Here is a 57,671-nt window from a genome sequence, read left to right as displayed (position 1 = left end):
TTTTTGCTTTTGGGCAAAAACACTACAACCTGCAATAAGGAATATGATTGAGATTAAAACTTTTTTCACCTTGTTACTATTGCTTTTATGAAAAACAAAAAAACAAATAATTTATTGTTCGCCCTGTTTTAATTGTTGGGTTTATGCGCCTTATAAATTGATGCGATCCCAAAAGTTTGTCGATAACATTCATTCTGAACAAAACCAACATCGGCTAAAATAGATAAAAATCTTTCGCCATCGGGGAATTCATTTACCGATTCGGGCAAATAGGTATATGCCCTGCTGTCTTTCGATACCATCCGGCCAATGAAGGGCAAAATGCGCATGAAATAGAACATGTAAATCTGCCTGAAAGGGAAACTCACAGGTTTCGAGAATTCGAGAACAAAAAATACGCCTCCGGGTTTTAACACACGTTTTATTTCGGAAAGGCCTTTTTCAAGGTTCTCGAAATTACGAACGCCAAACCCCACAATGGCGGCATCAAAAGCTCCATCGTCGAACGGCAGGTTTTCGGAATCGGCTTTTTGAAACCGGATTTTGTCTTCCAGCTTTTTTGCCTTTATTTTTTCCCGTCCAACATTCAGCATTCCTTCCGAAATGTCGATACCGGTAACTTTTACATTGCCCAATTTTAACGCAGCAACAGCAAAATCGCCGGTACCTGTTGCAATATCCAGAATCGATGCGGGCTGATAAGGTCTCAGTTTTTTAATGGTTTTTCTGCGCCATATTTTATCAATATTCAATGATAATACGTGGTTCAGGAAATCATAACGGTGAGAGATATTATCAAACATCTCCTCTACCTGACCTTTCTTGGATTGTTTTGATTGTTTATAAGGAAGAGCTGCCATTAAGATCCAACTGTCATTTTATCGATGTAACCCAGCGACTGATCGTCGATTCTTATCTCTCCTTTGGTAACATGCCCCAGCGTAAAGAAAGGCACGTTTATTTCCGACATGGCATCAACGAACTCGTCCTCTTTGTCGGGATTAACACCAACAATTAAACGCCCCATCGACTCGCCAAAAAGAAATGCATCGTTTCTGGTTTCTGCATCTGTTGTGATATCAAAGCCCAATTCGTTTGGGATGGCAGCACGCAACAAGGTAAAGAAAAGTCCGCCTTTACCAACCGGGCTGGCGCTTTCTATTAACTTTTTATCCATTAAGGTTTTTATTGCTTTCTGAACGGCAATTTCATTCTCGATATTGAATGCCGGCAGAGGCGACTCAGAAACACCGTGGTAAAATTCAAGATATTCCGATGAGCTAATGTCATCAAGCGACCTACCGATAACAAATATGTGGTTTCCCTTACTTTTAAAGCTATGGGTTATTAAATTATTGCCTTCGGGCACCTGAGCCATAATACTGATAATAATAGTTGGCGGCACCGGACCGTGTTCTGAGAAATGATCGAAGCGAATTTTCCGGTCGGAAATTTTAAGACCAAACTTTGCGGCAGCGTTTTCCAGGCCCTTTTTGGCACCTGACGCTATAAACTGACCATTCGGATCGGCAAAATCGATGTGATACAAAAAGGCACTTACAGCAAAAGGCTGAGCGCCATAACACAACATTTTACGAGTTGCCCGCGAGATTAAAATTTCTGTTGCTTTCTGAGGATCGCTTTCCAGATGGTGATGAAAAGCGTGCGTGCTCATAGCCATTCGGGTTCCATTACCATCCAACTCAAAAATACCAATTTCGTCGGTTTCGCTTTCACCAATCGACTCGGGCGAAATACCCTGATCGCTAAAATCATTAAAATAGTTAATGGTTGATAAGTTGGGATTAACCATTAAGGAATACACGATCTCCTCCAGGTTCTCCGGTTCAGGAATCATATCGATCGAGAACTCTTTTTCAGTCTGAACAGCATTACTCATACAGCATTTCTTTTCTTGTTAACCTTAAGCAAAGGTAATTAAGTAGCCGATTCTACCATAGATTTTAAAACATTTTTTACCGCTTGGTGCCGTTGAGATACAACGGGTATAGAATTTTTGATACATAAGTTTAAATAATATTGAGCGTGGTGAAACACTTTCGTATTACTGCTGCTTTTCAAAAGCAATGTTCTGTTACATAAAGGACAATAATTTAATTAACTTTGCAGTTCAATTTCAAAAACAATGTCAGAAGCAATAGTAATTACTCCGGTTAAAGATTCGTTGCACACCACTCAACGAACAATTAAAGCAATAATGGAAGCCGGTGGCGATTTTTCGTATTATGTATTTAACGATTTTAGTCAACCCGAAACAAAACAGTATCTTGATTCGGCAGCTAAAGAGCTTGGATTTTCAGTAATTCACCTTGAAGATATTACCGATACACCGTCGCCTAATTACAAAATTGTTTTACAGAAAGCACAACAACTTGCACTTGATGCACAAGTTCCTTTAATTATTATTGAATCGGACGTTGTGGTTAAAAAGGATACCATTCAGGCCTTACTCGATATAATGAAAACGGAGCAAAACCCGGGTTTGGTTGGCGCCATAACTGTTGATGTAAACGGGGACTATAATTTTCCGTATAATTTCGAGAAAACAAAAAGCGATGCTGTTGTTGACACTTCGCACAGCTTAAGTTTTTGCTGTACACTTATTTCGGTTCCTTTTCTTAAAAAATTTGATTTTAAAGAATTAGCACAAGACAAGGATTGGTTTGACGTATTTATTAGCCGCCAGTCGAAAAAAATTGGTTTTACAAACTACCTGGCAAAAGGGGTAAGAGTTTTGCACTTACCTCACTCAAGCCGCCCATGGAAAAACCTGAAATATAAAAACCCGGTGCTTTATTATTTAAAAAAGATATTTTTAAAGCGCGACAGAATTTAAATGCGAAAACACCTGCTAAATAAACGTAACAAAATTTTTGGGCACATCCTGTTTTGGATGACCAGCGTTGTTTTTTTGTGTTTTCTGTTTTTCATTTACAGCCGCGAGTTTAATTTAACCTCCATTGCAAAATCAGTAGTTATAAACGCCGGTTTTTCGGTGGCCGTTTACCTTAACCTGAATATTCTTATCCCGCGGTTCCTTATTCGGAAACAATACATTTATTATATTTTCTGGCTGGTGGTTCTGCTTTCGTTCAGCAGTTTACTGGTTCAGTTCCTCATTGTTTTTCCATTACGGCAATTCCTCGAAGTATCGGAGCAACTGCAATCGTTAAGCACCGAAACCCATTCGGCCTTTTTCTTTGCCACGCTTTTTTATATCGGGATAACCACATTTTTAAAGCTGTTTAAAGATTGGTTATCGCTACAGGATTTGAACTACAAACTGGCCAAAACGGAAAAAGGAAAACTCGAAGCCGAACTAAAATCGCTGAAGGGACAGCTAAATCCGCACTTTCTTTTCAATTCGCTTAATAACATTTACTCTTTATCGCTTATAAACTCCGAAAAGGTTCCGGACTTAATTTTGCGCCTGTCCGACCTCATGCGCCACATTATTTACGAATCGAAGGATAACTTTATAAGTTTAAGGAAAGAAATAGAGTTTGTCGATAATTTTATTGCACTTCAGCGAATAAGAGTAACCGAAAATACCCTAATCAATTACGAAAAACCACAAATTACAAGCTCATCGTACATTGCTCCATTGCTATTCGAACCTTTTATTGATAATGCCTTTAAACACGGTCTGCCCGGCACCGAAAATGATTATATAAACATTTCGTTCAGCATAAACGACGACTGGCTAAATTTTAATCTTGAAAACAATTTTGCGGAGCCGGAGAATTTTGACTCAAAAAATTCCGGCATTGGAATTGCAAACGTTAAACAACGCCTAAAACACCTGTACCACGCCAACGACTATCAGCTCGATATAAAACAAGAAGAATCGACTTATTCTGTTCATTTAAGACTAAAACTTAAAGACCATGGCAATTAAAGCACTAATAATCGACGACGAGCCCCTGGCCCAGAACGTGATCAAACAATATGCGCTAAAAATTCCTTCGCTCGACATTGTTGGGGCATGCAACGATGCCATTTGTGCACAGGAGTTTTTACTTAAAAATGAGGTTGATCTTCTTTTCCTCGACATTAATATGCCAAAACTTTCGGGCATTTCATTTCTTAAAAATCTGAATAAAAACGTATTGGTAATTTTTACAACAGCCTATTCGGAATATGCCCTTGAAGGCTACGAACTTAATGCGTTGGATTATTTAAAAAAGCCTTTCTCTTTTGAGCGTTTTTATAAAGCTTTTGTAAAAGCCGAGGAGATGTATTGGCTGAAAAACAAAGCCGAAAATTCATCTAAAAATGAGAAAGTATCGGACTTTCTGTTTATTAAATCGAACAAAAAATCGGTAAAAATAAAATTCACGGATATACTTTACATCGAAGGTTTAGGCGACTACATTAAAATACACCTAAGCGATAACAAGTTTGTTACCAACCTGTCGATGAAGAAAATTCATGCACTGCTGCCACAAGACCAATTTTATCGTACACATAAATCATTTATTGTTTCGGTAGATAAAATTGAAACGCTTGAAGGCAACCTGGTTTCTATTAACGGCGAGAAACTTCCTATTGGCAACAGTTACCGGCAGGACTTCTTTGCCTATATCAACAAGTTTACTGCCGATTAATCAGCCCAAAACCCCTGGGCTTTTATTGTCTCCAACATCTTTGCTGAAAAGAATTCATTATCCGCTTTTTTGTATCGCACATCAGTGAACACTTGCGCTAATGTTTGCTTTCCGTTTTCGGCTACAAAAACTTTTGACGACTCCAGACTTTCTTTAAAAGCATATAATTCGTTGATCCTATCCCGATCATAGTCCTGATACAGTTCATCGTGCATAATCCCTTCTACAGGAATCCGATCTGTCAATCCCGGAGTCTCTTCAGGGTAACCGATAGCAACAGTTGTTACCGGAAATGTAAGTTTTGGTAAACCAAGTATTTCAATATGCTCTTTTGCATTATAGGCCGTTGTTCCCAGGTAACAAATTCCCAGACCATTATTTTCGGCAGCTATACACACATTTTGTGCGGCCAGCGAAGTATCGATTACCGCATTGGTAAAAGAGATTAAATTGTTGTATCCCGGCTGTGCTTCGTTATAAAGGCACCATTTCGAAAAGCGATTAAAATCGGCCACAAAAGTGAGGAGTATTGGCGCATTTTTGGCAACAGGCTGGTTAAAATGTAATGGCAGCAGCTTTTCCTTCCTTTCAGCATCCCTGGTTATAATTATACTGTACAACTGCATATTACCTGTTGTAGAGGCTCTTGTACCCGAGTAAATGATACTTTTCAATAAATCAGAATCAATTACTTTTTCTGAAAATTTCCTGATGGAAACGTGCTTATTTAATAACTCCATATCGCCTGTTTTTTTGAATTACGAGATCACAAAAGTATTGAAAATAAAAAAGGGAAGCTAAAAGCCTCCCTTTTTTATCCATCAATTTGGTATTATCTTTTAATTAATCGAACTGACTTAACAATTTCGCCATCGTCGGTCAATGTAATTATGTAAACACCGGCGTTAAGATTTCCCGTAGGTATTTCATAACCCGGATATTCAAGATCAAGCACACGCTGACCAGCGATGTTAGAAATAATCACACGATCAAGTTTTTCAACATTTTCAATTCGAATGAAATCATTAAATGGGTTCGGATAAATATTAAAGTCTAATTCTTCTGAATCAAAAACATCAACATCTGTTGCCCAATCGTCACCGGTGGTGAACGACCAGTCTCCTGTTACTCCATCCCAGGCCAATCCGTCTCCCATTACAATGCCACTATCAACAGCTACAGTGTAGGTAGTATTCAATTCAAGACTTCCAATTTCCATGTAGTCATAATCGATAGTGATAGTGTTACCGTTAACCATATCAGCAGTAATCGGGATTACCAGAGTAGCCTCTGTTGAATCCACTGCTGTTACTGTTAAGTAGCCTTCAACCATTTCATTAAATGTTACTACGTCCTCGAACACAATGGTGTAAACAGCGTGATTGTCTGCAATTGTTACTCCGTTTGGAGTTACCGAGTCAAGAACAGGAACCATCCTGTCGCGTTCGGTTACTGTTACATTCAACTCTGCGGTACATGCTGTTTCTACATCGTAATAAAACGAATACTCACCGGCATACAACATGGTATCGAGCATAAATTCATCATATACAAATTGCATTGCCTCACCGGTATAGGTTTCAACAATTGTGTCGGTAGAAATTCCATACTCAACTGTAAGCTCTTCGGTATATACACATTGGTGTGCATCGATTACAGTAAATTCGTATGTTCCACCACCTAATAACAATGCTGTTTCGGTGGTTACCACACTGTCAATCATAATAGTATAAGGAGCAACACCACCTTCGGCTGCAATAGTAACTTCGGTTGTACAATCACCTGTTTCACCCGGAGTTAGATTTAAAGAAAGCGCAGCAGCGATATTATTTTCGAATTTCACAGTCTGGCTAAGGGCTTCACAGCCTTTATCATCAATAACCGTAAATTGATAAGAAATATCATTACCATCAGAACTGAAGGCAAACTTCTGGTCTAAAAGTATTGGCTCATTAAACCACGCTGAGGTATCGGTGTAATCACCAGCTTCTGTTTCAATTTCTTGCCATAGCACCTGATACATTCTACCCTCTTCAACTGCCACTTCAACTAAAACTGAAGCCATTGTATCATCAAAACACGTTACATCGGTAAGTTCAAATTCAATTGGAGGTACAGGGTCAATAGTGATTACATTAGAAGTATCGGTACATCCATTGGCATCTTTCACAACAACAACATAATCATTGTCAATGGCTACCAAAAATGAATTCGATGCCTGATAATCAGTTTTAAGTGTTGTATTCTGCCAAAGCTGGTACATAAAACCTGTTCCTTCAGTGCCACCGCTAACTGTTGTTTCAATATAACCAATGTTATCTCCCGGGCATGTAAATTCACCTTCGGCTTTATCGAGAAGGGCTTCTAAAACCTGAGGCTCAGTAAATGTAACCGTATCGTGTCCAACACATCCATTTTCTGTTGTAACAACAATATAATATGTACCAGCTCCAAGGTTTTCAAGTGCATTTGTTTCCTCTTCGTTAATAGTCACTGTATAAACAGGATTTTCAACAACAACTCCATCCTTATAAATGGTAACATCATCAGCGTTTACACTGATACTTCCGGTTAAGTCGCCGTTACAAGCCGGATTGCCTGATTCACTTGCATCAACAACAACTTCAATCTCGGGCTTTTCAACCTGAACTGTCCAGGCCTCAACCGGATTTCCAAGATCATCTTCTTCTCCTCCAATCATACATTCGTTGGCATCCATTGCCCAAACAATATATGTTCCGGGTTCAGTAACTGCAAATATACTGTCTGTCTGCCATTCCGTGCTACCTGCATCCGGCACGGTGATATAATCGGGTAGTTGAGATAAGGCTGCAAAGTATTTATAATCACCTGCACCGCCTGATACCTGAACCGAAAATTTACCATCTTCAATACATAGTATATCTTGTATATGAGTAGTTGCTAAACTTAATGCTGTTGGTTCTACTACCACAACATCATTAATAACAGAGTCGCAACCAACTGCATCTTCAATCCGAATACTGTAAGTACCTGCTACCAGACCTGTAAAAGCGTTTACACCAGCTTCATCATAAGCCATATCTGATGTGGCAGAACCTGTTAAGTACAGATGGTACGGAGCGCTACCTCCGGCAACTTCACTTATCGTAATCTCGCCATTTGCACCACCATTACACAATACGTTTTTAGTAACTTCAACCGTACCGGTAATTGCTCCGGGATCAGTTATCTCTACCGTTGCGCTTCCTTCGCAGGAAATGTCCACTCCCCAGTTTTCAAAGACTTTTACATCATAAGTACCGGCGGGCAAATCAGAATAGGTAACAGAAGGTCCGCTTATGCTTGTACTCCATAACTCGTCGTTTACGTAAACATTGTAATCGACCGGATATTCTCCCAAATGACCTCCTGAAATCGTTACAGTAAATGCTCCATCCGGATTACATACACTATTAACATTTTCAACTGCGGTTGTTACCACTACAGGGGCCGGCTCACTAATAATGAAAGTTACACTCTCGGTTGTACAATCGGGAGCCAATGCATCGCGAACCTGAACTTCATATTCTCCCGGCTCGGTAACAACAATATCTTTATAACTGGAACCATCAGGGAAGTCTCTCCAGCTATTATTATTAATTCTGAATTCATATTCTCCGCTTCCTCCTGCAGCCCAGATTTCAATCAAACCATCACTGGCCCCATTACACGACATATCTTCAAAATTATGGTTACTAATAACCACTTCGTCATCTGGTGTAGCACCAGCTACCTCAATATTTGCTGTTTCTGCTCCACAGCCTTCTGTGTCAGCAACTATAACTTTATAAGTTCCGTATGGAAGACCTGAATATACCGTGTCAGCCACTCCAATGTAAGGAGTAACATCTGCCCAGGTTCCTTCTGCCCAAACTTGTAAAGTATAAGTGTATTCCCCAGTACCTCCTTCGGCAGAAAATACTGTAATTTCCCCGGTGCTACTACCTCCACAAACGATGTCTGTTACTGCAGCTGCAGCAGGTGCAATAGAAACATCGCACTGAGCCTTTAGCTCCGTAACAAAGCCCAACATGCAGAAAAGCAACACCAAACTAAAAACCCTTGTAAACATTTTTCTCATAGAACTTCTTTTAAATTGAACTTAAATGATTGGTCGATTCTAATATCTCTAATTTTTTTTATTCCAGCTTTCGAGCTTGCCTTCATTGGCGCTGCACATGTTTGCAATGTGCTTAAATCTCCGTCAATGTACAAAATATAACTTGCAATAAGGACATTCTCCGGTACTATGTTTTCAACACGACAAAACCAAATTCAGGACTTAAGAGTTAATATCCTGTAAACTTTTGGATTTAAATGCCGTTCAACTTCTGCATTTAACTTTATCTACAGCGTAATTTTTTTTAAATTCATATACTAAAGAACCTATTATTTCGCTTATTTATAATGAGACCAGTTTTCGCCATGCAAAGAATCGACCATAAATATAAAAAAACCAACTATTCCTCAATGCATTACATTGTAAAAAAAAGCACTTCGCCTGTAAAAATGAAGAATTTAAAGAAAGTATTTTTCACCGGAGCACTGTTTTTCATTCTTATGCTATTTCTTGGCGCATGTAAAACATGCAAATGCCCGGCCTACAGTTATCAACAATTCCAGCAAACCGGAATTACAGCATCTTCCGATTCTTGACAGCACTGTGCTCTGTTTTATTTGCCCACTAGCTGTAAAATTGTACCGTTCGATATTCAGTTTTTTTCAGGAATGGAAAAAATCAGGAAACATGTGGTAGTTAGCCAACATCTATTTATCTGCCAATTATATCAATCAAGCATCTACTACCTTATTAAACTTACAACCCACTCTTAATCAATTCGCAAAACGGTGAGAATGCCATATCCACAACTTTCCAATGAAATTGGGCGAAAATGGCAACAAATTCCATTCAAAACACTTTAAGTAAATATTAAGGTTCGGACGAAAAAAAAAACAGCGCTTGACTCAATAAATAATTTGTACTTACTTTGTGGGGCTATAAAAAAACAGGCAGTTAAAACCTGAAAGCGAAATAATTACAATAAATTTCTTTTAAATAATTTAAACTTTCTCAACTATGATTAAAATAGGTATTAACGGATTCGGTAGAATCGGACGTTTTGTTTTCCGTCAGGCAGTTGCCAAAGGAACTGTACAAGTAGTTGCTATCAACGACCTTATCGACGTTGACTATATGGCTTACATGTTGAAATATGATTCAACTCACGGTCGTTTCAACGGTACTGTTGAAGTAAAAGAAGGTGCTTTGGTTGTTAACGGAAACGTTGTTCGTGTTACAGCTGAAAGAAATCCTGCTGACATTAACTGGGGTGCTGTTGGTGCTGAGTATGTTGTTGAATCAACTGGTCTTTTCTTAACAAAAGAATCAGCTCAGGGGCACATCGACGCAGGTGCTAAAAAAGTTGTAATGTCTGCTCCATCAAAAGACGATACTCCAATGTTCGTTATGGGCGTAAACAACAAATCATACTCTAACGATATGACTTTTGTTTCTAACGCATCTTGTACTACTAACTGCTTGGCTCCTATTGCTAAAGTATTGAACGACAACTTTGGTATTGTTGACGGTTTGATGACAACTGTTCACGCTACTACTGCTACTCAGAAAACTGTTGACGGTCCTTCTATGAAAGACTGGCGCGGTGGACGTGGTGCAGGTCAGAACATCATCCCTTCATCAACCGGTGCTGCTAAAGCTGTAGGAAAAGTAATTCCTGAATTGAACGGAAAACTTACAGGTATGGCATTCCGTGTTCCAACTCCTGACGTATCAGTTGTTGACCTTACTGTAAACCTTGCAAAAGGTGCTTCGTACGCAGAAATTTGTGCAGCAATGAAAGCAGCTTCAGAAGGCGAATTGAAAGGAATTTTAGGTTACACTGAAGACCAGGTTGTTTCTAACGACTTCGTTGGTGAAACTCAAACTTCTGTTTTCGATGCAAAAGCAGGTATTGCTTTAACTGACACTTTCGTAAAAGTTGTATCATGGTACGACAACGAAATGGGTTACTCAGCAAAAGTTTGCGAATTGATCGAGTACATGGATTCAGTAAAATAATTTTACAATTATATACTGTATGGAAAGGGATGTCCGTCAACCGACGGATGTCCCTTTTTTAGTTATTGAAGTTTGAAGGACTGAAGGATTGAGAAACTGAAGGGATTGATGGATTGATACTGAGCGATATAGATTGATATGATTGAATGAGATTGAAAAAGATTGATTTGCCGCCGATTATAATTTGCTTCTTGCAACTCCTTCTAAAATCAAAATCGTTAATCAGCATTCAACAATCTGCTTTAATGTAACAGATCTCTCGCTTTGCTTCGAGATGACAATCGTTAGAAACTTTTTACTTTTGCCTTTTGTCTTATTTCTAATAAACCACATTAGGCACATAGGTAACATGAGATTTTGCCGATTGTAATTTACATATTCCCCACTCCTTCTGAAATCTTAAATCGTTAATCAGCATTCTTCAATCTGCTTTAATGTAACAGATCTCTCGCTTTGCTTCGAGATGACAATCGTTAGAAACTTTTTACTTTTGCCTTTTGTCTTATTTCTAATAAACCACATTAGGCACATAGGTAACATGAGATTTTGCCGATTATAATTAGCATATTCCCCACTCCTTCTGAAATCTTAAATCGTTAATCTTAATTCTTCAATCTGCTTTAATGTAACAGATCTCTCGCGTTGCTTCGAGATGACAGTCACCTTTTTCTCCCGACGCTGCGATCGGGATTTCGATCAGCATAACTGCTCTCAACTTTTGCCTTTTTACTTTTTACTTTTGCCTTCTTATTTTTGCCTTTTCTTCCTACTCGTAACGCAACGATTCGATCGGATCGAGCTTTGAAGCTTTTTGTGCCGGGTAGTAACCCGAGATAACTCCTACAATAAAACACAATACAACACCCAGAATTATCCAGGTCCAGGGAATAAAAAAAGGCGAATCAATCAGTCGGGCAACGCCATTACCGGCCAATATGCCAAGTATTATCCCAACAAATCCGCCCATTTGCCCAACCAGTATAGCTTCCATCAAAAACTGTTGTTTAACGGTTGTATTTTTGGCTCCAATGGCTTTCCGTACGCCAATTTCGCGGGTACGTTCGGTTACCGTTACCAGCATAATATTCATTAAACCAATAGCCGCACCAAATAATGTAATCAAGCCTATTATGGTTGCCACCAGTGTAATATTCTTAATATTTTCCAGAAGCATGTTGGCCAGGTTATCACTTTTTTCGATACTAAAATCAGAATCATCAAGCGGATCTAAATTGCGTACCACCCTAAATATCGCTTCGGCCTGCCCCACTGCAGCGTCCATCAACTCCGGACGATCGACTTTTACCTGTACATCAAAATTCATGTTCGGACGCGAGAAATAGGCTCTTGCATTTGTGAACGGAATAAAACATACCATATCGCTGTTCATTCCAAAACCGCTTCCTTTCGCTTTTAAAACGCCAACAACTTTGTATTTACCACTGCCAATACTTACCACTTTTTGCAAAGGATTCTCACCGCCTTTAAATAAACGTTTCGCCAAATCACTTCCCAAAAGCACCACATTCCGGCCATCCTCAATGTCGTGATTACTAAAACTTCTGCCTGTTCCAATTTCATAACCCGCTGTTCCCAGATAATTTTCGTCAATCCCACGAACCGCAATGTTTGGATTTGTTTTTTCCGACTGGTATTTCAAAGTGGCTGCCCCGGTTGATGAAACCGAAATAGACGTTGTTGCCGGAAAATCGAAAAGCTCTTTAAACTCTTTAGCCTGATAATACGAAATGTACGAGTAGTTTTTTGTGCGGTAACGAATATTTCCCTGGGTACGCAAACCACCACTCGAAATGGAAAAAGTATTGGCTCCCATTACTGCAAACTCTTTGGTAATCGAATTTTTTATCGAATCGATAGCGGTTAAAATCCCAACCAAAGCTGTTATTCCCACGGCAATAATCATAACCGTTAGTGTGGTACGCAAGAGGTTACTTTTCACCGAAGAGAAAGCTACTCTCAGATTTTCGTAAAATAATGTGGTCGATCGCATAAGACTAATATTGTCTGTAATTATAGCACCATTACATTTGTAAAGTTAAGATGCTAATAATTACCCTAAAACACTATTTTTTTTGGATTTAATTTCCCGACCAAATTAAAAAACTTCAATTGCCTTATTGCCAAAAAATTACTTTATCTTCGCCCTCTTGAATTCAGAAAAAAATAAAATGGCAGATTTCGAATTAAAAGACGATTTACAAAAGTTTAGTTATGCATTAGGAATGAGTATTTCTGCAAATCTCATCCAATCAGGAGTTAAAACCGTTCATCCAACCGCTTTTATTACAGCTTTGCAGGATGTTTTCTCAGGTGTTCCACCACGGATGAAACCTGAAGAAGCCAACCAGATTCTCGAGTCGTTTATGGCCGAGTCGCAAGCTGCCGATGGCAACAAAAACATGGAAGAAGGCAATGCCTTTTTAGCCGATAACGCTAAAAACGAAGGAGTGATTCAATTGCCCAGCGGATTACAATACGAAGTAATAACCGAAGGAGAAGGCGATATTCCAACCGCCGCCAACCAGGTAAAATGTCACTACCACGGAACATTGATCGACGGTACTGTTTTCGATAGTTCGGTAGAGCGCAACCAACCAGCTGTATTCCCTGTAAACGGGGTAATTCCCGGATGGGTTGAAGCGCTGCAATTGATGTCGGTTGGCTCAAAATGGAAATTGTATATTCCTGCAAACCTGGCTTACGGACCAAACGGAGCAGGCGGAGTTATCGGACCAAACGCTACTCTTATTTTTGAAGTAGAACTATTAGAAATTGTAGAATAATAAAGAATACTCCAGGTTTTCGGCGAAAAACAAACACATGCGGAAAACGTTCGGTATTTGAAAAGCAAATAACATTTAATCTCAATTAATTTTAATCATATGAAAAATAGCATTATTTATGTTTTTGTAGTAGCCTTGATTGTTGCTGCTACTTCGTGCCAGCAAGGTGGCCCGGCATCGGTAAAATTGGAAACCAGTGCCGACTCAGTGAGTTATGCAATTGGCGTTTTGGTTGGTGCCAATAACAAGCAACAATTGGAAACAGCTCCCGGAAGTTCAGAGATGAACATTGAAGCAATGGCAGCAGCTTTCCGTTTAGCATCGTTAGGAGAAGAATTAGAAATTGCAGAAGAAGATGCAAACGCAATTGTACAGAACTTTTTCCGCCAGGCTGCCGATCGCGAAGCGCAGGCAAACCTTGAAGAAGGCAACAAATTTTTAGAAGAGAACAAAGCACGCGAAGGTGTAACAACTACCGAAAGCGGTTTACAATACGAAGTACTTACTGAAGGAACAGGCGAAAAACCAACAGCAACTGATAAAGTACGTGTACATTACCACGGAACGTTAATCGACGGAACTGTTTTCGACAGCTCGGTTGATCGTGGCGAGCCTGCAGTATTTGGTGTTAACCAGGTAATTCCGGGTTGGACTGAAGCATTGCAATTAATGCCGGTAGGATCGAAATGGAAAGTTTTCATTCCTTCTAACCTGGCTTACGGTCCTCGTGGAGCCGGTGCCGACATTGGTCCGAATGCAGCTTTAGTTTTCGAAGTTGAATTACTGGAAATTGTAAAAGAATAGTAAGTTTTATCATTCCGAAAGAGGAACCAGTGAGGAATCTCAAACAACTGAGCTTTCTCGCAGCAGATTTCTCTCTTCGTTCGAAATGACAAAAACTTGTTGAAAAAAACCCTTTGTCTGTTTTTAGGCAAAGGGTTTCTTTTTTTATCTTCGTTCCTGAAATAAAAAATTAGGAAATGGCATTAAGCGTAAAAGGAAAAGTTGAGCAGATTTTAAAACCTGAATCGGGTGTAAGCCGCGCAGGAAAAGAATGGAGCAAACAAGAATTTGTAATTGAAACAGACGAGCAGTATCCACGCAAGGTTTGTTTTACCTTGTTTGGCGATAAAGTTGATTTGGTAAAGGGATTGTCTGCCGGAGAGGAAGTTGATGTATCTTTTAACCTGGAATCGCGCGAATACAATGGTCGCTGGTTCCACAATATTAATGCCTGGAAAATTGACAAAGTGAGTGCTGATGGTAATTTACCTGAGCCTCCTCCGGAATTTGGCATGAACGACATTCCACCCGAACCTGCAGATGATGCAGCCGGAGATCTTCCGTTTTAAAGGATGAAGGATTATCGATGAATAGAAAATGCCATCTTTGTTTGATACAGAAATGGCATTTTTGTTTGTTGTCATTTCCACAAAGAATTGTTGTCATTTCGATCCATCAACTGACGGAGAGAAATCTGTACCAATGTGGTTGAGAAGTAACAGATTTCTCCTCATTCTTCGTCGAAATGACAATATTGAATTACCCCCGAGTAAATACCGGATTCCCAACCTTCGATAAACGCGGATTATAAACATACCCTTCAGCATCAAACGCCTGCAAATCGTCTACATTATCAATATCATTTTCAACGATAAAACGTGTCATTAGCCCACGTGCCTTTTTGGCAAAAAACGAGATCATTTTGTACTGACCGTTTTTCATGTCTTTAAATTGTGGCGTAATAATCTCGGCATCGAGTTTTTTGGTGTCGATACTTTTGTAGTATTCGTTTGATGCCAGGTTGATCAAAACCTTACTCCCCGACTCATCAATGGCTTCCTGCACTTTTGGCGTAATTTTGTTCTTCCAGAAAGCGTACAAATCGGCCGAACGTTCTATTTTGATTTTTGTTCCCATTTCCAAACGATAGGGTTGCATTAAATCAAGCGGTCGCAAAACTCCGTAAAGGCCGGATAAAATCCTCAACTTCGACTGCAACTTCTGCAGTTGTTCTTCACTCATTGTGGGTGCTTCCAGTCCCTGGAAAACATCGCCGCTAAAAGCCAGAACTGCCTGTTTGGCATTTTCGGGTGTAAACGGCTGGTGCCAGGTTTGAAAACGATCGTAATTCAGTTGCCCCAGGTTGGCCGAAATCCCCATTAACTCCGAGAGTTGTTTGGGTTTCATTTTACGCAGTTTCGGAAGTATCTTTTCCGCCTCGTCGAGCATGTCGGGCATGGTGTAGGTTGTAGTTACCGGTGGTGTTTTATAATCCAGCGATTTTGCCGGCGATATTACTATTAGCATATGTTCTGATTTTATTTTTTAAAGTTAACAGCTTTTCCTTTTTAAAGTTCAGCACTCTGGTAGTTATTTCCTCGCATCAGAGCTGACGAGGAATCCGATTCCGTTAAGGACTTTTTTATTGTTTTTTCAACGGATCATAAGACATCCAGTCAACCTCAAGCTCAAATCGTTTTTTTGGTTTTTCAATTGAAGTTGGATTGGTTACAACTGGCCAGTTATCGGTATGCCAAAAATTCATCCGGTATAACGAACTGTTTTGAGGAATACCCATTTGCGAACCTTTATAATTCCATAAAACAATCGTATCGTTAGTCGCCGGATGAATCATCCACCACCTAATTGAATCGGAATACCAATCAAATCCGTAAGTGTGGAATTGTGATGATGCATCAAAGCCTTCGATAGCTTGAATTGTTTCAGGCTGACATTGAGCTCCGGTTAGAGGAGCGCTTATGCCGTTATGGTTTTCCCTGGTACTGGTTTCATAAATAGTTCCGCTAGCCATATTAATAACTCGTCCTATCCTTCTAAGTCTTCCCTGAAATCCGGTCCATGTACCAATATAAATAATTTCCGGATCGGCAATAAGCCATTCAAAGTCTATTTCGCTTAGTCCGGCTATAGTATCCGAAAAATAAGTAAAATAACCTACTACAGCTCCCACGTTTGGCTGAACATCTCGTACATCAGGAACTTTTAAACGTGCGGCATAAGAACCAAAATGTGTGAAATTGTTTGAAATAATTTCAGGTCCTTTTCCTGCCCCGGCTTCCTCAGCGGGGTTAATTTTAAACAATAGAATATTGGTTCCGGGCTCTGTGGTGGATTCTATTCCAATTTTCCAGGTAAAATCAGCTTTTTTCCCAGCAGAACCATATTTAAATAGTTGTGAAATTGAAGAATCAAAATCTTCGAAAAAATAATTGTGATGTTTTTCCTGAGATTGAACGGTTAAAGTGCAGCTTATAAAAGCAACTATTAGCACCAATATTTGTTTACGGCTTGTTATTCTCATGTTTAATAACGTTTTGATCTAAAAAAGAGTTACCGGTAGTGTTTTATAGTTCAGTGATTTTGCCGGCGAAATTACTATTAGCATCTATTCTGATTTTTTTCAAATTTAACAGAATTACTTTTTTAAAGTTCAGCACTGTGGTATTTATTATTCTTCAATCCACAGCAAATAACATAAACGATTCCCGCGAATTATCAACAGGAATGAAAGTGAGTTATTTTGGCTGTATTTCATTCGAATAGCTGCTATAAAGGCGCATAAAACAACGGTGCTTTGAACAATTTATTGATTGCGCCTTTGTTTTATTTATATCTTATCCCTTCGGGATATTGGCGCTAAAAGCGGCAAATGTGAATAATCCGGTGCACAGCGCCGGATTTAATCGACCGAATGGAAATCGTCCGGCGAAGTATGCCGATCGAAGTCAAGTGGTTCTTCCGAACGACATTCAAACGGAAATACCCGAAAAAAGATGGCGAGTTTAAGAAAAAAAACGAAAAGTTTCGATCTTGAGTGTGGCTTTAGAGAACTCTCGAAAACCGTTAAATTAAATCAACGATGCGAAGTTATTATTTGTAGTATCTTTGCCGCGGTTTAGAACAAAAACAGAGGGGAAGCGTTTTGGTAGCAATGTGCTCTTTATCCACGGTTATTATTTTGTGAGCCCTTGTTTACCATAGAAAACAATAATGAAATTTGAAGATTTAAAATTGCATCCGGCCATACTTAAGGCATTAAAGGATGAAAACTACTCGGAACCAACCTCCATTCAGGCGCAGGCAATTCCACTGGTATTAGAACGAAAAGATGTTTTGGGTAGCGCCCAAACCGGCACCGGAAAAACGGCCGCTTTTGCTATTCCTATCATTCAGCATTTAATAAACACTACCCGCCACGAAAAGGGTAAACGACAGATAAAATCGCTGGTGGTTACCCCTACCCGCGAGCTGGCCATACAAATTGGTGAAAGTTTTGACGCATACGGCAAATACAGCAACCTGCAAAACACGGTTATTTTTGGTGGGGTGCCGCAAAACCCGCAGGTACGCCAACTGCAAAAGGGCGTCGATATACTGGTTGCCACACCCGGCCGCCTGCTCGATTTAATCAGTCAGAAGCATATTTCGCTGCGCGATGTAAAGTACTTTGTGTTAGACGAGGCCGACCGGATGCTCGACATGGGTTTTATTCACGACATCAATAAACTGCTGAAGCTTTTACCCAAACAGCGGCAATCGTTGTTCTTTTCGGCCACTATGCCAACGAAAATACTGAAGCTTTCGCAACAAATTCTGGTGAATCCGAAAAAGGTGGCGGTGAACCCGGTTTCCTCAACTGCCGAAACCATACAACAGCAAATCTATTTCACCAACAAAAGCGATAAAAAGGACTTACTGTTACACATTCTTAAAAACGAAGAGCTGGAGCAGGTACTGCTGTTTTCGAGAACCAAACATGGCGCCGACCGGATTGTACGCAACCTGCGAAATAAAAAAATTGAGAGTGCCGCCATTCATGGCGAAAAGAGTCAGAATCAACGCCAAAAGGCTTTATTGCGGTTTAAAAAAGGAGAAATACGCGTATTGGTAGCCACCGATATTGCGGCAAGGGGTATTGATATTGACAAACTGCGGTATGTAATTAACCACGACATACCTAACGAGCCCGAAACCTATGTGCACCGTATTGGCCGATGTGGCCGGGCCGGCGAAGAAGGTGTGGCTATTTCGCTGTGCGAACCGGAAGAAAATGCCTATGTGAAAAGCATTGAAAAGTTGATAAAACTAAAAATCGATGTAGCCGATAACAATCCTTTTCCGCAGACAGACAAACCAATGAACGCCAGCGAAAAGAAAGAGTTTGAAGCAGAAAAGAAACGTAAACGGCAAGAGTTTTTTGAAAACCGAAACAAAAAGCGAGGTAATCAAAACCCGGGATTTAGACGGAAGAGACGGTAGTAAGCTGAAAATGTAATCCGACGGGAGTTTGGTGTTCACCGTATAGTGAACAGCGTTTTTAATCGCACTATCCGGCAACCACAATTTAACAATTTGGTCAGTTTGGCAATTGCTCACAGTCTCAGCGCTCACGATCTCATTACAAATACCCAATGACCAGTGATCAATGACTTTTAGCGCCCGGAAAGTAATTAGTATATCCGGGTGCCGTGCGTAACAAACGAAAGCCCCATCTGCCCATAGGTAGAAATCATTACCGCCTCGAAAACCGGCTCGTTGGCAACAGCTGCTTTACTCCAGTTAAAAATGACATTGGCTCCCGTTCCACCTTCGTTGTCGCGGTGTTCGATAATAATCTCAACCGTTTCCATGGGCAAAATAAAAACCGGATACGACAAATACGAGCGAATGCGATCGCCTTTGGTGTTGTAGTAATCAATGCTGGAAATATACAGTGTATCGCTTGCATTCGGGTTGCGCATGCTTATGGTTGCTGTAAGGTCAACCAGGCGCTCCTGCGAACCGGAATAAATTTGCGAATACACCGACAGATAGCTGGTGCCACTTTGCAGCGAATCGGGATTAAACGCACCGGCCTTCCGGTTTTCCCAGTTTACTTTTTTTAGCGGCTCAATTTTCTCCTGATGCTTACAGGCCGAAGCAACAACAATTATTACTACAAAAATCAACAGCTGTTTCATTACCTTGCTTTTGTTCAAATGTATAAAAAACCCGGCTGCAAAAAAAGAACTTCCAATTTGTCCTGGCGATAAAACCAATTGCCGACGGTATATTTTGAGTATTGGGTATTAAAAAACCCGGCGCTCACGCACCGGGCTATGTAATATCGCCCCGTTGGGGCTTATTGCCTTTGCTATTTGCTGATTCCTTCTGAAATCAAAATTCGTAATTCGTAATTCATGCTTGTGATAGGGATCCGATCCGTATTTACGTCAACTTATACGGATCGGATCCGTTTTCGATTGGTCATTGAATATTGGATATTGTATATTGCTATTTGCCGATTCCTTCTGAAATCGTTAATCGTTAATCAGCATTCTACAATCTGTTTTAATGTAACAGATCTCTCGCTCCGCTTCGAGATGACAGCTTCGCTCAACTTTTCACTTTTAACTTTTGCCTTGCCAACTTATACGGATCGGATCCATTTTCGATCATAACACCCCCGGCGCTCACGCACCGGGCTATGTGATTTCGCCCCGTTGGGGCTTATTGCCTTTGCTATTTGCTGATTCCTTCTGAAATCAAAATTCGTAATTCGTAATTCATGCTTGTGATAGGGATCCGATCCGTATTTACGTCAACTTATACGGATCGGATCCGTTTTCGATTGGTCATTGAATATTGGATATTGTATATTGCTATTTGCTGATTCCTTCTGAAATCAAAAATCGTTAATCAGCATTCTACAATCTGTTTTAATGTAACAGATCTCTCGCTCCGCTTCGAGATGACAGCTTCGCTCAACCTTTGCCTTTTGCTCCCGACGCTTCGGTCGGGATTTCGCTTCGCTCAACTTTTGCCTTGTTACTCCACTTCGTTAACTTCCAGAATAACACTTGTGCTGTACAAGGTTATGTGCGGATTAATACCCACTTTCATCAGAAAATCGCCGGAATAGACTTTTTCAGTGTCGAACCGTGAGCGGCGTCCCGGGTAAACGTTCAGTTCTTTTATGGTGTATTTTTTAGCAGGATCGAGGCCGGCAAACTTCACCGGCAGCACCGAAGCCGTTTGCATATACCTGAAATTCGACAGGTAGTTAAACACCACCGCCCTGCTCTTTTCGTCGTTTACATACATCAGCGAGGCAAAGTCGTTTTTGTACGGACTAACCAAACGATACTGGTTGCCATGCCACACCACATCTTTAAACGAGTGATAATTCTGCACGGCCTGTTTCGCAAATGCCAGGTCGTTTTCGCTGAGCTCGTGGGCCACAATATCGAAACCCAGTTTACCCATGCTGGCCACATCAACGCGGTATTTCAGCGAAAGATCGCTCCAGTCGGTAACATGGCAATCGGTAACGATCGACGGAAAGAAATACGAATAATTCCACTGCATAAACACGCGCTCCAGCGGATCGGTATCGTCGCTGGGCCAAAACTCGGTGAAGTATTTAAACAGCTCGTAATCGCCACGACCGCCACCGCCCGAGCACATCATAATCGGTACTTTCGGGAATTTCTCGCGCACGCGCTCCATCACATTGTACAGGCCTTTGGTGTATTCGATGTAAATATGTGTTTGCGGAATACCTTCTTCTTCGAGATAAGCCGAATGCGCGTTGTAAATTACCGAGTTGCAATCCCACTTAATAAATGCCAGCTCCGGATTTTCAGACAGTAGCTTGTCTACCACACCAAAAACAAAGTCCTGCACTTCGGGGTTCGACAAGTCCAACACCAGCTGGTTACGAAAATATTTCTCCGGGCGCTCGGGCTGACGAATCACCCAATCGATATGGTTCTCGTACAATTCACTTTTCGGATTTACCATTTCGGGCTCAATCCAGATACCGAATTTTATGCCCTCTTTTGTGGCTTCTTCTACCAGGTAACCAATTCCGTGTGGCAGTTTCTTTTTGTTTTCCTGCCAGTCGCCCAAACCGGCATTGTCGCCGTTGCGCGGGTATTTGTTGGCAAACCAGCCATCGTCGAGCAGAAACAGATCAACACCCAGTTCTTTGGCATCTTTAAACAGGGCAGTCAGTTTATCTTCATCAAAATCGAAGTAAGTAGCTTCCCAGTTGTTCAGCAGTGTCAGGCGTTCGCCGTTGCCGTCCAGAACGCGGTAATCGCGTGCCCAGCTGTGCAGATTTCGGCTGGCCTCGCCGGTGCCGTTGTGCGACACCACATAAACCAACCCCGGTGTTTTAAACACCTCGCCCGGCTGCAATTCATATTCCGACGCAAACGGATTGATACCGGCAATAAAACGAACGTTGCCCTGCGGATCTACCTCAAAATCGTATCGGAAGTTCGAGCTCCACGCCAGCTGCCCCAGCACCACAGTTCCGTTGTTTTCGGCAGCTTTGCCATCAAACGAAAGAATAAAATTGGGCGATTGCAGCAAATGAGCGCGTGTTCCCAGTTTGCTGTCGATCGACTTTATGCCACGCGTCAGTTTCTCCTCGTTGCGCTGCATTTCTTTAGCCCACTCGTTACCAAAGCTGGTAAGGTAAAACTCATTGCCGGTAAAAAACAGGTTCGCCGATGCAAACTTTTTCAGCGTTACGGCATCTTTCTGCTTGTGCTGAATCTCTGTCCATTGTTCAATCACGTTTTCGTTGGCCCACGCCTTGTAAAACAGCTTCACCTGAAACTCGTATTGCGCATCTTCCAAAACAATAGTTGTCAGCACCGCATTATCCGAAGTCGTTTCGGCTGTGTGGCTCACATATTTCAGCTCCAGCGAAGTATTTCCGTCGCTCTGAATCACCTCAATGGCCGGCTCAACCAGGTTCCAGGTTCCGGAGGTGGTGTATGTGGCATTGTTTATTGCACTGTTGTTATCGCGCAAATTGTAGCCTCGCGAAACTGCGGCATACTCCGACTCATTGGCCAGCGGCTCGCCAAAATACACGGTATTTAAACGGCCGTCGGGCGAGGTTTCCAGCAACATCAGGTTATTGCTGGTTGAAATGGGGATTATCGTCTCCTGCGCATACACACTTCCACACAGGAATAAAACGATTGCGATAAGAAATATCCTTCTCATGATTATCAGATTTAATTGTTTCTTTTATTAAAAAGACGAAGATACAAAGGAAAACACCTACACGCATGGTGTATTGGAGATTTTGGTGGTGGATTGTGGTTATGTGCTCCGGCAAATGACAAAACGATTTTCTTTACCCCCCGGCTTCCAACAAGTCTTTGTCGAAGCCACTGTCTCCAGCCGGAACTGTCCATAAAGTAAAACTATCTGGAATGATACTTTCAATTTGTTAGCTTTCACTTTACCCATTAAAAAATTGGATATTCTCCTGCAAAGCCGCTCTGGTGCAAAGATCCTATACCCATTTAACAGATAAAATCTATCCACAGCTACTTCGTGGCTTTCAATCCACCAGTTCAACACAATTGCTGCCAATACACAGCAACACCACGCCCAAACCTCAGCGGGTATTGGGCTTCAGCTTAATCGCAGTGACTTATAAAACAGCATATTTTATGATATGCTCCTTATTTCTGATTAAGATAATTAATAACATTTATTATTTTACAATCTGAAATAGATTTTGTTTTCTTTACATAGTTTATTTCTATTTCTGAAATAATTTATGTTTTTATTACATATTCTATTTACATAGTTGAAATAATTTATGTTTTTATAACATAGTTTATTTTAACTAATGTAATTCTTTATGTTTCTCCTTTACTACCTCACTATTGACTCGAATTATATAATAACGTACCTTTAATAAGGCAGAATTGATACGTATTTATAAAAATACCCAACTGGAATAGCCAGAAATGCCGCTGATACCACTTTCGGACAATTACAGAAGGTCACTCAAAAGCTATGCTGATGAAAAAAATTAATTCGATACCACTCCACAGGCTGTCGCAAAGCGAGCATCAGGCTTTTATGCGTTTCATCCAACAACAAACGGCCCGGTTTTCGCCTGAGGAACTGCAAATAACAGCAGAGCATACAAAGTTTTTAGAGGCGCTGGAAGCACTCGACCGTGCCCTAAGCAAAAATCACGGCAGCGCACGCACAAAAGAGCTGCTGGCCCTCGACCAAAAACGGAGAAAAACGTACAGCGCCATTCGCGGACGGCTGAAAAACACCCTATCGAGCCCATTTGAAACGGAACGCGAGGCAGCAAAACAATTGCATTATACCTTACTGAAAGCGGGAAATATCCAACAGGCGGAATACACAGATAAAAATGTGTCGTTAAAATTTTTGTGCCGTAATTTACTGGACGAAAAACACCTGCCCCTGTGCCAACAACTGGGAATTACTCACTGGATTGAAGCCTTGCGCGATGAAAATGACACGTTTCGGAAGATGGAGATCGAACGTAGCACCGAATATGCTTTGCGCGGTACCCTAAGCAATGCCAATGCCCGTAAAGCAATTGACAAAATTTATTATAACATGGTGAGCCGCATTAACGCAAGTGTTGTTGTTGAACTGGCAACACCCAACACCGAACGATTTATTGATTTGTGCAATAAAGAAATAAAACAGATAAAAGCCTTAAAAGCCTGGCGACGCAGTATGCGGGCGGGTAAAAAACGGCGTGAGGCGGAGAAGAAATTAAGCAGTGAGAGGTTGAAGGATTAGTCACTGGTCACTGGTCATTGGTCATTGGAAAAAGAAAGGATGCCATCTTTCTATGTATAAAACAAATAAAGATGGCATCCTTAAAGACGCTTGATACCCCATACTGGATACTGGATGCTGGATGCTGGATACTGGATGCTGGAATCTGCGAATGAACACTGCAGCTTGCAAAAATCAAAAATCGTTAATCGTAATTCATGCTTGTGATAGGGATCCGATCCGTATTTACGTCAACTTATACGGATCGGATCCATTTTCGATCATAACATCCCCCCCGGCGCTCACGCACCGGGCTATGTGATTTCGCCCCCTTGGGGCTTATTTCCTTTGCTATTTGCTGATTCCTTCTGAAATCAAAAATCGTTAATCAGCATTCTGCGATCTGCTTTAATGTTACAGATCTCTCGCTGCGCTTCGAGATGACAGCTACGCTCAACTTTTCACTATTGCTCCCGACGCTTCGGTCGGGATTTGGCTTTGGCCGATTTTCAATTCGCTACGCTCAACTTGTTACCTTTTGCCTTTTTACTTTTGCCTTTCTCCTTTTGCCTTTTTCCTTGTCAACTTATACAGATCGGATCCGTTTTCGATTGGTCATTGGTCATTGAATATTGGATATTGCCATTTGCCATTTGCCAACTCCTTCGTAAATCAAAAATCGTTAATCAGCATTCTGCGATCTGCTTTAATGTTACAGATCTCTCGCTGCGCTTCGGGATGACAGCTACGCTCAACTTTTCACTTTTGCTCCCGACGCTTCGGTCGGGATTTGGCTTTGGCCGATTTTCAATTCGCTACGCTCAACTTGTTACCTTTTGCCTTTTTACTTTTGCCTTTTGCCTTGTCAACTTATACAGATCGGATCCGTTTTCGATTGGTCATTGGTCATTGAATATTGGATATTGCCATTTGCCATTTGCCAACTCCTTCGTAATTCAAAAATCGTTAATCAGCATTCTACAATCTGTTTTAATGTTACAGATCTCTCGCTGCGTTTCGAGATGACAGCTACGCTCAACTTTTCACTATTGCTCCCGACACTTCGGTCGGGATTTGGCTTTGGCCGATTTTCAATTCGCTACGCTCAACTTGTTATCTTTTGCCTTTTTACTTTTGCCTTTCTCCTTTTTCCTTTTGCCTTGCCCGTCTCTACATACTTTGCTGCAACATAGCTATTGATTGCTGGATGGCGGCCCGGTCCTGTTCCGAGATACCTTCAACTTTCAAGGCATTTTTGTACAGTTGTAGTGCTTTATCTTTGTTGCCTTCCTGCAGGTAGATTTGTGCCAGGTAACCTGTTGCCGAAAGGTATCCGGGCGAGGTGCTGATCACTTTTTCCAATGTTTTTTTTGCAGTCGATGTTTGTCCGTTCTGCATTTGGTAGTATGCAAGCGTATATCCGTAATCAGGATTTTCGGGACTCGCTTTCCATGCCATTTCGGCATATTTTACGGCTCCGGCCAGGTCGCCACGCTGCGCTACAATTACAGCCAGGTTTTTGGCAGCTACCGGCTGGTTTTCGGGATTCGCCTCCAGCGCTGTTCGCAAGGCCTTTTCGGCTTCGTCCATACGCCCCTGCTCGGCCAGCAACAGTCCCAGGTTCAGGTTGGCCGCTTCGTTCTTTGGCTCGTATTCCAATACTTTCTTCAGGTTCTCCTCGGCTTTTTGGTTATTGCCGATATACGAATACAGCACGCTGCTGTTGATTAGCGGCAATACCGCCGGAGGATACAAGCGGGCAGCTGTTTCGTACGAATTCAGCGCCTCGGTTGCCTCGCCTTTGTTCTGATGATACAAGCCAAGGTTGTAGTGGTTGCTCCAGTTATCCTGCCGCGACGTCATTGATGTTACATATTCCTTTTCGGCAGCGGCAATTATTGCCTGTTCCTCAGCGTTAAACTCATCCTGAGGGAAAGTTAAAATAGCATTGGCAGCCTGTATGCGCACCAAACGAATGTCATCCTGACAAGCTTTTAGCAGGGCAGCTTTCACCTCATCGGTAAGAATTCCTCCCAAACCGTATGCTGCCGACGAGCGCACCAGTTCCGATTTATTGTTCAGCGCATCAATCAGCACATCCGCTTTCGATGCATCAGGATAATTTCCCAACAAACGGATAAGCGAATTGGCCACTACATCGTCAGTTTTAGGATTACGGATGTACTCGAACATTTTATCCACATTCTCCCACTCCATGTCGCGGGCTTCTTTTATCAGTTGCGCCCATCGTAAGGTTTCTTCCTGGTAATTACCGTTGGGACGCGCCTTTACAATTTTATTGGCCCACTCGGGCGACTTATCGGTATGACACTGGTTACAGGCATTTGGCGAACCAAACTTAATGGTTGCCTCGGGCATTGGTGGGCGGAACGAGTGATCGCTGCGCAGAAAACGGCCAACAAATTCGCGCTTTGGCATGTGGCAGCTTAAGCAGGTAAGTCCTGCCGAAGCCGGATGCCCCGTATGTGTTTCCAGGTCTTCGGTGCGGTTGTTATGGCATTTCAGACAAGCCTGATTGGGATTGTCTTTATTGCGGTCGCGCCCACTCGATGTATGGCAGGTAACACAATGCAGCTCGCTGTTATCGGCACAGGGATTCATCATCCATTCGGTAAGGGTGTAATTCTCTCCCAGCGAACGGCCATCGGGGTAAAAGTCACGATCCTCAAGTGTTGTCACGTTATAATTGTCGAAATACTTATCGCCAGGCATGTAACTTGGCGTAATCGGGTTCATTTTGGCATGACAAGGCGAACAGGATGCCACATGCTGCTCCTGTGTAAATGTACGTGTACTTATCAGTCCGAGCTCATCAGCTTCCTCGCCTTCTTTTAATGCTTTAAAAATACGAACGTGCTCGCCCGCCGGCCCGTGGCAGGTTTCGCAGTTAATTCCGGGCTCTTTCCAGGTGGTATGGTAGGTGTCGGTTGCCAAATCGTAATTGGTATTCAACTGGCTGATATGACAACTGTAACAACCGGTGTTAAAAGCAAACATATCGTCTTTCCAGGGCAAGGCCTCATCGTCCGGCATATCTCCACCAAAATGGCGCATACCGGCCATGGGGTAATTGAACCATTCTTTGCGGTTGGCATCAAAAGCCAGCGGAATATTCTGTAATTTTCCTTTCTCAAAAGGTGTAAGAAAGGTATAGACATTATGGCCACCCATAGCCCAGATTACGTCGTAGGTTTTTACCAGCTCGTCGCCATCGCGTTCGTACATTAGCATGGTTGAATCTTTAAACTCCACCTGAAACTGATGTCCTTCCACATCGATGGGTTCGCTGTCGGGCAACTGGTGTTCGGCCATAAACGCCGCATCTATCGGCATCATGGCCTGCGCATGATACGATGGTTCCCAAAGCTTATAAAAGTTTTCGTGACACTCGATACAACTTGCCGATCCGGTAAATTCGTTATTGAGCTCCTTGGGTTTTTGCTTACAGGAAATTACTGTTAACCAAACTGCAACAACAAGTAATAGTTGAGATTTTCGGAAATTCATAATTTGATGTTTTGTATCACTTCGTTGATGCGGCAAGATACAAATTTCAACATTTTGAAAACAAAAAAAGCAGCTTATTCATAATGAGAATAAACTGCCTGTGGTATTATTAGCGTTAGTTAGTTATCTAGTTTTTCGGGTAAAACACCGAATTGAAGAAAGTCTCCATTTCGTTGATGTAGTAAATTCCATATTTTTTAAATGTAGCTTTTGTGTTGTCATCCGGTTTCCAATCGAAGAACGCATGTCCGGCACCGCCTACCTGCACATACTGCACACGTTGTCCGGCTTCCACCAACGCATCAACATATCGTTTAACAGCCTCATCGGTTATTAAACCGTCTTTTGTTCCGCGGGTAAGGTAATGCGGAATTTTACGCTCCTCTGCATTGGGGATATTGCTCAATGGCGCGATGGCTTCTTTCCAGCTATCATTGGCTTTCGGGTCTTCAGAATAATGATTGAGCAGATCACTTCCGAATACACCGTAACTCGGAGCTGCTGCTTTTATGGCTGCCATCATTTCAGTTCGCAGCTGGTCGACCGTTTTATTTTCCGGAATATACGATGGCATAAACTCAAAAACGCCTTCGGTTTCGCCAAAGCCACCATCGCCAATTTTGTTGGGCATGGTTCCGGCCACTGCCGATAAATGTCCTCCGGCACTGTCGCCGGTTACAGCAATTCGCGTTGGGTCGCCGCCATAATCAGCTGCGTGTTCCATAATGTGTGCAATAGCGCCGAACACATCACCAATAATGTCGGCCATGGTATTTCCCACTTTGTCGCCATCGCGGTTTCCGGCCCAGCGATAATCAATACTAAAAACAACATATTTGCCACTTTTGGTTAATTCGCGGGCCATTCCGCGCATAATATCTTCGGTGTTCCAAATCCAACCACCTCCGTGAATGATAATAATACAGGGCAAGTTACGCGCACCTTTGGGAGCAAACACATCGTATTTTAATTCTTTTACTCCGGGTTTTGCATAAACAATGTTCTGTGTTACTTCCAGGTGGTCAACTTCCTCTTTTTCAATAAAAGATGCCCCCAGTTTTTTATCCTGATCGATCACTACCTCGAAAGGCGATGCCATACATTCGAGATACATGTCGCCCCACATTCCGTTTACCGAATAGTAAACGGCGTCGATTGCATAGTTATTATCGGGTTCAGCCGTAAGGGTAAGAACAGTTCCTTTGGGCACTTTTCCATCATCGGGGATGGCTGGCTCAACTTTTATTTTTCCGTTCTTCACTTCATTAACGCTTACCGAAAATGTGTTTTGTGCTTGCAGTATTCCTGAACACGTGGACAGGATCAAGACAATAAAAATAAACGATTTTTGAATCATTGATTATAGCTTTAATTGGTTGAATACAGCATCAGTTTTCTTTTGCTCATTTACATGATTATTTCTTTTACAAGAATAAGAAAACATAAATTAATTACAAATTAGCATTCGGTTTCTGCTACCAGAATTTCCAGTATTCAATTCGCGGATTGGCTTTTACCTTCTCCTTGTATTCATCTATAAATTTCTGGTTCAGCTCATCGCTGTCACCGTACTTTTTGCGCAATTCTTCCAGCTGAATATGTAGTTGTGCCTGAACATCAGCATAAGCCGGATCGTTGTAAACGTTATGCATTTCCATCGGATCTTTCTCCAGGTCGTACAATTCCCAATCGTCCATATCGTAATAAAAATGAATGAGTTTGAATTTCGCGGTGGTAATTCCGCAATGGCGCATTACCGCGTGCTCCGACGGGTGTTCGTAGTAATGATAATAATGAGCATCGCGCCAATCGGCAGGCGTTTCGCCTTTTAAAATCGGCAGCAGACTGCGGCCCTGCATTTCTGCGGGAATTTCAGCACCTGCAACATCAATCAGCGTTTCGGCAAAATCGAGGTTCGAAACCAGATCGTTGTTCACCGATCCGGCTTTAATTACTCCGGGCCAGCTTACCAACAGCGGTGTATTTAACGATTCTTTATACATCCAGCGTTTATCAAACCAACCATGCTCGCCCAGGTAAAATCCCTGATCGGACGAATAAATTACGATCGTATTTTTGTCCAATCCCGATTCTTTCAGGTAATCGAGCAATTGCCCCACACTTTTATCCACAGCCGAAATACAAGCCAGGTAATCGCGCATGTAACGCTGATATTTGAAGCGTACCAATTCTTTTCCGGTAGGATTTTCTTCCCTGAACTTTTCATAGATAGGCTGATAAACCGCATCCCATTCTGCCTGTTGCTCTGGGGTAAAACCGGCGCGGGGTTGGTCGGTCATTTTCAAATCCCGGTAGAGAAACATGGTGTGGGCAATGGTCATATTATTTTTTGCTGCGGCATCACGTGTGTCGTAATCGTCAAACAATGTTTCGGGCTCGGGGAAAGTGGTATTCTCGTACATTCCCAGTTCGTTCGGCCCCGGCTCCCACGCGCGGTGTGGTGCTTTATGCCACATCATTACCATAAACGGCTGCTCCGAATCTTTTTCACTTTCCAGCCAGTTAATGGTTTTGTCGGTAATAATTTCGGTGGTGTAGCCTTCCATTTTGTACTCCCCCTCCTGGTTAATAAAGGTTGGATTGTAGTAGCGCCCCTGTCCCGGAAGAATATCGAAATAATCGAAACCGGTTGGTGTACCTCCCAAATGCATTTTGCCAATAACAGCTGTTTTGTACCCGGCTTTTTGCAACACTTTGGCGTACGAATTCTGGCTAAAATCGAAATGCGAGCCTCCGGTGTTATCAATAAAACCGTTTAAATGACTGTATTTTCCGCTAAGAATTGTGGCGCGCGACGGACCACAAATGGAATTGGTAACCATACACTGATTAAAACGCATTCCGCCCTCGGCCAGCCGGTCGATATTTGGAGTTGGCGCCAGTTCGGCCAACGGGCCACCATAAGCACTAATGGCCTGAAAAGCATGGTCGTCGCTCATAATGAAAACGATGTTTGGCCGCTGTTTACTTTCCCCTTTCTGTTGATTGGCGCAACCAAAACCGGCAAAAGCAGCCAGTACAAGGATTAAAATTCGATGTGAAATAATTTTGATGGTCATGTTTTAATATTTAGTCAGTTTAGTTGATTTGCAGCTAAAAATAGTGATTCTGTTTTGATCGCCAATTCCACTTCCTCTTCTTTTCGGGCATTGTTCGTACGTTTTGTATCGGAATATTTAAATTTTCGTACATTCGGAAAAATTTCAAAACCATGAAAGTAGGTATTCTTAGAGAAGGAAAAACACCTCCCGATAAGCGTGTTCCGTTAACCCCGCAACAGTGTGTTGAAGTGCAGCAAACATTTCCGCATGTTTCAATTGTTGTTCAACCGAGCCCTATTCGGAGTTATAAAGACGAAGAATACAGTGCTTCAGGAATCGCGCTTAAAGAGGATCTTTCGGATTGCGACGTTTTGCTGGGCGTAAAAGAAGTTCGTATCGGGGATTTTCTGCCCGGAAAGATCTACCTGTTTTTCTCGCACACCATAAAAAAACAAGCGTATAACCGAAAGTTATTACAAACCGTTTTAGCGAAAAATATCCAGCTGGTTGATTACGAAGTTCTCACTGACAAGGAAGGATTTCGCATCATCGGTTTTGGGCGTTTTGCCGGACTGGTTGGTGCCTACAACGGTTTCCGCGCCTTTGGTTTGAAATACGATTTATTTAACCTGAAACCGGCACACGAGTGCGAAGATTTAGAGGAAATGTTACAACACCTCGACGAGGTAAAACTTCCACCTATAAAAATAGCGCTCACCGGCGACGGACGCGTGGCACACGGCGTTTTAGAAATTCTGAATCATATGAATATTATGCGGGTTTCGCCCGAGGCTTATTTAAATGACGAGGAGCCAGAACAAGCTATTTATGTGCAGCTGCTGCCCGGAAACTATGCCAAACGCATTGATGGCGAGCCATTCGATTTGCTGCATTTTTTCAATAACCCGACGATGTACGAGAACAGCTTCCATCCGTTTACCCAGGCAACTGATATGCTGATCGCGTCAGCGTATTGGGATCCAAAATCTCCGGTACTTTTTACTGCCGACGAGATGAAAAACGATAATTTCCGCATTGCAGTAATCTCGGATATCACCTGCGATATTGAAGGCTCTATCCCATCGACAAAGCGTGCAGCTACAATTGCCGATCCGTTTTACGATTACAATCCACAAAGTGGCGAGCTGGAAGAGGCTTTCTCGAACCCAAACAATGTGTCGGTGCAGGCCGTGGATAACCTGCCTTGCGAACTGCCGAAAGATGCCTCGCTTGATTTTGGGCGTAACCTCATCGAAAAAGTATTCCCAAGTTTATTTGGCGACGATACCGACGGAATTATCCAACGCGCTTCCATTACAAAAGATGGTGCGCTGACTGAAAAATTCTCTTATCTGCAGGATTTTGCTGACGGGAAATAGAGTTGCTCGCTAATTTGCGCTGATAAAAAGCAAAGGATCCGATCCGTATATTTTCAACTTAAACGGATCGGATCCTTTTTCTGAAACCTAAAGCCCCGGTCGGTATATTGTATTATGAATACCGACCGGGGCTTTTTTTATATCCTTATTCTTCAGCGAAAATCAGCGCAATCCGCGAGAAACAAAAACAAAAAACAAACGTCGATCCAAAATTCATGGACCGACGTTTTACTCACTCTCCCTTAACTTGTCCGTCAGTTGACAGACTTCTCACCCTACTTAATCAGTTCAACACTGCGCTTCACAAATTGATCCAGGTCGGCTCCTTTTAACAGGCCGTTCGCCAACAGCGCCAAGTCAACCATTTGTTTTGCCAGTTTATTCTTTTTACCAAATCCGGCCAGCTCTTCGCGTTTTGCTTCTTCCAACTTCGCCAGTTCCGAATTCAGTGTTTCCAGTTTCTCTTTATCAGCTGCCGGAATCTCCTCTTCTTTCTTTCCTTCTTTTGCTTTTTCCAAACCGGCAATTTCCACTTTCTGAGCCGTAATTTTTCCGGTCATTTCTTCCAGTTTGCCACCCAGCTTTTTGTCTTTGGCATCCAACACTTTTTTCACCAGTGGATGAGCGGTGTTTACTACCAGGTTCAATGAATCGGGCAGGTCTCCATACATGCTCATTCCACCCTGGGCAGCGCTCATATCTTTCATACGGCGCATAAATTCGTTACGGGTAATTACCATTGGTGAACCGTTTTCACCCAGATCCTGGAAATCAACAATGTAAGTATGTGCGTTATTTTGCGGGCAAACCGCCTGGAACACCGGCGACAACTCTTGTTTTTGCTCCCAGCTCCACTCTTCTTTTGCGGTATCTTCTTTCCGAATCAGGTTTTCAACCACGTCAGAGTCAACACGCACAAAACGTTTGTCGGTGTATTTCTGCTCAAATTTGTTAATCAGGTGAGGCGCCAACACATCATCCAAAATCAGCACATCGTAACCTTTGTTTTTTGCAGCCTCAACAAAAGTGAATTGCTCCTCAACATTGGTTGTGTACAGGTAAATGGTATTGTTGTCCTTATCCGTCTGGTTCTCTTTTACCAGTTTTTCATATTCTTCCCAGGTAAAATACTTGCTTTCGGTATTTTTCAGCAGGAAGAAATTCATTGCACGATCGTTAAATTTCTCCTCGGTCAGCATTCCGTACTCGATAAAGATCTTCAGGTCGTCCCACTTGCTTTCAAAATCTTCGCGGTTGTCTTTGTAGATCTGGTGCAAACGATCGGCCACTTTTTTATTGATGTGACTGCTGATCTTTTTCACATTCGAATCGCTTTGCAGGTACGAACGCGACACGTTCAGCGGAATATCCGGCGAGTCGATCACACCATGCAACAGTGTCAAAAATTCAGGTACAATTCCTTCAACCGAATCGGTAACAAAAACCTGGTTGCTGTACAACTGGATTTTGTTTTTCTGCACCTCGAAATTGTTTTTGATTTTTGGGAAATACAAAATACCGGTCAGGTTGAACGGGTAATCCACATTCAGGTGAATATTGAAAAGCGGCTCGTCGCCCATCGGGTACAATTTCCGGTAGAAGTTTTTGTAATCTTCGTCTTTTAAATCGGCAGGCATTTTTGTCCAGGCCGGAGCAACATCGTTAATCTGGTTGTCTTCGTCAGTGTCAACCTGCTTGCCGTCTTTCCAGTCTTTTTTCTTACCGTAAACTACCGGAACGGGTAAAAACTTGCAGTATTTATTCAGTATTTCTGAAATTTTTGCATCATCAAGAAAACCTTTTTCCTCTTCGCTGATGTGCATTACAATGTCGGTTCCAACGTCTTCTTTTTCCACCTCTTCCAGCTCGTACTCAGGACTTCCGTTACAGCTCCATTTTACGGCCTGCGAACCTTCTTTATGTGATTTTGTAATTACATCCACTTTTTCCGACACCATAAACGAACTGTAAAAACCCAATCCGAAATGGCCAATAATGGCATTGGCGTCGTCTTTGTATTTATCAAGGAATTCGTTGGCACCCGAGAAAGCAATCTGGTTAATGTACTTCTCCACCTCTTCGGCAGTCATCCCGATACCATTATCCGAAACGGTAATTGTTTTGGCTTCGGTATCCAGTTTAACAACCACTTTGGCATTGCTTACATCGCCTTTGTACTCGCCTTTTCCGGCCAGTGTTTTTAGTTTTTGTGTTGCATCAACGGCGTTTGATACGATCTCACGTAAAAAAATGTCGTGATCAGAATAGAGAAACTTTTTAATAATTGGGAAAAGATTCTCGCTGGTTACTCCAATTTTTCCTGTTTGCATTTTTCTATATTTTAAATTTTACTATCAATTTTTACGCTCGCCAAAAGTCAAACGCTGTGCCATTCGTTATTTGTGACGATTTGACAGAAACCAGGCTTTTATTAATGTTATTAAGGCATAATTGAACTTTTAATTCTCACCTTTTTGTCCTAATTTTGAATTATGGAACTGGTATTAAAGTTAAATCAAAAGCAGCTCAAAGTTTTCACCGATCTTGCCGAAAAGCTCAACATTAAACATTTTGTTGTTGATGATGAAAAAGAAGATGCGGCAATTTATAATGCCATGCAAGATGGCGACCAGCGTGTTGCTGAAGAGCCGGAAGCCGATGCATTTAACAAATGGTTGGACGAATGAAAATCCAATACTCCAAACAGTTTATAAAAGATTCAAAAAAAGATCCTCAATATAAGGCCTTACTCAGGGAGTCCATTCACAGTTTTCAGAACGCATCATCACTTTCTTAAATGAGCATTTACGAGAGGATTTTCATGATTTTTCCCCTAAATTTTATCACTTAAAGTCACTTATTTTGTTGCATCAATAAAAAAAACGAATGAGCAGTCTGGAAAAATACTTCGAAAAATTCAGAAAAAATATTGTTGGTATCGACCAGGAATTTGAAACTCCTTATGGCAAACAGAAAATCAATTATGGCGATTGGATTGCCAGTGGCCGTTTGTACCGCCCTATCGAGTGTAAAATTACCGACACCATTGGTCCGTATGTTGGCAACACCCACACCGAAACCAGCGAAACCGGACTGCGCATGACACACGCTTACCACAAATCGCATCAGCTGATTAAACAACATGTAAATGCCGGGCCAAATGATATTATTATAACTGCCGGTTTCGGGATGACTGCTATAATCAACAAATTTCAGCGAATTCTGGGATTAAAATACTGTGTTAAAGTTGCAGGAAAAACCTGTATTGCCGAGCGTGAAAAGCCGGTGGTTTTTCTTACACACATGGAGCACCATTCCAACCAAACATCGTGGTACGAAACCAGTGCCGACGTGGTTGTGGTTGAACCCGGCGAAGGCTTACTGGTTGACACCGACAACCTGCGCAAAGCATTAGAAAAATATAAAGACCGCAAGTTTAAAATTGGTTCGTTTACCGCTTGTTCGAATGTAACCGGAGTGCGTACGACCTATCACGAAATGGCGAAAATTATGCACGAATACGGAGGCGTTTGTTTCATCGATTTTGCAGCCTCTGCACCTTACGACGAAATAAATATGCACCCCGAAGATCCCATGGAAAAACTGGATGCCGTGATGTTCTCGCCGCATAAATTCCTGGGAGGCCCCGGCTCATCGGGCGTAATAGTTTTTGATGCCAGCATGTATAAAAACACCGTTCCTGACAACCCGGGTGGCGGTACTGTTGACTGGACCAATCCGTGGGGGAAATACAAATATGTTGACGATATTGAAGCCCGCGAAGACGGTGGAACGCCGGGTTTCCTGCAATCGATACGTACAGCCCTTTGTTTTGATTTGAAAGACCAGATGGGCATTGAGAATATCCGCAAACGCGAAGAAGAATTATTGGAACGTGCATTTAGCGGACTCGATTCCATAAAAGGATTGAATATTCTGGCCGATAATGTACGCGACCGACTGGGCGTAATTTCATTCTATGTTGAAGGAATTCATTACAACCTGCTGGTGCGTTTGTTAAACGACAAATATGGTATTCAAACCCGCGGAGGTTGTGCCTGTGCCGGAACTTACGGACACTTTCTGTTGGAAGTATCGCTGGAGCAGTCGGAGGAAATTACCGATAAAATCAACCACGGCGATCTTTCGCAAAAACCGGGCTGGGTGCGCTGGTCGCTTCACCCAACGATGACCAACGATGAAGTTGATATTATGATCGACGCATTAAATGATATCGTAACGAATATTAATGAATACGAGAAAGATTATAACTACGTAAATCGCACCAATACATTCTGGCACAAAGATGAAAAAGATGACCAGAAATTGCTGAACAAGTGGTTTACGCTTGAACATGAGTAAGCAATCAAGCTGCTTCTATTTTCGCTTCCCCAATTTAGTAGCCACAAAACTGATAATAAGTATTTGTATCGGGTGGAAGATCATAATTGGCAGCAACATTATTCCGGTAGTTGCCGATTGCTGAAATAATATTTTTGCAAATACGGTTCCGTGTACCAACGACTTTTTTGTTCCACAAAATTGTGTTGTAATCTGATCTTCGATAGCAAATCCCAGTAACTGCGAAACTTTTAGCGTTAGAAAATAAATCGCATAAAAAAGGATGATTACAGCCGTTACAATTAGAGCCAGATCTATAGCATCAACCGCACTAAAAACCTTGTTTTCGAACGAATGTGAAAAGCTTTTAAATATAATCAGCAGAATCACCGATTTATCAAATAGTGTGAGGTAACGACTGTATTTCCGGGCATAATCTCCCCAAAAACGCTGTAGAAAAACACCTATAATTACCGGGAGAAGAATCTCTGTTAGCAGCTTGAAATATATTTCTCCAAGGTTAAAATCGATGGTGGTCTGTGTTAAAAACAGTCCCATCCAAAGTGGCGTTAGTACAATACCAATCAATCCAGAAATACTGGCGTTAAAAATGGCCGCCGGAATATTTCCTTTTGCAATTGAAACCATCACTACCGACGAAGAAACAGTTGACGGTAGCGCTGCCAAAAATAAAAATGCCAGCCAAATCGTTTGTCCGTTTTCGGTTTTTATAAAAGGATAAAAGGCAAGAACAATCAAGGGAAAAACCAAAAAAGTAGTTGTTTGTACCACGATATGTAGTTTCCAGTTTTTTAGCCCCATTTTTATATCGCGTGGACTGAGTTTCAACCCATAGAAAAAGAAAATCAGCGAAATTCCAATACTCGCAATTAAATCCAGAGGTATGCCACTTTCCGGACTTCCAATTCCGGGAAAAAACCAGGCCAGAATTATAACACCAATAATGGCTAAAACGAATTTGTCTATTTTCATTATATAATAGTGTATAACTGATGCGGCAAAACACACGCAGCAGCGCCGGTAAAAATACCCCCGAAAATTTCTTTTCCAAAATAAATAGTAGGCGAAAGATTTGAGCACTCATTTTATGAACACCATTTCAATTGATTTTCTACCTTTGAAAGGTATGACAAAGAAATACGAAAACGGGTTGGTTTTAAGTGGTGGCGGAACGCGCGGGTTTGCCCATTTGGGCGTTATTGCGGCACTCGACAAACTGGGTATTCAGCCCGATGTAATTTCGGGAGTTAGTGCCGGCGCAATTGTTGGTGCTTTTATTGCCGCCGGAAAATCGCCCGAAGAAGTACGCGATATTTTTAAACGTGGCTGGTTTTTTCAATACACCAAAATACATTTGCCGGTTGACGGTTTGCTAAAGCTCGATGGCGTAAAGGAAATCCTGGAAAAAGAAATAGCCCTTAAAAACATCGAAGACCTTAAAACACCACTTTACGTTTGTGTCTCGAACCTGAATAAAGGAACGGTTGAATACCACAACAGCGGAAACCTTGGCGATACGGTACTGGCCTCGGCCTCTATTCCTGTTATTTTTGCACCCGTTGAGCTGGGCCGGTATTTATATGTCGATGGTGGATTGATGGATAATATCCCCGTTGCACCCATCCGAAAAGATTGCCAGCGCCTTATTGTATCAAACATCAGCCCGATAAATCCGAAGGCGAAAATGAAAAACCTGATACAAATTGCCACACGAACGGTTTATATGAGCGTAAATCAGAAACTGGAGGAAATAAAAAAACAGGCTGACTTTTATATCGAGCCAAAAGGAATTGACGAATACGATGTATTTCAGCGAAAACACGCCGATGAGCTCTTCGACCTGGGCTACAAAAAAACATTGGAAGTTCTGAAATAAAAAAAAGCCGCTCCGGAAATTCCCGAAACGGCTCAGCAAATATATCTTTAAGATTATCTAGTCAAATAAATTCTCATCCCTGATGATCATTAAAATTGCCGAATGTGGTAAAATAATGTACTTCTCGTTATTAAACTCAATTTCGTGTCCGCTTTTATTTAAGTAAATAGCCAGGTCGCCAATGTGCGTTTGAAGCGGCACATATTTCACTTCTTCCTTTTTTTCTTTCCACGCTTCGTCTTCATCGTTAACCGCCGGAATCGGGTAACCCGGTCCAACTTTAACGATATAACCACTTTGCACTTTCTCGTTCTCCTGAACCGATGGCGGTAAATACAAGCCCGATTTGGTTTTGCCCGACGGATTTTTGGGTTTCACCAAAACACGGTCGCCCACCATTATAAATTTTTCCAGATCCTTTTCTTCAATTACTAACGACATAAACAATACATTTTTTCTGTTGACAAAGATACAAGTTTTCGAATTTGCTGTGAAAAAAGTTAATCGTTCAAAAATTTTTTTTCTTCAAAATTGAAATGAGTTTCCATACAAGCACTTACCTTTTTTCGATCTGTTTAACTTTTTATTCGACTTTTCAACTCAAAACTAAAACGCCTATCAATCTCTCTTTCTGCACATTACTGACTTCACTCAAAAATAATTTCAAAAAATATACTACTTTGTTTTGCATAGTACCATTTTTTGTACTTATATTTGCAATACAAAGTTCAGGTTTTTAACCAGTACATTTTTAAAAAAAGTTCTAAATTTTTGTAACGAATCATATTTTAGGTCGTCTTAATATCGAAAACAAGAAAACAGAACGAGAAAACAAGAAACAAAAAAGTCGAAGCAACAAAACAAGAAAACAAAAACGAAAGCAGGAGGAAAAGTCATGAAAACAACAAACAATGTTCAGAAAGCAATCACAAAATCACTGGCGGTTATTATTAGTTTGGTTTTGATCAGCATTACAGTAAATGCACAAGATTTTTGGAGAACCGTAATGGAAAACAACAGCTTCAGCCAGATAGCCATGGCAATGACAGATAACACTGAAGCCAGCTCAGCATCAGCCGATGCATCAGCAACTACAGATATGAGTGCCTATGCCAGGTATGCAGCAGTTGAAGCAGAAGAAGCATTAGACGTAGAAAACTGGATGCTTGCAGAAAACAATTTCTTTACAACAGTAAATGTAGAAACAGAAGTTGAGGAAGCACTTGAAGTAGAAAACTGGATGACCAACGAAAGCTACTTCGACGGAATGGCAAGCTATTTCAATGAAGAAACTGAAGAAGCATTGCAAGTAGAAGAGTGGATGACAGACACTAATTTCTTCGGAGTACTCTCTGTTGACGTTGAAGAAGAAACCGAAGCAGCTTTGGAAGTGGAAGCTTGGATGACCGACGCAAAAACATGGAACATCTAATTACGAATAACTCACCAAACAAAAAACCGCTGCTCTTTAATCAGAGCGGCGGTTTTTTGTTTATTGAAACTGCCATATGGAACACAGTGGGGAATCTTTAGCCTGATAAATGTTACAGATTTCTCCTCATCCTTCGTCGAAATGACAATGGTTTTTAACAACCTATCTACGTTATCGGATAATCATCATGAATATCTGTCAAAACTTCGCAGCCGGTTGGCGTAACCAAAACCGTATGCTCGAACTGTGCCGACAGTTTATTATCAATAGTTCGTGCTGTCCATCCATCGTTTTTATCGACCACTGCTTTGGGTTTTCCCTGGTTAATCATCGGCTCAATGGTAAAAATCATTCCCGGTCTCATTTCCGGCCCCGTATTTCTTCGTGAGGCATGATCGACCTGCGGCTCCTCATGAAAATCGATACCAACACCATGGCCGCAAAACTCGTAAACCACGCTGTAGCCCTGTGCTTTGGCATAGCGTTGAATTACAAAACCGATATTCCCGAAGCGGTTACCCGGTTTCACCTGCTCAATTCCAAGATCGAGACAGTGGCCGGTAATATCAATCAAATCTTCAGCCTCCTGGCTTATATTTCCCACCGTAAACATGCGCGAAGTATCGCCGTAGTATCCGTTCAAAATAGTGGTGATATCAATATTCAGAATATCGCCTTCTTTTAAAACGGTTTGTTTTGATGGAATGCCGTGGCAAATCACATTATTTAACGAAATACAACTTGATTTTGGATAGCCATTATACCCTTTGGTTGCAGGAACAGCCCCATGGGAACGAATAAATTCCTCCACTTTATCATCGATATATTCTGTGTTTACTCCTTCTTTTACGAACTGTCCAGCAAATTCAAGCGTTTTTGCTGCCAGTCGGGCACTTTGCCTGATGCCTTCTATTTGCTCCGGAGTTTTAATTATTATTTTTCCCATAAAACTTTTTAATTTGCCACAAAATTGAACATTTGTTGTTGATTTTCAAAAACCGAACAATAAATTTGCGAAAAAGTTTACAAAAAGAATGAAGTCGGAAGCACAAACAGAAAGACCACTTGCAACTTCGCACTTCTGAATTCTAATCGTTTTAGTATGAAACACAAGCAGGAATTATCTACAAAATCATATTTCGTTAGTCGTTTTGGCCAACTTTCTACCTCCTTTCTTTTTTGGCAAATTCAGGACATTGCCTGGGAACATGCCGAAAAATTAGGTCTCGGTTTCGATAATCTTCAAAAAGAAAAACAGTTTTGGGTGTTATCGCGCTTGCTGGTGAAGATAAAACGCCGCCCCGAATGGGGAGAGAAATTTACGGTTGAAACCTGGCCTGCCGGAATTGACGGACTGCTGGCTCTTCGCGATATTCATTTTATTGATGCCAACGGCGAAAGTATTATTAAAGCTACAACCAGCTGGTTGGTGCTCGATCAAAACACCAAACGTATTGTAAAACTTGAACTCGGCTCCATTCCGGTACATGACGAACGGGTTCTGGAAATGAATGCCGGAAAAGTAAAACCGGTTAAATCCGACGATGAAGTGGTTTTCACCCCGGTGCTTTTTAATGAGATCGACGTGAACCAGCATTTTAACAGCGGACGTTACCTCGAACGCATTATCGACAGCTACGATTTTGATTTCCACGAACAGAATGAACTCATCGAATTTGAAGTGAATTTTGTAAAAGAAGGCACTGAAAACGACCAACTGGGAATTAAGAAACAAATACTGGATAAAAATAATCATATTTGTAGTGTTGTTCGTGAAAGCGACGGAGCCGACCTGATACGCGCCCGGCTTGTTTGGAGCCCGCGGAAACAGGCTTTTTAACGCAACAGTTCTTTAAAACAATCACAGTCTCTTTTTCTTTTGGGAATAAGTAAGACGAAATGATCAAAAAAAAATCAGGCAATTTCAAACGTTTGCAGTGATTTTGAGTAGTTTATTTTGAATTATTTATACAAACAAAAGCCTATAATTAAAGATTTATTAAGGCTACAAATACTTAAAAGAAAATGAAGCGATTACTTTTGATTCTTGTGCTTGCCGTTGGCACACTCTTTAGCCACGCTGAAGAAATTACCTCTCCGAACGGAAAAATGAAACTTACCTTCGATTTATCGGATGGAACACCGGTTTACAAACTTCAATTGGAAGACAAAACCATTATCAAAGCCAGCAAACTCGGTCTCGAATTAAAAGATGCCGAACCACTGTTAAGCGGATTTACCCTTGCCGACAGTAAAACCTCTGCTTTCGACGAAACCTGGAAACCAGTTTGGGGCGAACAAAGCGAGATTCGTAACCATTACAACGAACTGGCTGTAACCTTAAACCAACCGGCTACCAACCGAAAAATGATCATCCGTTTCCGTGTTTTTAACGACGGATTGGGTTTTCGTTATGAATTCCCGGAGCAAGAAAACCTGATTTATTTTGTGGTGAAAGACGAACGCACTGAGTTTGCCATGAATGGCGACCACACGGCGTTCTGGATTCCGGGCGATTACGACACGCAGGAATACGATTACACCCAGTCAAAACTGTCGGAAATTCGCGGATTGATGGAAAAAGCCATCACACCAAACACATCGCAAACGCCCATTTCGGCAACAGCTGTACAAACAGCTTTAATGATGAAAACCAACGACGGTTACTACATCAACCTGCACGAAGCAGCACTGAAAGATTATTCGTGCATGCACCTGGAACTCGATGATAAAAACATGATTTTCAAATCGGTTCTAACACCCGATGCACAAGGAAATATGGCCTACATGCAGGCGCCTTGCACAACGCCCTGGCGCACAGTAATCGCAAGCAAAAAGGCAGGCGATATTTTGCTTTCAAATATCACCCTTAACTTGAACGAGCCTTGTGCATACGACAACACCGATTGGATTAAACCGGTAAAATATGTTGGCGTTTGGTGGGAAATGATTACCGGAAAAAGCTCGTGGGCATACACCAACCTGTCAAGTGTAAAACTGGGCGAAACAGACTATTCAAAAACAACACCCAACGGAATTCATGCTGCCAATACTGCGGAGGTGAAAAAATACATTGATTTTGCAGCAGAAAATGGTTTGGATGCGGTTTTGGTAGAAGGCTGGAACGAAGGCTGGGAAGACTGGTTCAACAAATCGAAAGACTATGTTTTCGATTTTGTAACGCCCTACCCCGATTTTAACGTTGCCGAACTGCGCGACTATGCAAAAAGCAAAAATATACACCTGATGATGCACCACGAAACATCGAGTTCGGTGCGCAACTACGAGCGCCATTTGGATACGGCATACCAGTTTATGGCCGAGAACAACTACAACTCGGTAAAAAGTGGTTATGTGGGCGATATTATTCCGCGTGGCGAATACCATTACGGACAGTGGATGGTGAACCATTATTTGTACGCGGTAAAAAAAGCGGCTGATTACAAAATTATGGTGAATGCACACGAAGCGGTTCGCCCAACCGGATTATGCCGAACTTACCCGAACCTGATTGGCAACGAATCGGCTCGCGGAACCGAGTACGAAGCTTTTGGTGGAAACAATGTAAATCACACCACCATCCTACCGTTTACACGTTTGGTTGGTGGCCCGATGGATTATACGCCGGGAATTTTCGAAACGCATGTGAGCGAATATAATCCTGATAACAATTCGCAGGTGCGTACCACCATTGCACGCCAGCTGGCCTTGTATGTTACCATGTACAGTCCGCTGCAAATGGCTGCCGATTTACCAACAACGTACGAGAAATACATGGATGCTTTCCAGTTCATAAAAGATGTAGCGCTGGATTGGGACAAATCGTTGGTATTGGAGGCAGAACCGGGCGATTACATTACCTACGCCCGCAAAGAAAAAGGCAGCGAAAACTGGTTTGTAGGCCGCACAAACGACCAGGAAACCCGCACCTCGAAAATCAGTTTTGATTTTCTGAATCCGAATCAGAAATACATTGCAACAGTTTATGCCGATGCAAAAGATGCCGATTGGAAAACCAATCCACAGGCATATGAAATCAAAAAGTATGTGGTAACGAGTAAGTCGGAATTAAAACAACAATGTGCTCCCGGCGGCGGTTATGCAATTAGCATTATCCCGGCGGCTAACAAGGCGGAGTTGAAAGGATTGAAGAAGCTGTAAGCGAAATGAAGTAAAAACATCACTTCAAACGATATATTAAAATGAAAGCCACCGGCCTGTTGCCGGTGGCTATTATTCGTAAAACCAATTCCGGCCTCCCCGGAATAGTATCTTTTATTAGTCATTTACTTATTGAAACACCTATCCGTTATTAATAAGTAAAAGTGAAAGACAGTGAATTGATTGAAACGTATCATTCGTTTTAGTTGATCGATTAAAAAGGTATTATGCCAATGGAATATCCAGGTATTTCAGTAATAACTTTATTTGTCTGTTTCAGAGCAATCTACTGTCTTCCTACAATTTAATTGACTTTAAGAAACCCATCACCGGCAAAACCGGCAACGGGCTTTCACCAAACTATGCTATACTAGTAACCCGGATTTTGCACCAATTCCGGATTAGCATCCAATGCAGTTTGCGGAATAGGGAAAATAAGGCATTTTTCAGGTGTAACGTCTTTCCACCCTGGAATTTCATCCAGGAATGTTCCGAAACGAATCATATCCTGGCGTGCTGAAATTTCCCATGCCAATTCAAAACGACGTTCTTTGTATACATCATCCAAAGTAACGCTCGAGTATAATTTATCTGCACCATCAAATGCCCGTGCTCTTAATAAGTTTATCAATCGGGTAGCCTCGGCATTATCTTCATTTAAGCGCACCAAAGCTTCAGCCTTCATCAAATAAACATCTGCTAATCTGAAAATAGCCATATCATTTTCCATGTCTCCGTTCAGGCCACTTTCAAAATCCCATTTCGAGCAGCGTGCTCCTTCTTCCTGCTCAACCTGTCCCCAGCCATCTTCATCAAGGTTGTATTTTATCTCAATATCGATGGTATGAATCAGTTCTCGACCATGAGCAGTAACAAGAACTGAACCATCGGTATCGTGCATTGGTCCTGTTAAAAATGACCAATCAATACGTTTATCATCATCGTCATAATCTTTAACATACTGGGGCATAGCACTAACACCATTCCATGTGCCCACATTTAGGTTTAGCGGAATAGGATCTAAATAGTGCAATGTTCTTTTATGAATATGATTGCCTCCATCTGCAGTACTAAAAACAATCGGGAAGATTATTTCTTTTGAGTTTTGGTTTTGCACAACAAAACTGGCTTTAAAATTAGGCTCCAGCACGTAGTCCATTCCCATTACTTCATCACAGGCAGCAATACATTCCTGCCATTTAGGGCCACCTTCAGGATACCAAACTTCAGCATTTAAGTACATTTTTGCCAGAAGAGTGTTCACCACTCCCTTGGTAATTTTACCATAACTTGCTGCAGTTACATCATCACGAACGATGTCTTTAATGGCATTCAGTTCACTTAAAACGAACTGATATACATTACTTCTCGATTCGGTAGCCGGATTTGATGTGTCGTTAAAATCGGTTACAACCGGAACGTTTCCGTAGTAGTCGAGCAGCAAGTAATACCAAAATGCGCGTACGCCTCTAATTTCTGCAAGGATTTGTTCTTTATCGGCAATGCTCTCATTTTCCTCAATCATCGAGTAAATCTTATTACAGCTCGAAATACTTTCCATTGCTGAATTGTATGAATCGCGAACTAAACTGGTATTAGGAGTCCAGGTGTGTAGTCTTAATTCTTTAAACTGGCCACCATCCCACCAGTCGCCTCCTTTTCGTGTTGGAGTAATCGCCATATCGGCCGAGCACTCGCTTAAAAGGAAATAATTGGAAGGGAATACACCTTTGAGTGTACGATATATTGGGGCAATAAGAGAGTTTATTTGCATTTCAGTATTTCCAAACTCATCTACGGGCAGTTTATCAAATACTTCTTCGTCCAAATCAGTACATCCTTGATATAAAAATGAAAGAAAGAAGACGAAAACAAGTGAAAATATTTTTGTTTTTTTCATAATTCAAAATTATTTAGGTTTAGAAACTAATGTTTACACCCAAGGAAACAGTCCTTGATTTTGGATAATATTCACGTCCTTCAACACCAGGATCGAGGCCGGCCATTTCAACTTCCGGATCTAAACCGGTATAGTTGGTTATAGTAAACAGGTTTTGTCCGGTAACGTAAACTCTTAGCTTTCTTAAATACTCAATCTTCGATACGTCGAAACTGTAACTCAGGCTTAAATTATCTAATTTAAGGAAGGAACCTTTTTCGATGTAATAGCTACAATATTTTGGGTTATCGGCCAAACCGATAGTTAACGCGTCGTGTAACACATTTGCTCCGGGTAGCCACTGAGTTGTAGCATACGACATTTTTGAGAAGTTTAACAGGTCGTTGCCATAAACTCCCCTAAAGAAGAAGTTCAACTCCCATTTTTTATAGTTAATGATATTTGAAATACCATAAGTTAACTTAGGCTGAGCAGAACCAATATAAGTACGGTCGTCGTTGGTTAATCCGGGTTCTCCGTCAATCATGTCATCCATGATGTACATGCCATCCTCATCAAGCCCTTCGCAAAGCCAGCCATAAAATGTACCAACTTCTTTACCTTCTTCAACAATGTGAGTTGTATTATCAGAACCACCACGAATCCATGCCGAACCTGTTAAGATTGAGCTTGTTGAGAACTCGTCATTAGATAGTTTTGTAATTTTGTTTTTGTTGTGAGCGAGATTTATCGATGTAGTCCAACGAAAATCGTTCTTTCTGATAATGTCTCCACTAATTAAAAACTCAAATCCTTTATTCGACATAGAACCAACGTTTGCCAACATATCAGGATACAAATAAGGAGGAACCGGCACCTGATAGGTGTACAGCAAGTCCTTGGTCTTTTTGTTGTAGTATTCGATGGTACCACTCAATCTGCTATTCAGGATATTATAGTCAACCCCAATATTAAACATCGATGTTTCTTCCCATTTCAGGTCCTCATTGGCATTCTGACTGATTTGATAAGCTCGGTACCATTTACCATTGTCGTAATACTGGCCTGAACTTCCGTAAAGCTCCAACGATTTATAAGGATCGATACCGTCCTGGTTACCAGAAATACCATAACCTACGCGTAATTTTAATTCATCGAGGAAATCGGCATTTTGCATAAACGACTCTTCATTGATTCGCCAGGCAGCAGAAACCGATGGGAAAGTTGCCCATTTGTGATTCGCTCCAAATTTCGACGAACCATCGTAACGAAGCGATGCAGTAAAAATGTATCGCATTTTATAGTTGTAGTTGGCCCTGCCAAAAAACGAAACCAATTTGTTCATATTGGCTCCCGACCAAACATCTGACGGACGAAGGTTTTCGCCTGCTCCTAAATTATTGTATTCAAAAAAGTCGGTTACAAACTGGCGGTTTTGAGCACCTGAATTTTGGTATTCATTTTTCTCATATGAGTAACCCGCCAACAAACCAATTTTATGATCGTTAACCGACTTTTCATAATTCAATGTTGTTTCCAACAGGTTTTTATCAGCAGTCCAGTTCGAACGTTGTGCATATCCCTGGTCGTTCCGGCCTCTTTCTGTTTCCGAGTTGTAATATTGGCCGTAATCATTTGTTTCGCGTTGTTTGTGCAATTTAACTCCAGCTTTTAAACCTTCAACCAAATCTAACTGCACATCAACATTTCCGAAATAAAGATTTCGTTTATTCAGCTGAGTATTATATTCGATATTACGCACCGGGTTTCCCTGGTCGTACTCTTGTGTGTCGAACCAGGTTCCATCATCAAATTTTACAGGAGCAACAGGAATCATATTGTACGCCAATACAAAATTACGGGTATCTGTTGGCGAGTAATCACGGGTTGTAATAGCACCGGTAAATGAAACATTTAACTTATCGCCCAATGCCTTTTGGTTGAAATAGAAACGTGCGTTAAAACGTTCCATTTCGTTATCGTTTACAACTCCTTTTTGATCGAGGTAAGATATTGATGCCCGATAGTTACTGGTTTTTCCACCACCAGAGAACGAAAAGTTATGATTCTGGCTGACACCGGTACGCATAATTTCATCAAACCAATCGGTATTTGCTCCCAGGTCAAGTCCTTCGGTATTTATACCATTGGCTGATGTATAATCGCGCCATTCCTGTGCAGTAAGCACATCGGGAACATTTGTTACCGTACTGGCAGCCACGTATCCATCGTATTCAATTATACTTTCGTTGGTTTTTCCCTTTTTAGTGGTGATCAGGATTACTCCACTGGCTGATCGAGAACCATAAATGGCAGCAGCAGAAGCATCTTTCAAAACACTAATTGATTCAATATCCTGTGGAGCAACCGATGACATGCTCAATCCGGGAACACCGTCGATTACAATAAACGGCTGGCTACTACCGGTTAACGAAGATGTACCGCGCAAACGGATGGTTTGTTCAGAGGTTACATCGCCACTTCCCAACGTAATGGAAAGACCGGCAACCTTACCTTTTAAAAGATCAACTGCATCCTGCGTCAATCCTTTGTTAAAATCTTTTTCCGATACATTACTGATCGATCCGGTAACTTCTCGTTTTTGTTGGGTTCCGTAACCAATTGCCACAACTTCATCAAGCTGCATAACATCCTCCAACAAAGTGACATTAAATAACGATTGTGTTCCGATTTCTACTACCTGAGTTTGAAAACCTACAAAAGAAAACAGGAGCTTCGCTGCATCAACAGGAACATTTAGCTCGAAATTACCATCAAAATCGGTAACGGTTCCGATTGTAGTTCCTTCAACAACAACCGACACGCCGGGAATTGGCCCTCCGTCAGTATCGTTTACAACTCCCGAAATAGTTTTGGTCTGTTGATCCAGTATTTTATCAAGTACTTCGGTTTTATTGGTAATCGCAATTTGGCGATCGCTAATGGCAAAGGTCAGGTTCGTTTGGTTCAATGCCTGTTCCAGCACATGCTGAACCGATTCGTTACTAACTTCCACATTTACACGACGGTTTGGATTTACAATATCGTCAGAATAAACAATTATAAAATCGCTTGATTTTTCGATTTGATGAAACACTTGTTTTAGTGTTACATCATTCAGTTGCATCGAAAACTTTGCTGTTTGTGAATAAGAGTTTGCTGTTGCGGCAAACAAGGTAGTTAGTAGTAGGATAGTTGTTAGCCTCATAATAAGGAAAAGTTTTTTGACATGCCGCGACTGCACGGCTCTGCCATTTTTACAAATTTTATTCATAAATTTAAAGCGTTTAATTAAAGATGTTAATTAATTATTCTCTTGAACCGGCAGGTGGTGCGAACACTTTCCGGTTCATTATTTTTTGTTAGATAGTTTTACTTGGTTTATTTACATAGGCAGTATTGTTTAGTATGGTTTTACAATAAAATAATCTCCGTTTTGTTGTTTACCCCAGTCGATGGGAACAAAGGATTGAATAACATCCAGAACTTCCGAAATATCACCTTTCAGATCTAGTTTCCCGGATATTTTATAAGTACCTATTAGCGGATCTTTTATATGTATTTGCTTATTGTAATATCTTTCCAAACGCCTAACAACACGGCTTAAGTCCAATTTATCGCAGTCAAACATTCCTTCTTTCCACGATGTGTAAGTGGCCACATCAACATTGTTTACATAGTTTACACCACTTTCTTTATCGAGATAAAACATTTGATTGGGCTCCAACACCATTTTGTTCTTTCCGGAAAGCAAGCCTTTGCTTTTTGTTTCAATGCTTACCGAACCGGTTACCAAAATGGTTTGAAACATTTTATCATCGGGATAAGCCAACACATCAAAACTTGTTCCCAGCACCTCAATGTCAGCATGCTCAGTTCGAACAACAAAAGGCACCTTCGCATTATGCGCAACATTAAAGTAGGCTTCACCGATAAGTAAAACCTCGCGTTGCCGCTCTTTAAACACCGATGGATAAACCAATTGGCTACCGGCATTTAACCATACCTGTGTACCATCAGAAAGTGTTACCTGTGAGCTTTTACCGTAAGGAATAACTACCCGGTTAATCGTTGGTTCTGCTTCTTTTTTTGCTTGCCGAATTGTATCATTATCAATAATTACCTGTTCTCCGGTGGCATCGTATTTTATTTCCGATTCTTTCGAGTTTAATGGTACGGATTTACCATCGGATAAGATAATCTGTGCTTCATTAAAGTTTAGCGGCTTATTTTCTGCAATCGTAAATTCGGTTTCTTCGGTGGCGTTGTTATACAAATAATAACTCAATGCTCCGGTTGTAAAAACAAGCACAAAAACTGCAGCATATTTTAAAACAGTCAGAAAACTAAAACGCTTCTCTACTGATTTATGCTTTACGTTATTCCATATGGCAAATACCTCTTCAAGAGTAAGATCTTCACTTGTAAACTTAAAATGATTGTAGATTTCAACGGCCTCCTCTATTTCGTTCTTTTTTTCAGGATGTTCTTCAACAAAAGTGTCCCAGAACATTTCTGCATCATGGTCTGATTTTAATAACCATTCTACAAATGAATCGTCGTTTAAAAAATCTGTTGAGCTATATAATTTGTATTTATTCATTGCATTAACAGGCTGTTCGAATCTTTCTTATGAATTAAACCACTGCATTTAATGGCTTCCACTACAGCTATAAGACGGGAGTTTGCAAAGTGTTGATACTTTTTCTTCACAAATTTACATGTTGAAAAACATGCGGCTGCAATTATGATGTTTGCGCCAATAAAAAGTACAGGAAATTTGAAATACGCTTTTTGTCGCTTCTCATCACATTTCTTATCTTTTTTACGGCCCGGTTAATTAATGATCGAGACGATTGTACTTCCAGGTGAAGTACTTCCGCAATCTCTTTGTGGCTTAATCCAAAATAAAAGCGCAGATACAATGCTTCCTTCTGCCTGCTTGTAAGCGATTCGATAGCCGACCGAACTGCCAGTGTTTTTTTCGAATAATTATCATGTTCAAAAGCCTGGGTATCCAGTTTTTCAAAGCCTACTTCGAAACGATAGTCGCCACGTTCCATAACCTGTTCAAACCTACTCGACCGAATGGTCTCCCGTATAATTTTCCGCTTTAAGGAGGTAAACAAATAGGCTTTTACGTTGTCAGTTGGACTGAGTTTTGTGTGGGTTTGAAGAAGTGTTATAAAAAGATCCTGGATACAATCTTTTATCAACGATCTGTCAACGCTGAATTTGCAGCCAAATGCGTATAAGTCATTAATATTGGCCAGGTATATTCTTGACAGCGCTCCCTGGTTACCATCAAGAAACTCCATCCACAGCTTTGCATCTTCTTTCTGATTCGGATACATTTAGGCAATGTTAGTTAGTTGTTTACAAAGGTATATTTTTTGAAAAGTAAAAAAAACATACCACCTGTTTCACCTAAAAACAAGATATGCGGGGAACAAATAAACACCCTTTTCAGTTCAAGAAAATACTCCCTGGGGCCTTCTATTTTAGCCGGTATTGCTGCCTAATTTCCGCTCGCTCCGCCTCATCCAGCGATTTCATATACCCTTTCCAGCCCGGGCACCAATTGATGTGCCAGCGCCAAAAACGGCCGGCAAACGATTTCGGTTTTTCATCGTACTTTGCACGAAGCGAACAATCTGCACAATTTGATTCAGCCATGATAATTCGGTTTAAATAGTTAGTGATCGTTATTTTTCCCTTTTTACGAAGGTTGTTCTAACAGTTTCAAAATTTCACCAACTTTTTCATCCATTGGCAGGTGGCCGTTAATCCAGTGTATTTTTGTGCCCCGCTTTTCCATGCCTCGGAACCAGGTCATTTGTCGTTTGGCAAACTGGTGAATGGCAATCTCCAACTTGCTGAACATTTCATCAAAAGTCAATTCGCCAATTAAATGCAGGGTCAGGAATTTGTATTCCAGTCCGTAGTAAATCAACTGCTCAGGCGTTAAACCCGAATCGAGCAATTTCTGCACCTCATCCAGCATGCCTTCATCCAACCGCTGTTTCAAGCGGGTTGTAATTCGCTGGCGGCGCATTTCGCGGTCGAAATCAATGCCCACATTCAGGCTGTTTATTTCCGGCATTTCCGAATCCTCCTGCGGATGGTTACGATAATAATGTTCTATTTCTATGGCACGAATAGCGCGGCGGTCGGTTTCCACATCGGTTTCGTTGTGCAGCTCCGGTTTAAGATTTTTTAGAATTTCGGTAAGTTCCTCCAGCGATTTCCCTTCCAGCTCTTTGCGTAATTCTTTATTTGGCGGCACCTCTATTAACCGGTAGTTTCGCAGCACCGCCTCAAGGTATAAACCACTGCCTCCGCACAACACCGGAAATTTTCCGCGCGATTGAATCTCCTGAAAAACCCGAATAAAATCGGTCTGAAAACGATATACATTGTAATGCGCCCCGGCATCTTCAATATCAACCAGGTGCGACGGCACTTCAACGCCATCAACAAAATAATCCTTGTAATCTTTTCCGGTACCCAAATCCATTCCGCGATAAACTTGTCTGGAATCGGCCGAAATAACCTCGCCATTCAATTTTGCAGCTAAATGCGCTGCCAGTCCTGTTTTCCCTGTTGCTGTTGGGCCTAATATTGTTACTAAATTGGTTTTCAAAATTCCGTATTTTAGCTACAAAATAACAAAATATTAGTGGCTTATCCATTCAATAACTACTTTTTAAATAATGCTGAAATAGCTGTAACTTTGAGCGCATATCAGAAAAGAAGCAAAATGATTAAAGAAGCATGTGTAGAATCGTTTTTTGAAGCCAAACAAGCACAAGACAACGGAGCCAACCGCATTGAGTTGTGTTCCGACCTGGCAAACGACGGGTTAACGCCCGATTTTGAAACGATGAAAAAAGCCTGTTCCGAATTGGATATTCCGGTAATGGTAATGGCTCGTCCGCGGGCAGGGAATTTTGTGCATTCGGCCGATGAAGTTGAAGAAATGAAAGCGGCAATTGATCAGGCTAAAGAAGCCGGAGCTGCCGGTGTGGTTTTTGGGTTATTAACGCCACACAATAATATTGATGAAGCCAATACCCGCCTGCTGGCCGAATATGCCGAGCCGCTTCCGGTAACTTTTCATAAAGCAATTGATGAGCTGGATGATCCGGTAGAAGGTGTTCGCATTTTAAAAACCATCCCGAATATTAAACGTATTCTTAGCTCGGGCGGCAAAGCAACAGCGCTTGAGGGGCAGGAAGTAATTCGCAAAATGATTGCCGAAGCCGAAGGAAAAATTACCATTCTGGTGGCCGGCAAAGTAAGCCATGAAAACGTTGTCGAAATTCAACAAATAACAGGCACCACAGAATTGCACGGCCGAAGAATTGTTGGCGATCTTAGTTCATAAAAAAGATTGAAAGTTGAACATAAAATACCTGATACCAATGAAAAAATTAATGTTGATATTCCCGGTTTTTCTGGCATTATTGGTAAATGCGCAGTTGGAACATGAAATTACCGATTACGAATGGCCAACCGACCAGGCTGTACTGGATAAACTGGAAGACTGGCAAGATTTAAAATTTGGCTTGCTAATGCACTGGGGCGCCTACAGCCAGTGGGGCATTGTGGAATCGTGGTCGATTTGCCCCGAAGATTACGGTTGGTGCGAACGAAAAAAAGGCAGTAATCCCAACGATTATTTTACCTACAAAAAAGAATACGAAAACCTGAAGCTGTCGTTTAACCCAACCGGTTTTAATCCTGAAGACTGGGCAAAAGCGGCTGCCGATGCAGGAATGAAATACCTGGTGTTTACAACCAAACACCACGACGGATTTTGTATGTTCGACTCGAAATACACCGATTATAAAATAACCAGTCCCGAAAGTCCGTTTAGCACCAATCCGAAAGCCAACATCGCCAAAGAGGTTTTTGATGCCTTCCGTAACGAAGGACTGTGGGCAGGTGCTTATTTCTCGAAACCCGACTGGAATAGCCCCTATTACTGGGATCCGAAATTTCCGCCAATGGACAGGAACGTAAACTACGACCCGGCAGTATATCCTGAAAAATGGGAAAAATTTGTACAGTTCACCCAAAACCAGATTATGGAATTGATGAGCGATTACGGTAAAATCGACATCCTTTGGCTCGATGGTGGCTGGGTTTCAAAAAAATCGCCTGAACAAATTAAAAACTACTATAACCGCGTTGCTGAAAACGCAACATCAGGATTTCCTATTTCGCGCGCTGTTAACCAGGATATTCGTATGGACGAAATTGCGGCCAAAGCCCGCGAAAAACAACCGGGATTGATTGTTGTTGACCGTGCCGTAAAAGGGCCAAACCAAAACTACCTCACCCCGGAAAACAAAGTGCCGGAAACACAACTTCCGTATCCGTGGGAAAGCTGCATAATAGCAGGCGGCGGCTGGTCGTGGGTGCCCGATGCAGTATTTATGACACCTAAACAAGCCATCCACATGCTGATTGACATTGTGGCAAAAGGCGGCAACCTGTTGTACAATATTGCTCCGGGACCGGATGGAAGATGGCCCGAAGGTGCTTACAAATTATTGGCTGCAATGGGCGACTGGATTGATGTAAACGGCGAAGCGATCTACTCAACACGCGCCATTGCGCCTTATAAAACGGATAACATTTGCCTCAGTCAGCAAAAAGATACAAAAGCAGTTTATGCACTTTATCTTGAAGAAGAAGATGGCAGTGGTCTTCCCGAATCGTTTACGGTAAAAGGAATAAAAGCGGCGAAAAATGCCCAACTGACCCTGCTGGGTGCCAAAGGCAATTTAAAATGGCAGAACACCGACGAAGGTGTGAAAGTGACAATTCCTTCCAGCATCAGAAAAAACCTGCCTTGCGATTTGGCCTGGGCGGTTAAAATATCGGCAGTGGAATAATTCGCAACTTTTCCAAAGTACGAAACTTCGGAAAAGCTTTTTTACTCAAAGACCTTCAAGGTTTTAAAAACCTTGAAGGTCTTTCTTTTCTCCAACCATTTTTCCCAACACAAACACGAGGTCATCCAGCCGGAAATGAATATTACCACCCGGAAACAGAAAAAACGGGGCGGAAATGAAATTTACGCCGTCATGTTGCATTTCCGGACGGTTTTTTGCATTTCCGGATGGTTTTTCCTACTTCCGGATGGGACGATCGCATTTCCGTGCGGTTTTTTACATTTCCGGACGGTACAATTGCATTTCTGACAGGTTTTTTGCATTTCCGGACGGTTTTTCGCGTTTTCTGATGGTACAATCGCATTTCCGGACGGTTTCAAGAGGGGCTGTCCATAAAGAAAAATTATTTTAGAAGAAACTTACAATTTATAATCAACTTTTATTTTACCCCTCGAAACCTCCCCTACTGGGGATATCTACGGTGTACACACAACTTAAATATTCCCATTTTCAAATGATTCTGTAACGATTTTTCGTTCGGAACAAGCTGACCAATTCTAATCAATTTTAGACGCCGAACGATTTTTTATCGATCTTTTACCCGGCGCTTTGTGTCTTCGTAAACTCAGCCACTCGCACCGGGCTATTGCCTGTCGCCAACTTCGGGGCTTTAAGCACCAAAGGTGCGTAATCAATAGCCCGGGGGAAGCACCCGCAGGGAGCGCAGCCCCGGGGATAGAAGAGAAAAATGAAAAAGGCGCAACTGCTACCGGTTTTTGAAATACAACCCTACCTTGCGCCGCATATTAAAAGTCGGCTGTAAAGCAGGCCCCCTAGAATAGTTGTGTGTACACCGTACACAGGGGATAAAGGGTGAAAATCCTGGTGGTTACTTACAAATTGCAAAATCAACCTAAATCAAAACAACTTTTTGGACAGCCTCTTTAAGTAATCAATCCCTCGTCTTCATCAGTTTACCCCAACATTAACAATCCCTCTCCAAACATGCTCTACAACATGTTTTCTGAAAATTTGCCCTATTTTCGCGCGCTTTAATTGCAAAAACAATTAAACGAATAGTCTTTTTGAATTTTTAGTATTAATCCCCCGGAACGAGACTTCAGGAGCAGCCAAAAAGCCTCTCCTCCAACCAGCCACGGGGCTGGGGTCTCCCACCTTCCGGGTTTTCCACAACAGCAAATAAGCAGAACAGATGAAGTTTGAATTTAAGTTTATAGATAAGAAACAGGGAAGCATTAAAGATGATATCCTTTCGGGGTTAACCGTGGCACTGGCATTGGTACCCGAAGCGGTGGCTTTTAGTTTTGTGGCAGGCGTGTCGCCAATTGTTGGTTTGTACGGTGCCTTTATGATGGGGCTGATTACTTCGCTGTTCGGAGGCCGCCCCGGAATGATTTCGGGAGCCACAGGAGCGATGGCCGTTGTTATGGTAAGCCTGGTACAACAAGGTAACGCCATGGGCGACGGACAAGGTTTGCAGTACCTGTTTGCCACCCTTGTTCTGGCCGGAACAATACAGGCACTTTTTGGCTTTTTCAAACTCGGAAAGTTTATTCGACTGGTGCCGCACTCGGTAATGATGGGTTTTGTAAACGGGCTGGCTATTGTTATTTTCCTTTCACAACTGAATATGTTTAAAACCGGCGGCGAATGGCTAAGCGGAACACCACTTTACACCATGCTTGGTCTGGTGGCACTAACCATGGCAATTATGGTTCTTCTGCCAAAACTAAGCAAAGCCATACCGGCTGCGCTGGTTGGAATTCTGGTGGTTACCGCCATTGTTATTTTCGGAAATATTGAAACAGAAACGGTACGAAGCTTTATTCAGAGTGGTGGCGGCGACAGTATTAAAGCCGGCCTGCCAACCTTTAATGTGCCTTTGATTCCTTTTAACCTGCACACCTTAGAATTGATTTTTCCTTATGCCTTAATTCTAGCTGCCGTTGGACTGATAGAATCGTTAATGACACTGAACCTGGTTGACGAACTAACCGAAACACGTGGTAGCGGAAACCGCGAAGCCGCAGCACAGGGATTGGCCAACATTGTTAACGGATTTTTTGGAGGAATGGGCGGTTGTGCCATGATCGGGCAAAGTATTATCAATATAAAATCGGGGGGCCGCGGCCGCTTGTCGGGCATTTTTGCAGCTGTAATGTTGCTGGTTTTTATTTTGTTCGCCTCGTCGTATATTGAAATGATTCCGATTGCAGCATTGGTTGGAGTAATGTTTATGGTGGTTATTGGCACCTTTGCCTGGAGCACCTTCAAAATCATCAATAAAATTCCACTTTCCGACCTCATTGTAATTATCCTTGTAACAGGTCTCACGGTAATTTTCGATCTGGCAATAGCTGTTTTGGCAGGAGTAATTGTGTCGGCACTGGTATTTTCGTGGGAGAATGCCAAACGTATTCGTGCCCGTAAAAGTGTTGACGAACACGGCATTAAACACTACGAAATTTTTGGCCCGCTGTTCTTTGGTTCCACGGCGCTTTTTCAAAGTAAGTTTGATGTACACAACGATCCGAATGAAGTGATCGTTGATTTTAAAGAATCGCGTATTGCCGATCAGTCGGCCATTGAAGCCATTAATAAACTGGCCGAGCGTTATCAAAAAGCAGGAAAAACTATTCACCTGCGCCACTTAAGCAAAGATTGTATTAAACTGGTAAAAAAGGCAGAAGCTATTTGTGATGTGAATGTGGTGGAAGATCCAAACTACTTTGTGGCCATCGACAACTACAATAAGTTAATGAAGCTGCAGACGAAATTGAATGAAAATGCAACCTCGTAAGAATTATGAACGCTGACGACGCTGATTCTTCTGATTTTCGAAGCAAAAAAGGATGAGGCTGTCCAAAAAGTAAAATTGGACAGCCTTTGTTTTTATTGTCCCTTTAAGATTTGTATCTTAAAGGTGGATATGACAATAAGATCAAACGT

The 57,671-nt window shown here is 41.7% G+C and carries 42 protein-coding genes (1 of these 42 running past the window's edge); 19 read left to right on the top strand and 23 right to left on the bottom strand.

The genetic code is table 11. The annotated features are described in order from the left end of the window. The 3 genes in view from porT to BMW53_RS10700 are tightly spaced (at most 59 nt apart) and all read right to left on the bottom strand, a layout consistent with a single transcriptional unit that may run on beyond the window. Window positions 1-69, bottom strand: the 5' portion of a protein-coding gene (gene porT / locus BMW53_RS10710) for a type IX secretion/gliding motility protein PorT/SprT (protein WP_051567601.1). It extends 684 nt beyond the left edge of the window; 69 of the gene's 753 nt are visible here — the first part of the coding sequence; its start codon is at window positions 67-69; its stop codon lies beyond the left edge, outside the window. A gap of 59 nt (window positions 70-128) precedes the next feature. After that, the gene (gene ubiE, locus BMW53_RS10705) at window positions 129-860 is read right to left on the bottom strand and encodes a bifunctional demethylmenaquinone methyltransferase/2-methoxy-6-polyprenyl-1,4-benzoquinol methylase UbiE (RefSeq protein ID WP_038556040.1); all 732 of its coding nucleotides are present in this window, start codon (window positions 858-860) and stop codon (window positions 129-131) included. Beyond that, entirely contained in the window at window positions 860-1,900 is a 1,041-nt protein-coding gene (locus BMW53_RS10700) for an AIR synthase-related protein (RefSeq protein WP_038556044.1), read from the bottom strand. The genes ubiE and BMW53_RS10700 overlap by 1 nt, the downstream gene beginning before the upstream one ends. A 246-nt stretch (window positions 1,901-2,146) precedes the next feature. Between BMW53_RS10700 and BMW53_RS10695 the strand changes: the two genes are divergently transcribed. The 3 genes from BMW53_RS10695 to BMW53_RS10685 are packed head-to-tail and all read left to right on the top strand — an operon-like array spanning window position 2,147 to window position 4,628. Next, a complete protein-coding gene (locus BMW53_RS10695) occupies window positions 2,147-2,857 on the top strand; it encodes a glycosyltransferase (RefSeq protein ID WP_038556047.1) in 711 nt (236 codons plus the stop codon). Next, complete coding sequence (locus BMW53_RS10690) at window positions 2,858-3,919, top strand: sensor histidine kinase (RefSeq protein WP_074780637.1); 1,062 nt, start codon at window positions 2,858-2,860, stop codon at window positions 3,917-3,919. It abuts the gene before it with no gap. Beyond that, the gene (locus tag BMW53_RS10685) at window positions 3,909-4,628 is read left to right on the top strand and encodes a LytR/AlgR family response regulator transcription factor (RefSeq protein ID WP_038556052.1); all 720 of its coding nucleotides are present in this window, start codon (window positions 3,909-3,911) and stop codon (window positions 4,626-4,628) included. Before BMW53_RS10690 ends, BMW53_RS10685 begins: the two co-directional genes overlap by 11 nt. Here the strand turns inward: BMW53_RS10685 and BMW53_RS10680 are convergent. Both BMW53_RS10680 and BMW53_RS10675 read right to left on the bottom strand, forming a co-directional pair. Continuing rightward, window positions 4,625-5,368 carry a nitroreductase family protein gene (locus BMW53_RS10680; protein WP_038556056.1) on the bottom strand — a complete coding sequence of 248 codons (744 nt, stop codon included), beginning with the start codon at window positions 5,366-5,368 and terminating at the stop codon, window positions 4,625-4,627. The genes BMW53_RS10685 and BMW53_RS10680 overlap by 4 nt on opposite strands. Window positions 5,369-5,460: 92 nt before the next feature. Then, entirely contained in the window at window positions 5,461-8,730 is a 3,270-nt protein-coding gene (locus tag BMW53_RS10675; protein WP_038556059.1) for a T9SS type A sorting domain-containing protein, read from the bottom strand. A 996-nt stretch (window positions 8,731-9,726) separates the two neighbouring features. On the opposite strand from BMW53_RS10675, the gene gap reads away from it, so the two are divergent. After that, a complete protein-coding gene (gene gap, locus BMW53_RS10665) occupies window positions 9,727-10,728 on the top strand; it encodes a type I glyceraldehyde-3-phosphate dehydrogenase (RefSeq protein WP_038556064.1) in 1,002 nt (333 codons plus the stop codon). 766 nt (window positions 10,729-11,494) lie between these two features. Here the strand turns inward: gap and BMW53_RS10660 are convergent. Further along, on the bottom strand, window positions 11,495-12,739 hold the full coding sequence (locus tag BMW53_RS10660; RefSeq protein WP_038556067.1) for an ABC transporter permease: 1,245 nt from the start codon (window positions 12,737-12,739) through the stop codon (window positions 11,495-11,497). Window positions 12,740-12,917: 178 nt separating this feature from the next. Here BMW53_RS10660 and bamJ (BMW53_RS10655) point away from each other — a divergent pair, with 178 nt between their 5' ends. The 3 genes from bamJ (BMW53_RS10655) to BMW53_RS10645 all read left to right on the top strand — a co-directional run bounded on the left by bamJ (BMW53_RS10655) (window position 12,918) and on the right by BMW53_RS10645 (window position 14,884). Next, entirely contained in the window at window positions 12,918-13,532 is a 615-nt protein-coding gene (gene bamJ / locus BMW53_RS10655; protein WP_038563846.1) for an FKBP-type peptidyl-prolyl cis-trans isomerase, read from the top strand. A gap of 99 nt (window positions 13,533-13,631) precedes the next feature. Further along, window positions 13,632-14,336: an FKBP-type peptidyl-prolyl cis-trans isomerase gene (gene bamJ / locus BMW53_RS10650; protein WP_038556070.1), complete on the top strand. Its 705-nt coding sequence runs from the start codon at window positions 13,632-13,634 to the stop codon at window positions 14,334-14,336. A 176-nt stretch (window positions 14,337-14,512) separates the two neighbouring features. Beyond that, window positions 14,513-14,884, top strand: coding sequence for a DUF3127 domain-containing protein (locus BMW53_RS10645; protein ID WP_038556073.1), 372 nt, complete (start codon window positions 14,513-14,515; stop codon window positions 14,882-14,884). A gap of 190 nt (window positions 14,885-15,074) precedes the next feature. Here BMW53_RS10645 and yaaA read toward each other — a convergent pair whose 3' ends face one another. Beyond that, the gene (gene yaaA / locus BMW53_RS10640) at window positions 15,075-15,842 is read right to left on the bottom strand and encodes a peroxide stress protein YaaA (protein ID WP_038556087.1); all 768 of its coding nucleotides are present in this window, start codon (window positions 15,840-15,842) and stop codon (window positions 15,075-15,077) included. A gap of 115 nt (window positions 15,843-15,957) precedes the next feature. Next, on the bottom strand, window positions 15,958-16,857 hold the full coding sequence (locus BMW53_RS10635; RefSeq protein WP_168136392.1) for a glycoside hydrolase family 16 protein: 900 nt from the start codon (window positions 16,855-16,857) through the stop codon (window positions 15,958-15,960). A gap of 689 nt (window positions 16,858-17,546) precedes the next feature. Between BMW53_RS10635 and BMW53_RS10630 the strand changes: the two genes are divergently transcribed. Further along, window positions 17,547-18,815, top strand: coding sequence for a DEAD/DEAH box helicase (locus BMW53_RS10630; protein ID WP_038556093.1), 1,269 nt, complete (start codon window positions 17,547-17,549; stop codon window positions 18,813-18,815). 191 nt (window positions 18,816-19,006) lie between these two features. Here the strand turns inward: BMW53_RS10630 and BMW53_RS10625 are convergent, their stop codons facing one another. Then, window positions 19,007-19,516 (bottom strand): DUF3124 domain-containing protein, encoded by a 510-nt coding sequence (locus BMW53_RS10625; RefSeq protein WP_038563851.1) that lies wholly within the window; start codon window positions 19,514-19,516, stop codon window positions 19,007-19,009. Window positions 19,517-20,363: 847 nt separating this feature from the next. After that, a complete protein-coding gene (locus tag BMW53_RS10620) occupies window positions 20,364-22,559 on the bottom strand; it encodes an alpha-galactosidase (protein ID WP_038556096.1) in 2,196 nt (731 codons plus the stop codon). Between the two features lie 813 nt (window positions 22,560-23,372). Between BMW53_RS10620 and BMW53_RS10615 the strand changes: the two genes are divergently transcribed. After that, window positions 23,373-24,140 carry a DUF6261 family protein gene (locus tag BMW53_RS10615; RefSeq protein WP_139178101.1) on the top strand — a complete coding sequence of 256 codons (768 nt, stop codon included), beginning with the start codon at window positions 23,373-23,375 and terminating at the stop codon, window positions 24,138-24,140. A 1,149-nt stretch (window positions 24,141-25,289) separates the two neighbouring features. Here BMW53_RS10615 and BMW53_RS10610 read toward each other — a convergent pair. The 3 genes from BMW53_RS10610 to BMW53_RS10600 all read right to left on the bottom strand — a co-directional run bounded on the left by BMW53_RS10610 (window position 25,290) and on the right by BMW53_RS10600 (window position 30,727). Further along, a complete protein-coding gene (locus tag BMW53_RS10610; RefSeq protein ID WP_074780631.1) occupies window positions 25,290-27,647 on the bottom strand; it encodes an ammonia-forming cytochrome c nitrite reductase subunit c552 in 2,358 nt (785 codons plus the stop codon). A 127-nt stretch (window positions 27,648-27,774) separates the two neighbouring features. After that, window positions 27,775-29,004 carry an alpha/beta hydrolase gene (locus BMW53_RS10605; RefSeq protein WP_038556117.1) on the bottom strand — a complete coding sequence of 410 codons (1,230 nt, stop codon included), beginning with the start codon at window positions 29,002-29,004 and terminating at the stop codon, window positions 27,775-27,777. A gap of 118 nt (window positions 29,005-29,122) precedes the next feature. Next, a complete protein-coding gene (locus BMW53_RS10600) occupies window positions 29,123-30,727 on the bottom strand; it encodes a sulfatase family protein (protein ID WP_038556121.1) in 1,605 nt (534 codons plus the stop codon). A gap of 152 nt (window positions 30,728-30,879) precedes the next feature. Here BMW53_RS10600 and BMW53_RS10595 point away from each other — a divergent pair, with 152 nt between their 5' ends. Next, window positions 30,880-32,088 carry an NAD(P)-dependent oxidoreductase gene (locus tag BMW53_RS10595; RefSeq protein WP_038556124.1) on the top strand — a complete coding sequence of 403 codons (1,209 nt, stop codon included), beginning with the start codon at window positions 30,880-30,882 and terminating at the stop codon, window positions 32,086-32,088. A 275-nt stretch (window positions 32,089-32,363) separates the two neighbouring features. On the opposite strand, the gene htpG is transcribed toward BMW53_RS10595, so the two are convergent. Further along, a complete protein-coding gene (gene htpG / locus BMW53_RS10590; protein ID WP_038556127.1) occupies window positions 32,364-34,418 on the bottom strand; it encodes a molecular chaperone HtpG in 2,055 nt (684 codons plus the stop codon). A 162-nt stretch (window positions 34,419-34,580) separates the two neighbouring features. Between htpG and BMW53_RS10585 the strand changes: the two genes are divergently transcribed. Together BMW53_RS10585 and BMW53_RS10580 are read left to right on the top strand one after the other, a co-directional pair. Continuing rightward, complete coding sequence (locus tag BMW53_RS10585) at window positions 34,581-34,775, top strand: hypothetical protein (RefSeq protein WP_038556130.1); 195 nt, start codon at window positions 34,581-34,583, stop codon at window positions 34,773-34,775. A gap of 199 nt (window positions 34,776-34,974) precedes the next feature. Continuing rightward, window positions 34,975-36,450, top strand: a complete 1,476-nt coding sequence (locus BMW53_RS10580) for an aminotransferase class V-fold PLP-dependent enzyme (RefSeq protein WP_038556133.1) — start codon at window positions 34,975-34,977, stop codon at window positions 36,448-36,450. A gap of 15 nt (window positions 36,451-36,465) precedes the next feature. Here BMW53_RS10580 and BMW53_RS10575 read toward each other — a convergent pair whose 3' ends face one another. Continuing rightward, on the bottom strand, window positions 36,466-37,422 hold the full coding sequence (locus tag BMW53_RS10575; RefSeq protein WP_038556136.1) for a bile acid:sodium symporter family protein: 957 nt from the start codon (window positions 37,420-37,422) through the stop codon (window positions 36,466-36,468). Between the two features lie 154 nt (window positions 37,423-37,576). Here BMW53_RS10575 and BMW53_RS10570 point away from each other — a divergent pair, with 154 nt between their 5' ends. Further along, window positions 37,577-38,326: a patatin-like phospholipase family protein gene (locus BMW53_RS10570; RefSeq protein ID WP_074780643.1), complete on the top strand. Its 750-nt coding sequence runs from the start codon at window positions 37,577-37,579 to the stop codon at window positions 38,324-38,326. 57 nt (window positions 38,327-38,383) lie between these two features. Here BMW53_RS10570 and BMW53_RS10565 read toward each other — a convergent pair whose 3' ends face one another. After that, complete coding sequence (locus tag BMW53_RS10565) at window positions 38,384-38,767, bottom strand: co-chaperone GroES (RefSeq protein ID WP_038556140.1); 384 nt, start codon at window positions 38,765-38,767, stop codon at window positions 38,384-38,386. A 454-nt stretch (window positions 38,768-39,221) separates the two neighbouring features. On the opposite strand from BMW53_RS10565, the gene BMW53_RS10560 reads away from it, so the two are divergent. Beyond that, the gene (locus BMW53_RS10560; RefSeq protein ID WP_038556143.1) at window positions 39,222-39,758 is read left to right on the top strand and encodes a hypothetical protein; all 537 of its coding nucleotides are present in this window, start codon (window positions 39,222-39,224) and stop codon (window positions 39,756-39,758) included. Between the two features lie 166 nt (window positions 39,759-39,924). Here BMW53_RS10560 and map read toward each other — a convergent pair whose 3' ends face one another. Then, window positions 39,925-40,704, bottom strand: a complete 780-nt coding sequence (map, locus tag BMW53_RS10555; protein WP_051567603.1) for a type I methionyl aminopeptidase — start codon at window positions 40,702-40,704, stop codon at window positions 39,925-39,927. A 156-nt stretch (window positions 40,705-40,860) separates the two neighbouring features. On the opposite strand from map, the gene BMW53_RS10550 reads away from it, so the two are divergent. Then, the gene (locus tag BMW53_RS10550) at window positions 40,861-41,598 is read left to right on the top strand and encodes an acyl-[acyl-carrier-protein] thioesterase (RefSeq protein ID WP_051567604.1); all 738 of its coding nucleotides are present in this window, start codon (window positions 40,861-40,863) and stop codon (window positions 41,596-41,598) included. 185 nt (window positions 41,599-41,783) lie between these two features. Further along, window positions 41,784-43,919: a glycoside hydrolase family 97 protein gene (locus BMW53_RS10545; protein ID WP_038556146.1), complete on the top strand. Its 2,136-nt coding sequence runs from the start codon at window positions 41,784-41,786 to the stop codon at window positions 43,917-43,919. Window positions 43,920-44,289: 370 nt separating this feature from the next. On the opposite strand, the gene BMW53_RS10540 is transcribed toward BMW53_RS10545, so the two are convergent. From BMW53_RS10540 to miaA, 6 genes are all read right to left on the bottom strand, one after another. After that, window positions 44,290-45,819 (bottom strand): RagB/SusD family nutrient uptake outer membrane protein, encoded by a 1,530-nt coding sequence (locus BMW53_RS10540; RefSeq protein ID WP_038556149.1) that lies wholly within the window; start codon window positions 45,817-45,819, stop codon window positions 44,290-44,292. Window positions 45,820-45,838: 19 nt separating this feature from the next. After that, the gene (locus tag BMW53_RS10535; protein ID WP_038563858.1) at window positions 45,839-49,006 is read right to left on the bottom strand and encodes a TonB-dependent receptor; all 3,168 of its coding nucleotides are present in this window, start codon (window positions 49,004-49,006) and stop codon (window positions 45,839-45,841) included. Between the two features lie 195 nt (window positions 49,007-49,201). Then, complete coding sequence (locus BMW53_RS10530) at window positions 49,202-50,401, bottom strand: FecR family protein (RefSeq protein WP_038556153.1); 1,200 nt, start codon at window positions 50,399-50,401, stop codon at window positions 49,202-49,204. 142 nt (window positions 50,402-50,543) lie between these two features. Continuing rightward, a complete protein-coding gene (locus BMW53_RS10525) occupies window positions 50,544-51,152 on the bottom strand; it encodes an RNA polymerase sigma factor (protein WP_038556156.1) in 609 nt (202 codons plus the stop codon). A gap of 142 nt (window positions 51,153-51,294) precedes the next feature. After that, window positions 51,295-51,474 (bottom strand): hypothetical protein, encoded by a 180-nt coding sequence (locus BMW53_RS10520; protein ID WP_038556159.1) that lies wholly within the window; start codon window positions 51,472-51,474, stop codon window positions 51,295-51,297. 43 nt (window positions 51,475-51,517) lie between these two features. Continuing rightward, on the bottom strand, window positions 51,518-52,441 hold the full coding sequence (gene miaA, locus BMW53_RS10515) for a tRNA (adenosine(37)-N6)-dimethylallyltransferase MiaA (protein WP_051567605.1): 924 nt from the start codon (window positions 52,439-52,441) through the stop codon (window positions 51,518-51,520). A 117-nt stretch (window positions 52,442-52,558) separates the two neighbouring features. Here miaA and BMW53_RS10510 point away from each other — a divergent pair, with 117 nt between their 5' ends. The 3 genes from BMW53_RS10510 (at window position 52,559) to BMW53_RS10500 (ending at window position 57,522) form a co-directional block, all read left to right on the top strand. Continuing rightward, window positions 52,559-53,185 carry a copper homeostasis protein CutC gene (locus BMW53_RS10510; RefSeq protein ID WP_038556165.1) on the top strand — a complete coding sequence of 209 codons (627 nt, stop codon included), beginning with the start codon at window positions 52,559-52,561 and terminating at the stop codon, window positions 53,183-53,185. Window positions 53,186-53,222: 37 nt separating this feature from the next. Continuing rightward, on the top strand, window positions 53,223-54,701 hold the full coding sequence (locus tag BMW53_RS10505) for an alpha-L-fucosidase (RefSeq protein WP_038556168.1): 1,479 nt from the start codon (window positions 53,223-53,225) through the stop codon (window positions 54,699-54,701). 1,213 nt (window positions 54,702-55,914) lie between these two features. Beyond that, on the top strand, window positions 55,915-57,522 hold the full coding sequence (locus tag BMW53_RS10500; RefSeq protein ID WP_038556171.1) for a SulP family inorganic anion transporter: 1,608 nt from the start codon (window positions 55,915-55,917) through the stop codon (window positions 57,520-57,522). Window positions 57,523-57,671 lie beyond the last annotated feature (149 nt).

The organism is Draconibacterium orientale (genome assembly GCF_900111425.1).
Taxonomy (GTDB): domain Bacteria; phylum Bacteroidota; class Bacteroidia; order Bacteroidales; family Prolixibacteraceae; genus Draconibacterium; species Draconibacterium orientale.
This window is presented reverse-complemented; position numbering and strand designations above follow the sequence as displayed.

Coding starts and splice junctions, on each gene's coding strand:
- ubiE (WP_038556040.1), bottom strand. CDS start 860: ATGGCAGCTCTTCCTTATAAACAATCAAAACAATCCAAGAAAGGTCAG.
- BMW53_RS10700 (WP_038556044.1), bottom strand. CDS start 1,900: ATGAGTAATGCTGTTCAGACTGAAAAAGAGTTCTCGATCGATATGATT.
- BMW53_RS10695 (WP_038556047.1), top strand. CDS start 2,147: ATGTCAGAAGCAATAGTAATTACTCCGGTTAAAGATTCGTTGCACACC.
- BMW53_RS10690 (WP_074780637.1), top strand. CDS start 2,858: ATGCGAAAACACCTGCTAAATAAACGTAACAAAATTTTTGGGCACATC.
- BMW53_RS10685 (WP_038556052.1), top strand. CDS start 3,909: ATGGCAATTAAAGCACTAATAATCGACGACGAGCCCCTGGCCCAGAAC.
- BMW53_RS10680 (WP_038556056.1), bottom strand. CDS start 5,368: ATGGAGTTATTAAATAAGCACGTTTCCATCAGGAAATTTTCAGAAAAA.
- BMW53_RS10675 (WP_038556059.1), bottom strand. CDS start 8,730: ATGAGAAAAATGTTTACAAGGGTTTTTAGTTTGGTGTTGCTTTTCTGC.
- gap (WP_038556064.1), top strand. CDS start 9,727: ATGATTAAAATAGGTATTAACGGATTCGGTAGAATCGGACGTTTTGTT.
- BMW53_RS10660 (WP_038556067.1), bottom strand. CDS start 12,739: ATGCGATCGACCACATTATTTTACGAAAATCTGAGAGTAGCTTTCTCT.
- bamJ (WP_038563846.1), top strand. CDS start 12,918: ATGGCAGATTTCGAATTAAAAGACGATTTACAAAAGTTTAGTTATGCA.
- bamJ (WP_038556070.1), top strand. CDS start 13,632: ATGAAAAATAGCATTATTTATGTTTTTGTAGTAGCCTTGATTGTTGCT.
- BMW53_RS10645 (WP_038556073.1), top strand. CDS start 14,513: ATGGCATTAAGCGTAAAAGGAAAAGTTGAGCAGATTTTAAAACCTGAA.
- yaaA (WP_038556087.1), bottom strand. CDS start 15,842: ATGCTAATAGTAATATCGCCGGCAAAATCGCTGGATTATAAAACACCA.
- BMW53_RS10635 (WP_168136392.1), bottom strand. CDS start 16,857: ATGAGAATAACAAGCCGTAAACAAATATTGGTGCTAATAGTTGCTTTT.
- BMW53_RS10630 (WP_038556093.1), top strand. CDS start 17,547: ATGAAATTTGAAGATTTAAAATTGCATCCGGCCATACTTAAGGCATTA.
- BMW53_RS10625 (WP_038563851.1), bottom strand. CDS start 19,516: ATGAAACAGCTGTTGATTTTTGTAGTAATAATTGTTGTTGCTTCGGCC.
- BMW53_RS10620 (WP_038556096.1), bottom strand. CDS start 22,559: ATGAGAAGGATATTTCTTATCGCAATCGTTTTATTCCTGTGTGGAAGT.
- BMW53_RS10615 (WP_139178101.1), top strand. CDS start 23,373: ATGAAAAAAATTAATTCGATACCACTCCACAGGCTGTCGCAAAGCGAG.
- BMW53_RS10610 (WP_074780631.1), bottom strand. CDS start 27,647: ATGAATTTCCGAAAATCTCAACTATTACTTGTTGTTGCAGTTTGGTTA.
- BMW53_RS10605 (WP_038556117.1), bottom strand. CDS start 29,004: ATGATTCAAAAATCGTTTATTTTTATTGTCTTGATCCTGTCCACGTGT.
- BMW53_RS10600 (WP_038556121.1), bottom strand. CDS start 30,727: ATGACCATCAAAATTATTTCACATCGAATTTTAATCCTTGTACTGGCT.
- BMW53_RS10595 (WP_038556124.1), top strand. CDS start 30,880: ATGAAAGTAGGTATTCTTAGAGAAGGAAAAACACCTCCCGATAAGCGT.
- htpG (WP_038556127.1), bottom strand. CDS start 34,418: ATGCAAACAGGAAAAATTGGAGTAACCAGCGAGAATCTTTTCCCAATT.
- BMW53_RS10585 (WP_038556130.1), top strand. CDS start 34,581: ATGGAACTGGTATTAAAGTTAAATCAAAAGCAGCTCAAAGTTTTCACC.
- BMW53_RS10580 (WP_038556133.1), top strand. CDS start 34,975: ATGAGCAGTCTGGAAAAATACTTCGAAAAATTCAGAAAAAATATTGTT.
- BMW53_RS10575 (WP_038556136.1), bottom strand. CDS start 37,422: ATGAAAATAGACAAATTCGTTTTAGCCATTATTGGTGTTATAATTCTG.
- BMW53_RS10570 (WP_074780643.1), top strand. CDS start 37,577: ATGACAAAGAAATACGAAAACGGGTTGGTTTTAAGTGGTGGCGGAACG.
- BMW53_RS10565 (WP_038556140.1), bottom strand. CDS start 38,767: ATGTCGTTAGTAATTGAAGAAAAGGATCTGGAAAAATTTATAATGGTG.
- BMW53_RS10560 (WP_038556143.1), top strand. CDS start 39,222: ATGAAAACAACAAACAATGTTCAGAAAGCAATCACAAAATCACTGGCG.
- map (WP_051567603.1), bottom strand. CDS start 40,704: ATGGGAAAAATAATAATTAAAACTCCGGAGCAAATAGAAGGCATCAGG.
- BMW53_RS10550 (WP_051567604.1), top strand. CDS start 40,861: ATGAAACACAAGCAGGAATTATCTACAAAATCATATTTCGTTAGTCGT.
- BMW53_RS10545 (WP_038556146.1), top strand. CDS start 41,784: ATGAAGCGATTACTTTTGATTCTTGTGCTTGCCGTTGGCACACTCTTT.
- BMW53_RS10540 (WP_038556149.1), bottom strand. CDS start 45,819: ATGAAAAAAACAAAAATATTTTCACTTGTTTTCGTCTTCTTTCTTTCA.
- BMW53_RS10535 (WP_038563858.1), bottom strand. CDS start 49,006: ATGAGGCTAACAACTATCCTACTACTAACTACCTTGTTTGCCGCAACA.
- BMW53_RS10530 (WP_038556153.1), bottom strand. CDS start 50,401: ATGAATAAATACAAATTATATAGCTCAACAGATTTTTTAAACGACGAT.
- BMW53_RS10525 (WP_038556156.1), bottom strand. CDS start 51,152: ATGTATCCGAATCAGAAAGAAGATGCAAAGCTGTGGATGGAGTTTCTT.
- BMW53_RS10520 (WP_038556159.1), bottom strand. CDS start 51,474: ATGGCTGAATCAAATTGTGCAGATTGTTCGCTTCGTGCAAAGTACGAT.
- BMW53_RS10510 (WP_038556165.1), top strand. CDS start 52,559: ATGATTAAAGAAGCATGTGTAGAATCGTTTTTTGAAGCCAAACAAGCA.
- BMW53_RS10505 (WP_038556168.1), top strand. CDS start 53,223: ATGAAAAAATTAATGTTGATATTCCCGGTTTTTCTGGCATTATTGGTA.
- BMW53_RS10500 (WP_038556171.1), top strand. CDS start 55,915: ATGAAGTTTGAATTTAAGTTTATAGATAAGAAACAGGGAAGCATTAAA.